The organism is Myroides odoratimimus (assembly GCF_004337635.1).
Taxonomy (GTDB): domain Bacteria; phylum Bacteroidota; class Bacteroidia; order Flavobacteriales; family Flavobacteriaceae; genus Flavobacterium; species Flavobacterium odoratimimum.
Map to the genome: position 1 here is coordinate 530,172 of NZ_CP037427.1, position 57,671 is coordinate 587,842.

Here is a 57,671-nt window from a genome sequence, read left to right on the forward strand (position 1 = left end):
TGTGTCGAAGTTGTTCGTAATTTGCAAATATACAAAAAGAATACAGGTTTATTCGTTTCTATGCAAAGGATTTAACCTAAATAACCAAAAAATAAACCTCAATAATTTACTTTTTGGCCATTTGTTTTTAAAAACAAAAAACGTAGCGCTATTACACGCTACGTCTAAAACAAACTAATTCAATCTAACTCTAAAACCAAAGTTTATAGTTCTATCGTTGAGATTATTTTCACTACTTAAAACGTAATTTCAATTTTAATGAGCCAATTCACAACTCATAACCTACCAAATATAAGTTAATTTTTTTAACTAAAAAATATTTATTTAATATTTTATTACCATACTGAAATCAAAAATAACCAATCAATACCCCATAAAACTACAACCATCATCAAACAAACAACATATTAACTAAAAATTAATCACAAAAACCTCCTTTATTAACTATACAAATAACACTTCTTTAAAAAACTTTTCACACTATTTCTTACGAGAATATAATTCTATTCTTATCAAACTCTCATTATCTCTTCTACGATAGCTTGTCATACTTAGATATAGCGGATAAAACTCTTACTTCCACATAAAAAATATCTCAATCCATCATTAATACATTCATACCCTTTGAACTATTCCTCTATTCTCCATTCATATATACCTTGATCAGTAAGTGATATCAATCTGCTCGGGTAGTGATAGGCTATTTTTGGTACTTTCAAGCCGACCAAATGCCTATCACTAGCCGACCACATGCCGACCACCTCTCCCAAAAAGGTAAAAAAGACACATCTTCCCCTATAATCTTTACACCTATATTATATATCACCTCCATCCAATAACATACTCTAGATAACCAGACTAAGCTCTTCAAAATCATTTTTAAATAGAATAAGCACTTTCCAAAATCAATGTTCATTACATCTTACCCTTAAATATAAAACCAAACTAGGCATGAGGTGAATTTTAGACTTACTCTTTTATATTTTTAAATTATCTTTGCTCAATAACAATACAACTACACAATGAATTACTTTTCTACTGATTTCCGTTTGGGAATATTAGGAGGAGGTCAATTAGGTAAAATGCTCCTATATGACACTCGTAAATTTGACATCGCTACCAATGTACTAGACCCTAGTAAAGATGCCCCTTCTCAGTATGGAGCACATCAGTTCTTCCAAGGGGATTTAATGGATTTTGAAACTGTTTATCGCTTTGGTAAAACAGTAGATGTCTTAACGATCGAAATAGAAAATGTCAACTTAGACGCACTAGATAAGTTAGAAGAAGAAGGGCTTAAAGTATTCCCTTCTCCTAAGACACTTCGATTAATCCAAAATAAAGGAAATCAAAAAGATTTCTATACTACTCATAATATCCCAACTGCTCCTTATAAGAGATTCTCTGATATAGAAGCTCTAAAAACAGCAGCTACAGCTAATGAAGTAACGATGCCATTCGTATGGAAGTCAGCTCAGTTTGGGTATGATGGTAATGGAGTAAAAGTAGTTCGCACGATTACTGACTTAGATGCACTACCTAATGTAGAGTGTATCGCTGAAGTGATGGTTCCTTTTAAAAATGAATTAGCTGTTATCGTAGCTCGTTCTGCTTCTGGAGAAATCAAAACATACCCTGTAGTAGAAATGGAGTTCCACCCAGAGGCTAACCAAGTAGAATATGTGATTTGTCCTGCGCGTATCGATAGCGCTGTAGCAGATAAGGCAAGAGCTATCGCTCTTCAAGTTTCTGAAAAATTTAATCATGTAGGTTTATTGGCTGTGGAGATGTTCCAAACGCAAGATGACGATGTACTAGTGAATGAAGTGGCTCCTCGTCCTCATAACTCTGGACACTACTCTATAGAGGCAAGCTATACTTCTCAGTTCGAACAACACATCCGTGCTATTCTAGATTTGCCTTTAGGGAATACAGATAGCAAAGTGGCTGGTATCATGGTAAACTTAGTAGGTGCTGAAGGCTATACGGGTCAAGTGTACTATGAAGGAATGGAAGATATCTTAGCGATAGAAGGTGTGACTCCTCATATCTATGGTAAACGCGAGACTCGTCCTTTTAGAAAAATGGGACATGTAACAATCGTGAATAGCGATATGGTTAAAGCTAGAGAAATAGCTCAGCAAGTAAAAGAAACTATTAAAGTAATCAGCAAATAAATCTTATGAAAATAGCAGTAGTAATGGGCAGCACATCTGATATGCCTGTAATGCAAGATGCAATCAATATTATTAAAGAATTTGGTGTAGAGGTAGAAGTGGATATCGTATCTGCTCACAGAACACCTGAGAAACTAGTAGACTTCTCTTCTAATGCTCATAAGCGTGGTATCAATGTGATCATCGCAGGAGCAGGAGGAGCAGCACACTTACCTGGTATGGTAGCTTCTATGTCTCCACTTCCTGTGATCGGAGTACCTGTTAAATCTAGCAACTCTATCGATGGATGGGACAGTGTACTATCTATCTTACAGATGCCTGGTGGTGTACCTGTAGCTACAGTAGCCCTTAATGGTGCTAAAAATGCAGGTCTTCTAGCGATACAGATATTAGGTAGTCAAAACGAGGACCTTCGCAATAAGATGGTAGACTATAAAAATGGATTAAGAGAAGCGGTGCTTAAAGCAGCAACTGAAATAAAAGGTCTTTAGACCTTTTATTTAAATTAAAAATTAAGAATCATCACCCTACGGGTGAGGGATGACTCAGCAACTTAAATATAACCGAAATATAGAGTAAGTATATTGCTTCATATTTCGGTTATTATTACTTTAAAACCTATAACTACCTTGTTACTTTATGAAGCAAGAAAATATAATACAGACTAAAACTTATGATTTTGCTATAAGAACCATCCGCCTATATAAACATCTATCTGCGACTAAAAAAGCATATGTACTAAGCAAACAACTTCTTCGTTCTGGTACTTCTATAGGTGCTAATGTTGAAGAAGCCCTTGGTGCACAGACAGAAAAAGACTTCTACGCTAAATTATCTATTGCTTATAAAGAAGCTCGTGAAACTCATTACTGGATTAGATTATTAGCAGACACAGACTTTTTGACTATTCGTGAGAAAAACAGCTTACTTCAGGATTTAGATGAGATTCTAAAAATCATTGGTAGTATCAGAATTACTATACAAAATAAAGAAAGAGTTACACAGAATAAATAGGTATTTAAGCACTTTCTTAATTCTTAATTCTTAATTTGAAATTCGTAATTAAAGAAACAGGCTGTGTTGGCATGCTGTTAATATATCTCTGACGATTCTACTTATAGGAGAGCTATTATTCACTCCGTACATCCCAAGATAAGGTAAATGCTGTATCACCTCATCTCTCCCTTGATACACCACTTCTTTACACAGTTTATCTATAGTATTACACTCTTCTTCTGTCAGTTCAATACCTTCTTGTACTTTCTGCCATGTAGTAGATGCTAAATCATAAAAAGCTTCTCTACGCGTGTGATATGCTGTCTGTAGCTTCACTAACAATTCTGTTTGGAACTGTTCATAAACACCTCCTTTGAGTTTATTAAAATATACCTCTACTTCTTGTAGAAAGTGGTATTGCATTCCCAACTGATTCACAGCTAATGTAAACTTCGCAAACGGATAAAAAGGAAACTTATAAAGTGGGGTGTCGATAGTACATGCCTCACTCGTGATACTAAAGCTACGTGATTTAGGTACGCATAATCCTTCTGCCACGATAGAATGACTCCCTGTAGCTCTTAGTCCTAAGGTATCCCAACTGTTCTTAGTGGTTACTTCAGAAGGCAAAAAGAAAAATGACTTATACACAGGTCTTCCTTCTGCATCATACTGCAATTCCCCATTGACTTCAAGATGACAATTCGCTGTAAAAACTGTACAATGCTGTAGTCCTGTAACGATATCCCAAGTCCCATTGATAAGGTAATATTCTCCTTCTTCTCTTGCTACTCCACTTACCTTACCACTACCTCCAAAACACACCTTAGCGTCTTGAAAGACTTTATTACTTTCATTAGGATCTAAAAAGCCTACAAACATATTAGCTCCTGCACATAGCGTCACTGTCCATCCTAAACTCCCATCTATAGTAGCTAATTGCTCTTCTACCCTTAGTGCATCTATAAAGTCTAGTTCTAATCCATTATATTGTTTAGGCACAAATAGGTTGAATAAATTGTTTCTATACAGCACTTCTAGTTGTTCTGTTGTTAGATGACCTAATTGTTCTGCTGTAGTTATATTGTCTTTAAGTATTTGCACATCGGCATCACTTAGATACTGTCTCATAATATGTTGTTTTGTCAACAACAAAGCTACCGCATTAAAACACTTTAAACAAAAAAGACCTCATCAGTAATACTGATGAGATCTCTTCAAATTGCTCTATTTTTCTCTATTCTAAATTTTCTGGTAATAATAAACTAAACTGACTCGCTGTGAGAATATCTCCTATGATACGGTTCATCTCTGTAGTATAATTCATCGCTCCCATACCTAAATAAGGCACGACTTTCAGAACAGCATTACGTCCTTTATAGACTAGACCTTTGCACATCTTCTCAATATCAGCAGTAGTCTGCTCTGTTAACTTCCCATTTAATGCTATCTCATCACTAGAGGACTGAGCTAATCGATAGAAGGCTGCTCTTCTCTCAAGGAATTTCTCTTCATATTGATAGAACAATTCATCTTTAAACTCAAAATATTTATTATACAACTCTCCTGTAAAGTACTTTCTTAGTTCATCCATAAAATGCTCTTGCATGCCCAAATGATTTGCAGTCAAGGTTAACAATGCAAACGACATAAAGGGATAGTGATAGATCTGTTCGTTGATAACAGGATGATTACTATCTATCTCAAAAGCACGATTACTACTTACCCTAAAGTCTTTGATATTGACGCTGTGGCTCGCAGTAGCTTTTAACCCGACAGACTGCCAATCTTCAATAACATTAATCTCCTTAGGAAAGAAGAAAAACGTTTTAAAATAAGGCGAACCATCTTCCTTATAAAGCAATTCTCCTTTTTCTTCAATATGACAGTTCAAGGTCAATACAGTACAATGTGGTAATCCGACGATATAATCCCAAGTACCATTCACTATATACCCATCTCTGGATACCTTAGCGATACCATCTATCTGTCCACTTCCTCCAAAACATACTTTAGGGTCTTGGAAAATCATTTTGGCAAGAAAGCTTTCTAAATATCCTACGAACATATTAGCACCAGCACACATGGTCACTGTCCACCCTAGACTACCATCTATTCTAGCCAACTGTTCTTCCACCTGTAAAGCTTCAATCAAACTAACTCCTAGGCCTCCTAAATATTCAGGCACAAACATATTAAACAACTTATTATCATAGATAACTTGTAGTTGCTTATCCGTTAATGTACCTAATCTAATAGCTTCATTTACTTCACTTCTCAGAATGTCTACATCCTTTGATGATATTTCCATCATAACATATTGATTAATTATCTATTATAACAAACATATTAATTTAAAAATTGATTAATATGTGATTATTCACACCTAGTGCAAAAAACATTCCAATATTATTAACTAACCATTATTTAAAAAAAACTTACTTTTATAGTATAAAAATAAATTAGAAAATATGTCGGCATTGAACAATCCATTTAACACCGTTCATGGTACAGCACCATTTACTCAAATTAAAACGGAAGACTATATACCTGCTTTCAAAAAAGCAATACAAGATACAAAAGCAGAGATAGACACTATTACGGCTAACGTTGCAACACCTACCTTTGAGAATACACTAGAGGCATTAGCCTACTCAGGGATGGAATTAGATGTATTGTCTAATATCTTCTTTAACCTGAACTCTGCAGAGACCAACGATGAGATGCAGAAAATAGCACAAGAGGTAGCTCCTATGTTATCTGCATTAGGCAATGATATCTCTTTAAACGAAGAGTTATTTAAACGTGTAAAAGCAGTTTATGAGCAAAAGGAGACACTGAACCTTACTATAGAACAAGAAACCTTATTGACAAAGAATTATAAAAGCTTTGTCCGCAATGGTGCATTGTTATCAGAAGATAAAAAAGAAAGATTAAGAGCAATAGATGCAGAACTGTCTACTACAGCCCTAAAGTTTGGAGAAAACGTATTAGCAGAAACACATAAATACCAACTGCACATCACTGAGGAGAAAGACTTAGCTGGTCTTCCTGAAGGCGCTATAGAAGAGGCAAGAGCTTTAGCAGAACAAGAAGGTAAAGAGGGATGGATATTCACATTAGACTATCCTAGTTATATCCCTTTTATGACCTATGCTGATAATCGTGAGTTGCGTAAAGAGATGGCTATCGCTTCAGGTAAAAAAGCCTTTCAAGATAATGAGCACAACAATGAAGCTAATGTCTTAAAGATCGTAAACCTACGTCATGAGAGAGCTAATCTATTGGGATATGCTACACATGCTCACTTCGTATTAGAAGAGCGTATGGCACAAAGCCCAGATAAAGTTAGTGCTTTCTTAGAGGAGCTATTAGCAAAGGCTAAGCCTGCTGCAGATAAAGAGTTTGCCGAATTAACTGCTTTTGCTCAAAAAACAGACAAAGTAGATGTGTTAGAGAAATGGGATGGTTCATACTACTCTGAGAAGTTAAAACAAGAGCGCTTTAGCTTAGATGATGAATTACTTAAACCATACTTCCAGTTAGAGAATGTATTAGACGGTGCTTACCAAGTAGCAAATAAGCTATACGGATTAGTTTTTACAGAAGTACAGACTATAGAGAAGTATCATGCAGATGTACGTACATTTGAGGTAACGAACGAACAAGGGGACTTCATAGCGGTATTCTATACTGACTTCTTCCCACGTAAAGGAAAGAGAAATGGTGCATGGATGACTTCATTCAAAAACCAATATATCAAAGATGGTATCAATGAAAGACCACATATCTCTATCGTATGTAACTTCACTAAGCCAACGGCGACTAAGCCATCGTTACTTACCTTTAACGAAGTGACTACTCTATTCCACGAGTTTGGGCATGCACTACACGGCATGTTAGCAAATACCACTTACCCATCTCTATCAGGAACTAATGTATATTGGGACTTCGTAGAGTTGCCTAGCCAAGTGATGGAGAACTGGTGTTATGAGAAAGAAGCTTTAGAGCTATTCGCTAAACACTATCAGACAGGAGAGACTATCCCTATGGAATTAGTAGAAAAAATCAAAGAGAGTGCGAGCTTCTTAGAGGGGATAGCTACTGTACGTCAGTTGAGCTTCGGTTTATTAGATATGGGATGGCATGGTCAAGACCCTACTACTATCACGAGTCTAAAAGACTTCGAAACAAAACAATTTGCCTCTACTCAACAATATCCTGATGTAAAAGAAAATGCAATGAGTACTTCATTCTCTCATATCTTCCAAGGTGGTTACTCATCTGGATACTACAGTTATAAATGGGCAGAGGTATTGGATGCTGATGCATTTGCTTACTTTAAAGCTAATGGTATCTTCAATAAAGAAGTAGCTACTAAGTTTAAAGATTATGTGTTGTCTCAGGGAGGTACTGATCACCCAATGACATTATACAAAAAATTCAGAGGTCAAGAACCTACTCCGGATGCTTTATTAAAAAGAGCGGGATTGTTATAGGTTAACGATGGACGGTTTACAGTTAATAGCTGTAGACCGTTTAGCTGTTAGCTACATTATATTATCTATGAACAAAATTCCTTTCACTAATAACAAGACAAAGAATATCACACTTAAAAAAGGAGACTACCTCTTTCAAGCAGGTGATGTAAATACATTATTATATTATGTTGTTAGTGGATGTATACAACTCTATATCTTAGATCAAAGTGAGGAACGTATCATTCGCTTCGGATATAAAGGAAGTACAATCTGTGCTTTAGACAGTTTAATTACTCAACAGCCTACTATCTATTACTTACAAGCCATCAGACAAACAGAAGTCATTATACTATCTTCTGAAGAAACGACTAGATTACTAAACGATATGGAAGGAATAAAGAAACTTATTATTCAGTTTCAAGAAAGAGAAATAGACTTACTAACAGATTCTCCTATTCTTCGATATCAAAGAGTCTTAAAACGATCTCCCCTACTATTTCAAGAAGTTCCACAAAAGTATATTGCTCGTTACTTACGAATGACAGCTGAAACTCTATCTCGACTTAAAAATCTTGATTTGAATCAAGATTTAGATTAATCCTTTACTAGACTTTTGTAGTATAAAATTATTAATGATGACTAACCAACAAGTATTAGATAGATTATGCTTGCTTACAGATAAGCATTTAGAGCAGTTGCAATACATAAAGAGACTTAGTACAGAACAGCTTAACTATAAACCAACAGTAGAATCATGGAATATATTACAGTGTATTGCACATCTTAACTATTACTTTGATTTTTACTTACCTCAATTTAAAAGTGCAATGAATGGTAAAAAGAGAGAACAGCTACTATTTAAATCAGGAGTGATAGGTAAGTACTTTGCCAATATATTATTATACAAAGAGAATCAAAAGCCTATTAAAAGCCCTAAACAGACTAATCCAATAGATAAGATCATCTCTAAAGATGTAATTATCACCTTTGAAGCCAACTTGATTGCTCTGAAAGATATTATAAAAAAAATGCCACAAGAAGTAGTAAACAATAGAGCGATTGTAACGATGTTTTCTAATTGGTACAAACTCAATGTAGGAGATAGCTTGCGCATTGTAGTGTATCACAACGATAGACACTTTCATCAAATACAGAAGTTACTGCCATAAAAACAAAAACTCCCATTGTATTGTTACAATAGGAGTTTTCTTTTAAAGTACATTATTCATTATAAAAAACACTCTTCACTATAAGTATAAGCATCTAGTGTAACAGGTATTTTATTAGCCTCTTTAAGATCATGTTGTACCTCATTGTAACGCTCGATATCAGCATCCGCTTTAGGATCCTTTATACTCTCTAATATTGCATTGATACGGTCAAACTCGCGTTGTTGATCAGCTTTAAGATATCCTTCTGCTACTTTACATACTTCTTTAAAAGTTTTACCTTCTACTTCTTTTAAGAAAGCTGCATCTGTCTTATCATGATCTATTCCCTCATCTTCTGTATAGATGACATTCATATTTCCGATGATTTGTATTGCCTTTTGAAGACGCAATTGATCTGCATCTCCTAAAGTTACCATCATCTTATCTTCAGAATCCATATAGGCATCCATATTGTCTGCGGCTAACTTTAAGTCAGCTGTCTCTGGCTGTATTTGAGGAGTCACGATTTGAGTCTCTTCTACTACTTCTGTTTGCACCTCTTTATCCTTGCAACTAACCGTCAAAAGTGCTAGTGCAAATAATGTAATCCCTACTTTTTTCATACCTATCGATTAATATGACAAATGTAAAAACATACCTAGTCAATATGCAATAGCCATAAACAGCTATTTTACATCCACAAAAAAAGGGAGAGGCAATCACTACCTCTCCCTTCACCAAAACAAAACCACTATAAAAATATAGTCTCCTTACTTATTATGAAATTTATTATTATGCTAGATCTCCAAACTTCCCAGAGTTAAAGTCATCTACTGCTTGTACTAACTCATCTGTTGTATTCATTACGAATGGTCCATAATGTGCTATTGGTTCATTTAAAGGTTCTCCTGAGATTACTAAGACTACAGCATCTTTAGTAACTTCTACTGTAAACTCTTCTCCTTCTCTCTCCATGTGAGCCACATGATCTGTAGCTACTACTGTTCCATTTACTTTTACTTCACCTTCTAATACTAACAATAAGGTAGTATACCCTGAAGGAAAGCTAAAGTTAGTACTTGTACCTACTTTTGCTTTTAAATTGTACATGTGAATAGGCGAGAATGTAGAAGCTGTTCCTTTAGTCCCATTATAATCTCCTGCTATCACTTCTATTATTCCCTCTCCATTAGACAATGTATATTTTGCCATTTTATCATGTTCTATTGCTTGATACTTAGCAGGTCCTTTCTTATCTTCTCTCTTTAAGTTCACCCATAACTGTACCATTTGAAACTCACCACCTGTTTTACTCCATTCCGTTTCATGAAACTCTTTGTGTAAAACTCCAGACGCTGCAGTCATCCACTGTACATCACCTTCTCCTATGATACCTCCACCTCCGCTACTATCTCCATGTTCTACACGTCCTTTATACGCTATTGTTACAGTCTCAAATCCTTTATGCGGGTGAACTCCTACACCTCTTGGGATTTCTGAAGGCCCAAATGTGTATTTAGAATTATAATCAAACATGATGAAAGGATCCATCTGTTGCATATTCATATTAGGCATACTTGGAATAAAGTTGTGCACTCTAAAACCATCTCCTACAAAGTGTGCTGGTTGTGGTTTTACTACTTGTTTAATATTTCTTGTTTTCATATCTCTTTGTTTTTTGTATTACAAATTTACAACCTCATCACCCCTTAAACACTTAACCTACAACAAGAAGTATACCTCATAAAAAAGGAGGTTTACCTCAGCAAACCTCCTTCTGTTTATTTATCTAGCTACACTAGTTCTTAATCTCTACTCTGATGCCTTCACTATGAGCACTTAGCTCTGGTGCGTACATACTCTGCATTGTTGTAATACCATTCGAGAATTGACCACTTACATTAGCTCTTAACTCATACTCGAATACATAACTTCCTTTTCTCAATCTCGATATAAAGAAATTCGTAGATGCGTCCCTCGTTTCTTCATAGTATCCGAACTCTCCTTTCCATCTATACCCTGATAGTACATTCGTAGGTTCAAAGCCACTAGCACGCATATCTTTTAAGTGAACATAGTCCATATTCCTATCTGTACTTATCTCTAAACGTACTGTCACCACATCACCTACTTTAATTGGAGACTCCTTAGTGATCTCACGTAGTACTTGACCTTGCTCTGTATTCGCTTTTATATATAGTTTTTTAGTTAACTTAATACCTGTCTCTGCAGCATTAATAGCACCTAAATCTTCGAAGTACTGCCAGTACATCGCGCCATAAGCAATACCAGGAGAGGTTTTATTTACTTCTACAACACCTTTTTTAGCTGTCAGCTCTGCTTTAGACCAACTCTGTTTAATATAACCACTACCCGCCTGAGCATTTGCTTCTGTATCTATAAGATATCCTCCTACTTTTACTTCAAGACCTTGCTCTGCATCTAACCAAGACTTACCTGTATTTAATAAGGCATATACAGCCTTTGTAGTTGCTTTAGTAGATCTCCATCCAGTAGTTTGTTTATTCTTTAGTAACCAAACTTTCATCTGTTCTATCGCATTAGCGTATCTCTCTTTATTTACCTCGTTGGTAGCTTCTAGAATTGCTACTTGGGTTTCGATAGGAGCCTGATACCATAACCATCCTGCAGTATTATTCTTCCAATACATTCCCATCTCATCAGACTCTACTGCTGTCTCCATAATCCCCTTAACAATACTCTCTGCCTTTTTATCAGAACCAAATCTCTTTGCTATCACAGCTCGTATAGCCTCTTGATAAAGATTATTAGCAGGTTTCTCGCTCTCGATACTTTGACGAATAGCTGTTATCATAGGAGAGTATTTCTCATTGATACCAAAGTCCCCTATAAAATAACTACGTGCATATAGATAGTGTGTACCTAAGCTAGGAACTTTACCTTTTACACCAAACTTCACTTGCTCTTCATAATCTTTATACTGTGCCTGATCCATATACTCTATTGCTCTCTTTAGCATCGAAATATAATTCACATCACTTGCCCAAGGCGCATCCATTGCACCTATGCGTTTCAGATTACCAAAACCTTCTACAATAGTTTGTGTAATATAGTTATCTGATTTACCTCCTTTAAACCAAGAGAATCCTCCATCTTCGTTTTGTTGATCGATTAACTTATCAATATCCGACTGAAGATCATATTGCATTTTATTCAAATCAAACAAGACTGCCATACGCTTCATTTGCTCAGCCTCACTTGTTGCTTCTCTAACCCATGGCGACTCAGCTAACAGCACACTCTTCAACTCTTGATTCTGTTCTAGTTTAGAAGACATTTCTCCTTTTACACTCCATTGATCGAAGACAGTCTTAATCTTAGGATTGTCATTTAATATCTTCGTTGCAACAGCATTAGCAAACACTTTACTAAACACTTGCTCTGAGCTATCATAAGGATATTCTTGTAAGTATGGTAAAGCAAACACAGCATTCCAAATCGGATTAGTCGTTAACTCTAATGTCAGTTTATGATTCTGCAGTGTATTGCTTCTATTCGCTTCATACTCTTTAAACTTGAATATCTTATTCTGTCCTTCTTTGATGTAGATAGGCATCGTCTCTGTTACTAGCATTCTATTAGTCAATACCGGTAGTACAGACTCTTCTCCATCACTATAATTATCTGACACAGCTACTATTCTACACGATACTACATCTACGCTATTCGGAACTTCTATATCCCAATTTACAGCACTTGACTCTTCCTTATTGACAGAGAACTCTCCTGTTTTCTCTACCAACAACTCATTCGTGTAAGCATTAAACAGTTGAAGAGTAGCTTTTCCTTTTCTATTAGTATCAGATAGATTAACTACTTTAGTAGATAACGTTAACTTATCTCCTTGTCGTAAGAAACGAGGTAAGTTAGGCACTACCATTAACTCTTTTTGAGTTACTACTTCTTTTTCTGCATAGTCACTACGCAAATCCTTAGTATGAGCAAAAGCCATAAACTTCCATTTAGTCAAAGCTTCAGGCATTGTGAACTCAAACTTCACATCACCATTCTCATCTGTCTTTAGTGTAGGGTAAAAGAATGCTGTCTCTTGTAAGTTTTTACGAATAGTCGGCGCAGGGGCATCAGCTTTTTCTACACTGTTACCACCACTACTTACGTCCTTAGACTCAATCATAGGAGCACTTTCTTTAAACTCCTCTTGAGATGAAAGTTTAAGAGCAACAATATTTTCAGCCATTGCATCTCCACTCGTAGCACTCACCTTACTCATCCCTCTCACTCGCATTGTTCCAGAACCAATTCTAACTTTAGGTTGGAAGTTTAAGCCGTAAGTATTAAATACGATTGGTCTATCTATTATAAACTTAGTATAATCAACTGTCTCACTTGCTAATGAATTAAAGTAACTTATTCCCTTGATATTACTAAAATCATACATACTAAATGAAGGTCTGTTGTAATAATGTACAGGAACCTTAAGAGTAGTATTTAGACTATGTGATACGAACTGATCTAAAGAAGCATCATACATAGTAGCCAATATTTCAGATACCACTTGCTCCTTCTCCTTCCCTTTTACTCTTAAAGACCACTTTTCTTTAGCTCCTGGTTCTACCTTATCTCTAAAAGACTCAATAACTAAAGACAGTTTACTCTCTTCTCCTTTTAGAGCAACACTAGCCGCATCTTGTGCTACTATATTGTGCTTTAATGCTAAGGCATAAACATCTACTACCTTATAATCCTGTTTAATAGGAATATCTATTGACGAACCTCTCTTATTGATCTTCATCACTTTTTGATAAACCTGTTTACCGTTTGCTTTTACTTCTACGAATGCATACGTATTATTCTCAGCACTGCGTATCTCTACACTAGCCTTATCTCCTACTTTATATACTTTGTCCTCTGCTTTTAATTCTACTAAGACCTTTGATGGCTCTTTTGACTCCTCATTTCTTAATGTAAAACGTTTCTCTATCTCATTCTTCTCACCGTTCTCGTATACATATCCCTTAACGATATACGCACCCGAAGACAATTGTTTAGCTCCCTTAAATACCACCTCTTTTGTATCTGCTGTATTAAATGATGTACTAAACACAGAATTACCTATTCCCCATTGCGCAGTATCTTTCTCATCTCCGTAATCTAAATGAGGGAATAGAGAGACAAACTCATTGTAATCATACAACTTATAATCTCCTTTATCTAAACCAAAATTATCAGAGATACGCTCAGGATTAGGAGCTAAAAGAGGAAATATACTTAACTCCCCTTGAGAAGCATAGTCTATCCCATTTAAGTTCTTCGTACTAATCGTAAACTTACTCAAATCCTTTACTGTAGAAATAAAAGGAAGATTAACAGCTAACTCTATATTCTTCTCTCCTACTACAACATCTATACTACTGCTATGTGTTTCTCCATTCTGGTCTATTACATCTGCATAGACAAAATAAGTAAAGGTACGAGGCAGCTTACTTTCTTTTTCTTCTTTAGGCAACGCCTTAAAGCTGATAGTAAACTTTCCTTTCTCATCCGTTATTGTCTCTCCCTGAATCATTGTCTCAGGATTCAGATATCTACTTGGGTAGTAAGGTCCACATATCCAATAAGGCCATATCTCTTGTCGTTCTACTCTATAGACTACTTTTGCCTTATCTATATTAGCCCCTAAGAAAGCCTTTGCATTTCCTTCTACTATTACCTCCTCATTTAACTTATAGATTTCTTTAGGTTTTTCGAACTCTACTTCAAATTTCGGACGCTTATACTCTTCTACTGATAGATGACTCCATCCTACAGTCTCCTCTCCTAATATGACTTCAACACTATAATTACCTAATCTACCTACAGATGGTAATACAAACTGTCCACTCACAGAACCAAACTCATTGGTCATCAGTTTTTTTGTAGTCAATTCCTTTCCATTAGGATCATATAGCTTTATAGATACTTGTGCCTTAGCTACGACTTGCTCACTTAGCTTACTCTTTTTAGAAACTATAGATTTAAAATATAAGACTTGTCCAGGTCTATAGATACCTCTATCTGTTAGTACAGTCGCTTTATACTGTACATTATCTTCTTTTTCTTCTTGCTGATAACGATTGTATACATAAGAAGAATAATATACCTCTTCCCCTTTTATATTAGCATAGAGATATCGATCAGATTTAGCAAAATCAAGATTAGCCTCTCCATTCGAATCTGTCGTTATCACCGTTTCCCAATAATTACTATTAGTTCGCTTCTCATCTTCATTAGCGATGTGAATACTAATATTGCTTAATGGCTTACCTGTTCTTCTATTATAAGCACGTAATTTCCCTTCGTTTATTTCTATAATATTAGGTGTCACATTGACTAGGCTCACTTGTACATCCGACTCCCCTTCTTTAATCTGATCAAAAGGCACATTAGAAAATGCTATAAAGTATCTACCTGCCTCTAACGGATGTAATGCTACCACAGTCTTGTGCATTTCATAATCAGTGAAGGTACTCAACTGCAATGCATAAGTATCTATAGAAGTATATTCCTTATCTAATCTGTTATATGCCTCTATCCCCTTATGAAAGGGTACATTGTTACTTCTCTTAGCCTGGTTGTTCTTATACACGCGCACATATACCTTATCCCCATTCTGATGTCCTATGCTCACAGGTATAGCCTGCTTATCTAGCACATACTTATTGATATTATAAGTGTATTGTTTGCGTTCTGTATACTTCTTCAGTGCACTTAAGTTCTCGGCCGTCTTGGTATTAGGAAATAACTTTAAAGCCTTATCTATTAGAGCTACTAGTTCTACTCCATTTAGATAATTAGCATACCCCTCATACACAAGAGGCTCATTAGGATACGCTGCTAATAGGTTTTCAAACTTCTCTTTGCGATGCTCAATAGATTCTATAGTAGCCGCTAGATACATCTCTATATACACATAGAGTGTAGCATCATTCTTAGCTTTTATATCTTTTAGGATAACCGCTTTTAACTCTTGCTTTTTTTGTTCTAACGCTCTGCGTTCTTCATCTGACAAATCAAATGAATTATACTGTAGATTATCTAAATAATTTAGACGCAATGCATCATAAACTGTAAGTTTAGCTCTACTAGCACCTAACTTAGAAGCATTAGAGCTAAACATATCTCCCCAGTTATCGATAGACTCCCCTTGCTCTTTAGCAGCTAGAGAAAGACCACTTTGATAATACTTTTCTATTTCTTTTTTAAACTCATCAGCTGTCCAATAGGCTATACCAGAAGCAGTACTTTGTTCTAATGTTGTTCTATTCCTAAGTTTATATCTATTAGCAGAGTAATACAGCTTAAATATCTCAGCTATATAGGTATCTATAATAGCCTTTGTAGCACCTTTAGCATTTCTTCTTTCTTCAGCGAATTGTTTAATAATGATATTGATATCATACTTATCATCTTCACTTACTAAGATGTTTACTCTTGCCTCATAGAACATCGCTTTTATCATACTAGGATAGTCATTATGCCTTTTAGACAACTTCTTTACTTCTTGTATATTGGGCAACATGCTCTTTACCTCAGCATTCTCTTCTTGTTTCTGAATAATGTTCCACAACTCCTGTATTCTCCCATTCGAACTTTGTCCAAAGCCGATTATCGGAGCAAGAATCATAAGATACAAACCTAACTTCTTCATAGTTTTATAATTGAATCCTTAAAGATAGAGTTTTTATAAATTACTTCTAAAAACTTGTACAGTAAATGATGTAAAATAGTCATTATCCTTTCATTAAATAACACCTAGAGTTCACCTTTTCATAAACGTTTATGTAACTTATACTTCACAAATGCATAATGCGAATAACTTGTATAATACAGCTTAATCGAAGTTACTTTGTAACATACAAAAACATCATTATGAAAAGAATTATTCTAAGCCTTATCTTATGTGTATCACTAGTATCATGTTCTAGTGATGACAATAAAGCAGCACAACCAGAAAGCAAAAAGTATCAAACAGAAAATGTCGTTTTACTAGTTATCGACGGACCTAGAATGACAGAGACTTGGCAAGAGACTACACAAGCACATATCCCTAACCGCATCGCTCTATTAAAAGAAGGAGTTTTTATCAGCAATTTTAGAAACAATGGACTAACCAATACAAATGCAGGACACACTGCCCTTATCACAGGTGTATATGACAGCATTAAGAATAACGGTAAAGAACTTCCTACTAATCCTTCTGTATTACAACAGTGGTTAAAACAAACGAAGAAAGATAATAGCAAAGCTTGGGTGGTAGTATCTAAAGATAAATTAGAAGTACTAAATAACACTAAAAACCCTGATTGGAATAATAAGTATATGCCTAAAGCGGATGCAGGAGTAGCTGGTAATGGGACAGGGTATAGAGCAGATAAAGTAACTATCGAAAACTTTAAAAAAGTAATCACAACTGACAAACCTAATGTAGTTGTTATTAACTTAAAAGATGTAGATAGCTATGGACATGCTAACAAATGGAATGAATACATCCAAGCTATCAAAACAACTGATCAAAGCATTAAAGATATTTGGGACTTCTTACAATCTCAACCAGATTATAAAGACAAAACAACCCTAATGGTATCAAATGACCATGGACGTCACTTAGATGGAGTCAAAGATTCTTTTGTCAACCATGGAGATAATTGTCTAGGATGCCGTCATATCGAATTCTTCGCTATGGGGCCAGACTTCAAACAAAATACAACAATAAGCACCGGTAGTTATGAACAAATAGATGTAGCGAATACAATGGCTGAACTACTAGGAATAAAATTAGACTACAGTAAAGGTAAAGTGATAAAAGACATATTTAAATAAAACATGTGACTTAACACATAAAGAGGGGTATCTTCATGAAGACACCCCTCTTTTACATTTGTAATAAGTAATAATCTATAATTTTTAAAATGCAGGATTCACATTGCCTTTAGCAGTTCTAGTATATGCTTTATGTGATTTCACATAATTAACCTCTACTTTCCCTTTTACTAATACAGAAGTTTTTACAGTACCATTAGGAGATATAGTAAAATAATCCGATTGATACTTTTCATCTTTTATAGTTGTCACTTCTACTCGTCCATCTAATGGAATATTTGCACTAGACTTAACATTATAATTAAAGCTAGTATATTCTACTGAAGACCTGACAACTACATTCGTATTTACAAGTTCTACTATTACATCTCTTTCGTTGCTTTTCATACCATCATCACTTGATGAACAACTAAATAAAAACACAGACATTGCCAATGTTAAAAACAAACCTATACTTCTCATAACCATAATTTTTATTGCAAAGTAAAAGCATATTATATAAAAAAATAAATATACTAAGCTATTTTTAACATAATTAACCCAAAAAGTATCACATCAGTATAGGGTATGGAGACAATCTATCCTGCCTTTGGAAATTTATACATCGGTGGGGTTAAGAAATCTCTTGTAGGCATCCCGCGATTTGGAAATGCATCAAAGTTGATTGGGGTAGCATACACTTTATAGCCCTTTACATAATCTCTTTCAACTACTACTCCTTCTTTCTTCACTAGAACTTCTCTGTGTTCTCCCATATTAAGAGAAAATCTATCCGACTTTATCTTCTCATTATTTATAGTAACTACTTCTACATACCCTTGCATAGGTGTACGCACTGTAGACCTAATAGTAAAGTAAAAGTTAGTGTACTGCTTGGCTTTCCTAGTTTCTACAGATGTACCCTTGTATTGAATACTGACATCTTTATTGTTTACTTCTAAATCTTCTTTTGAACATCCAGTAACAAAAACCATGACTAACATCATGATAACCAAACTTATATTTTTCATGTTATTATTATTTTAGGGCGTCAAAGTAAAATAAAAACAACAAAAGTTTATATCAAAAAAATATTATTTAACGTAAATACAAAACAGAAAACAATAAAATTAAGATTAAAAAATATAGTTTATTAAAATAATCATTAAAAAGCAAATACCAACACTAGAAACTAAACATAAAAACTAGTTTACACTACTATAAAACTCACTACCATTCTTCAAATGTATAACTATGACTGAAGCTCAAATCAAAGTTCTTATATTGCTCCTTGATTAATTCTATACACTCTTCTCTAGTCCCTTCCTTCTGATAAGATCCCTGTTTACTCACTATCGGAATATCTATAATCCATATATCATCTCGTAACCAACCGAACTGTAAAGTATCGTCCTCTCCCTTAAATATTCCAATAAAAGTACCTTCTTCTGTCGACAACTTTTTAAAACACGTGATTACCTCTAGCTCTGTAGCACCTTAGACTCTTCTCCTTCTTGACCTTGATCAGTAAGAGCGTCATAGTAAAACAACTTGATCATATCTATCTCTTTATATCTCCAAAATTAAACAACTCTATGCAACTTTTAACAACAAAAAAAGAGCATTACCTCAGCAATGCTCTTTATTTATATCATCTAGTTACTTGTGCGTTTAGGTCCTTTTGACTCTGGCCACTCTTGACGTTCTCCTTTACTGTCTAATGGAAGAACAATCTTTTCTCTAGATACCAACTCTTTCTCCTCACTTGCTTTATAAGCCATGATAGCGATCAGAATAGCGTTGTTCTGTACATCGTCATAAACGATCTTGTCAGCTGTATCTCTGTTTGTATGCCAAGTATAATTACCATATCCCCAGCTCAATGAACTCATCATAAACCCAGGTATATCTTTACTTACAAATGATACATGATCTGAACCACCTCCTGAAGGCGATCCAGGAAAGTGAGTCTTAATCTCTTTCTTATATTTCTCAGGCACTGCGTATAACCAGTCTGTAATATATTGATAAGAGTTTAAGAACCCTTGTCCAGAGATATTAGCCACACGTCCTGTACCGTTATCTTGGTTGAATACTACTTGTATCTTATTGTGTAGTTCTGGGTGATCTGCTACGAAAGCACGAGACCCATTTAATCCTTGCTCTTCACTTCCCCAGTTACCGATTAGGATAGTACGTTTAGGATTAGGCAATACCGCTTTTAAGATACGAGCAGCCTCCATCATCGTGATGATACCTGTACCGTTATCCGTAGCACCTGTACCACCATCCCAGCTATCTAAGTGTGCAGATAAGATTACATACTCATCTCCTTTCTCTCCACCTTTAAGCTCAGCTATTGTATTATATGTCTTCGTAGTACCAAGGTCTTTTGACTGTGCATTCACATGGATATGAGGTTTCTTACCATTCTCTGCTAATCGATATAGCATACCATAATCTTCTAATGCGATATCTATAGTAGGTACTTTTTTAGTCTCTGCCCCAAAGATTCTATTAGACCCCATGATACCTGTCCAGTATGACATTAGCACACCAGCAGCTCCTGCATCTTCTAATACTTTAGGCAATTCCTTAGCTGTATATCCTGTATTTGTGATACGAGTAGCCCACGCTTTCTCAGCTGCAGCTTTCTCTTCTTTCATTTTAGTATAAGACTCTTCAGTAGCAAAAGTTTGCCATTGGTAGTCTGGTCTTCCTGTAGGTTGGTGCATAGAGATCATGACATACTTCCCTTTTACAGAAGGTAACCATGCATTAAAGTCAGCCTGAGAAGCCACATCAGCTAATATCACTACTTCTCCGTCTACTCCTCCTTTTTTAGAAGCAGGACTCCATGCCAGTTGCATTCCCTCTAATGACTTAGTACGAGGTGAAGTCATCGTGATCTGTGTAGTACCACGCTCCCATGCCTTCCATGTTCCATACTCTTCATTACGCGCCTCGAAGCCCATAGAAGTGTACTGATCCTTCACCCAATTATGTGCTTGCATCATCTGTGGTGTCCCTACTAAGCGAGGTCCGATGACATCCATTAGTTCAAATGCATACTTCTTTAACTGAGAATTAGTAGTTCCTTCTTTTACGATAGCCTCTACTATAGGATCTTGTTTTTGTGCTAATACTAGCGCACTAGACAGTAAGGTCACCCCTAGTACACTATGTGCAATCGTCTTACTGATTACGTTTGTGATTTTCATATTGGTCAGTGTTTAGTTTAAGATGGGCAAATTACACATTTTAACCATACTTCCAAGACTAATAATCGCCTATTTCACCATAAACACTAGATTATACAATAAAATTCACAATAATTAGTTTCTATAAATACTCATCACATAATTTTAATCACTTTTCTTTACATAATTAGAGCTACACTAATCATAATATTCATACGTAATCTCCTTCTCACTTACTAGCACATCCCGTTCTACATATACTTCCTGCTTCGTAATATTCCCATAACTATCGTATCCCTTATTCATTACAGTATATTTAGCATCCGTAGAGGTTAATACGTCTTTCTGTATATACCCATTCTGATATCCACTATTATCATACATAAACTTCGACAATGAGTTTATCTGTACACTCTCTCCATCCTTTGCTATCATCTGCATAGAGCTTACCTTTCCTTCTTTATCTACTGCCCCTTTTATAGTATTACTCATAGAAGGAGTATTACTATAAGATGTAACTACGGTATAGACTGCAGGAGAAGACCACTTCTGTATCGCTTCACTTATCACAGCTCCTTCATAGTCATATCCTTTTAATATGCGCTGTTGTCCATTATATGGTTCATATTTAAGGATACCATTACTACTAAATTCTAACAACTCAGTATCTAACTCATTGTCTAGAGACTCCATCGATATCTTATATCCGTTCTCATCATACAGACTTATTCTCTGTGACACAACATTAGAATCAGACAGACGTATGACCTCTGTTACAGTCTTTACCCTTCCTCTAATTCCCTCTAACTTGGCATCACTATATGGTGTAGTACTCCCCTCTGACTTACACCCTACTAGCATCACTGCTAGCACCAACATTAACTGCTTCATCATTTCTTTTTCCTTTCGCTATTTTTTATTAATCGTAATATTCATACGTATAGACCTTATAATTATTTAACTCCCCAGATCGGTCAATACTCTCTAACTTTAAGATATTCCCTTTGTCATCATAACCTGTTTCTACTAAATAAAATTCTTTTTTTTCTGAATTGGCAATATCATTAAAAACATAACTAATAGGCTCATTCTTATCACCATAGCTATACACTACATTATAGTTACTATGAGGACTAAACTCACCTTCCTTATGACTCTTATATTTTAAAGATTCTACTTTGCCTTCCTTATTAAGTTTAACTATTAGTGTTCCATAGATAGGGGTGTATCCAAGATAAGTTCGTTCATGTATATACCTATCTTCTGCCTCCCATGTTATACTACCTTTAAAGATGTACTTACGATCTTTATTAAGCTTATTAACTTCTCTTTTATTTCCTATATATTCCTTATATACTATTATATTCTCTTGAGTTGATATAGAATTAACTTTATTATCATTAGAAGTAAAAGTACGATTCACACTCTCTAAACAATACCCTTCCTTACTATAAGTAATTACTGTTACCTCTACCTCATCAGAGCCTGGTTTGTACCTCGAAATAGTACGAGATTTAACTTGTCCATTTAGATTCTCTAATCGCCAATCCGTAGGTGGGGTAACGTCCACCCCCTTATCACACGCCTGTAAAGACAATATTATCAAAATCAATAGCACACATCTTTTCATATCGAATTTTATGTTAAAGATACGCTATTCCTTCATTATCTTATTCTAAAATTATTACGAAAAACGTTATCATCTTAATTTTTCTCTACCAAATCTCTTATCAAAATAAGCAGTCCTAACCTAGGTAAAACAAGAGATTAACAATAATATACCTCCTACTTCTATACCCCATCTTGAAAATGTACCTTTGCGCAGATTTTTAATTAAAAGATTTTTAAAACAATGAAAAACCTTAAAGGAATTCTATTCGCATTGATTTCTTCGGGTACATTTGGTTTGGTGCCTTTGTTCTCCTTACCATTGATACTGCCGAACTTGCGACCAGAAGGAGTGGCTGCTATAGGCATACCGACCATTCTATTTTATCGATTCTTATTTTCATCTGTGACTATGGGCGCAGTATGTTTGTACAAAAAAACAAGCTTAAAAATTTCTATTAAAGATCTAGCAGTCGTCTTTTTCTTGGCGTTATTGTATGCCGCAACAGCCAAATTCTTAGTCGATGCGTATGAGTATATAGATAGTGGTCTAGCCACTACTGTACACTTCTTATACCCTATATTCGTCAGTATCGTCATGATTATGTTCTATAAAGAGAAGAAGTCTATCGCACTCTTAGTAGCGTCTATTCTATCACTAGTGGGAGTGGGTATGATGTGTATACACGGTGAGGCTTCACCTTCACTGATCACAGGATTAGTACTCTCTGCTCTGACGATATTCACCTATGGACTGTATATCGTAGGCTTAAATAAATCTAGAATATCAGAGATGAACTTTGATTCATTGACCTTCTATGTATTATTAATGGGGTGTTTAATCTTCTTATTCTACTGTCTTTTCACCACAGGAATACAGACTGTAACTCTTACGAGTGACTGGATTAATCTTATTCTATTAGGAGTATTCGCTACCTTCATTTCTGACCTATGTCTAGTACTAGCAGTGAAGCATGCAGGTAGTACTGTCACCTCTATCTTAGGGTCTATGGAGCCAGTAGTAGCAGTACTAGTAGGTACCTTATTCTTTGCAGAGCACTTCGATTGGATGTCTGCTATAGGTCTAGTATTCGTATTGGGTGCTGTAACCTTAGTCATTATCGCTAATCAGAAGAAATAGTAATTGGTTTACAGTTATCGGTTTACGGTTAACAGTCTTGCCCTATAGGCATAATGTATTGATATAATAAGACTAAACGATTTCACACCTTCACAAAAAAAAGATTTCACAAAAAAGCCTGCTAGGTTGTCTAGCAGGCTTTTCTATTCTTGTCTATTAAGCTTCTCTTTCTAATACATCATCAAGACTCTCTTTGCGTACATCTACTAGCTTCATCTGCGGATAGACGAACAGTTGCTGTTTTGCATAAATATCTTTAATGATGGCTAGACATTGTGCTTTATCAGCATACATCTGCGGATTGACTAATGTAGGAGGATTTAACACCTCTACTAAGATACGGTCTTCATCACAGTGAAACTGCATCGTGTGTGCACCTACTGTAATACCGACGAAGTTATCCACTAAATCTATCGTCTCTGAGAATATCTCGATACATTCTTCTAGTGTTAGTTCTAGATTCTCTTCAGATAAATTCTCATAATAATCTGTATAAAATACTGTAATCATACTGCGCTTTAATTGTTATAACACCTTCTAGACAACGCTATCTCAGTGGAAGTACAAAGGTATCGTTTTTTTCATTTTTTGCCTTATCCTCCTGAATCTTCTCTGTAATTAAAACTCAAATCTTCAAAATAACTCATCACCGTGTAAAGAGCCAATACATGAAGAATACGTGGAGTATAAAAGGATATTCCTTCGACAAACAATCTCTTAGCTCCACCATTCTCAGTGTATTGTCCCACTATTGTCGAACAATCTGCGATAAAACCCCATGAATACTGGCTTTAAGCTAGATATAGAACAATAGCCAAATCATACTTAAAACAAATAAATAGCTAAATATCAATCTCTTAACAAAAAAAACACTAATCAAAAAATATATACAGCTTTTTTCTATTAACTACCTAAAAACGTCAAAAAAAGGGATGTGCTTAAAAAAAACAGTTCAAAACTGCTAAAAAGAGAGAAAAAACAGCTCTTAAATAGATAAAAACAAAAAAAGTACAGCTATTTATTTACCTGATACTTTCTTCTTAAGGGAGTTATGCGCGCTCCACACATACTGTTGTAAGAGATAAAAGAGGATACCTCCTATGATATAACAGCCTATATCATATAGATCTGCTGTATAACGAGAAGTGTGCTGAGGAAGGTAATATTCAAAGTAAAAAGCATAATATAAAACTACACTAGCGATCATCAGAGGAGATAACTGATAGGTGCTCCCTTTCCACAGGCGTAGAATGACTAATATCACTGCCATCGTAAGCGGAATAGATAGGATATCGTTGACATAATTATTAATAAAGGATGGTAACGCTACCTCCAGACGCTGTGCTGTATAGATAGCTCCCCCCACTACTAGCATAGTGATAAAAGTCCAATGCTTCAATACACTCATGCTACTATCATCCCGATTAGCCAAGCTATAAACATAGTCACTGCCATCACAGTAAACCAAACGCCATAGACTAGCTTAAAAAATAAACGTACTAGCAGCCACGGATGCTTCGTCATACGGAGTAAAAACTTCTCTATAGCAGAAGGCTCTTCGGCTAATGCCTTAGCGATGCGTTCGCGTTCTAGGTGCTTGCGTTCTTCTTCACGTTGCTGTACCATATTCAATGCATGTCCACATGATATACAGTTATCTGTATCTACATTAAATGTTCCGCATTTAGAACAGCGAATATGTACTTGTCCTTTAGTCATAAATCAAAATAATCTTCTGTCTTCAAAACTACTATTTTATAGTACAATAAAAAAAGCCTTTACTCCAATAAGGAAATAAAGGCTTCTTCCGTTAATAAAAATATAGTTATTACTTTTGATCTACGTTATGTTGTCCATGAGCACCTCTTCTGTGTTCCATCACTTCTAGATTCTCATCTACGAAGTATGCACTACCGAATCCGTTCACATAAGAACCTTTAACTGGCTTAAAGTTAAACATGATGAAGTCTTCCAAGTTATCTAATACTTCTACTACCTTACCATGTCTTTCTCTTAAGTCAGCGATTGCTTTCTCGTATAATGGATTTTCTTTCTCGATTAACTCTGCTTGAGTATCTAAGGTTAAACGGTGTCTAGCATATAATTGTTTAGATACGCTCTCATCTTCTACAAACATGAATGATACTTGCTTGCGGTCACGTAAGTTCTTTGTATGTTTTGCCATAAAAGAAACTAATATCTGAAACTCATTTCCTACTCTAGAATAAGGAGCTGTACTTACTAATGGTGTTCCGTCCTCGCTGATAGTAGCCATCATTACTGACTTACACTCATTGATTAATTCTTCGATTTTAGGAGCTTTAGGCTTTACTTTATGCTGATCGAAATTTGGGTTTATTGTATCTGTACTCATCTCTTATAAATTTTAATGAAGCGAAGATAATAAATTATTTAAACTAAATAAGAATAAGAAAGTAGCTTTAACAACATTATACCATAAAGACACAAATAAATACACCAACTATCCGTACTAGGTTTAAATAAATCCCATAGAAGCGTGTGTATAAAAATAATTGTATTTTTATCGCCTAGTCAAGACAACAATGAAAAGAACACTTTTAATAGCACCACTATTATTACTATTAATGAATTGCGGTAGTTTTAATTCTACTACAAAACGAAAAGGGAAAACATTTAAAACAACAGTATTAGACCATGCTGTAGAAAAAAGTTACTTACTAATCACAGAAACTTATGCAGATGGAAAATCAAATACCTTAAATAAAGATAAAGAGAATACAGAGACAGAAGTACGCAACTTCTTATTTACCTATGATGAATATGGTCAACTAGTCAATACGTATTCTAGTAATATCATCAATGGAAAAACAACTAATCCCTCTAACTTAGGAGTAGTACTAAATGATAAAAAACAATTGACGACCATATCACTAGATGAAGATACTGATAAGTTAAAAACTGTTTATAAAGACAATATCCTTCATCAAATCACACATTATGAACCAGAGTTTAAAGAGCTAGTCGTTAATACATTTACGTATGATAAGCATCAGTTGCCTGTACATGCTCGATTAGGTAATGAAAGCAAACCTAATGAAGTCATCAATCTTGACTTCACGTATGACCTTAATCAAAATGTGCGTACCTATAAGAATCCTCTAGAAGTATTCTCTTTTAGGTATGATGATAAGCGATATATGCTAGAAGGGCAACCATATTACTATAATCCATTCTACTATATGTCTATAGACTGGCTGACCTTTACTACATATGCTCCTAAAAACAACATTGTGGAGTTCGAAGATGATGAACACATCACTACGATAAATTATACGTATAATACAGAGAACCTACCGATCACAGCTAGAGTTAGAAAGACTTCTAAAATAAATGCACTAGATAGTAGAGTGACATGTGAATATGAGTTTTATTATAAAGAATTAGAGGTAACCCGTCTAAAAAACAAGAAAAGAAAATAGACTAATAGCTTATTAATACTAGCTATCTAACCATATTATAACGCGATAAAACTAGCTATACTAAAATTAGAATTAGAAAATTGATGTAGTTATATGTTAAAACATTAACTTTATCTAAAAGTATAGATAGATATACTCAACCAAAAAGAGTGGCCTCTACTAGTCCAAAACGATTAGTACTATAAAGAGGTTTATACGATAGTGCTTGGCTTTTTGATTTTGGGTTCTTCTAGAAGAGTATACTTAAACCCTATATCTCAGTAATTAATAACCCTGAAAAGAAATGAGAAGAAATCTACTATTAATGTCATTATTATTCCTTCTTGGAAGTATGAATAGTTACTCTACAGAAAAGGTAAGTCCAAACGCACAAATAAAGAAGCTGACTGTAGTGAGCCAAGTTGTTGAGAAGAACTATGTCCCAGTAGATAGCTCAACCCTTATCGATAATGTGAATGTAGTAGATGGAATTACTTCTAGTACAGAGGTATCTATCACTAAATATGACTTTAATTATAATGATTTAGGTCAACTGACTTCCGTAGAATCTTACTTAGTAGAGAATGGAGCACCTACTAGTTCCTTCAATGCTACAATGGAGTTAGATGAGAATAATCTACTACGCAAGGTCACCTATGGAGAGAATAAAATGAGCTTAGACCTAGTATATGACAACAAGATACTGCAGTACACAGAGTTTAAGGATTTATACTATGACGAGTCTAGAGTAAGTAAGATAGTCTATAATAGGCTAGACTTGCCTGGTTCTATAGAGATATCTTCTAAGCCACAGTATTCTGATCCTGAAGTAACCGACTTTATCTATGATCCTAATAACAATCTAAAGTTAATCAACCTAGATAGCTATAAGACAATCTATACTTATGACCAAAAAAACTACCCATTTGCTTATTTGCCTTATGCTTATAATGTGTCAAACTCCCTCAGTGCTAATGAACTGATGTATACTAATTATAACCAACAAAACAATGTCGTTAAAATAGAGAATAGCGATCTTCTAACTACGATAGAATACACTTATAATGCTCAGGATCTACCACTGACTGCTAAGGTAAAAACAGTAGTCAAGTCTATGCCTAACGAGCAACCGAGTATTTATGAATATGAATTCACTTATAGAGTAATAGAACTGATGTTCTAACAAAGAAGGTTAGCCATTGGCTAACCTTTTTTGTTATTATAAATCTAACTGATAGATATAATCATCCATTACATATCCACCACCGATATCAAAAGTCTTAGACTCTATACACTTCATATTATTGCGGATATAGAAGTCTATAGCACGTTGGTTATTTTTATTCACAGTAAGATATACAGCAGTAGCTCCCTCTCGCTTAGCGTAGTCTACTACGTGCTCAAACATAAAATGCCCTAAGCCCTTTACTTGTTTATACACATTGGTATACAACTTAGAAAGAAACACACGATTATCCTCCATAAGCTTATAGTTCGTATAGCCTAATAACTCATCCCCTTGCATTAACAGTTCCCATTGGTACCCTTCTTTTAGTTCACCTAATATACGCTCGTCACTATACATCATCGGTAGCATATAATCTATCTGTTCTTGCCCGATAATATGAAGGTAAGTATCCTCCCAAATCTTCTCTGCTAAAGGAAGAATTAGGTGTATATTATGTTTATCTACAGGTATAAAAGTGGTTGTTTCTGCTAAGTTATTCATTGTTATAATTTTTTATAAGGCAACAAAAATATGATAAAACTATAAATACAACTATAAAAAAACGAGAGTAGTTATACTACTCTCGTTCTCACTCTTTATATCCTGATTAGATATTATCCTTTATAGTTAGTCAAGAAGTCAACTAAAGTACGTACTCCACTTCCTGTACCACCATTACCTTTGTAATCTCTTGGTGCATCCATCCATGCTGGACCAGCGATATCGATATGTACATAAGGTGCTTTAGCGAAGTGCTCTAAGAACTTACCTGCTGTGATAGTACCTGCAAAACGCCCTCCGATATTCTTCATATCGGCAATATTAGATTTTAGCAAGTCTTTATAGTCATCCCAGAAAGGTAACTTAGCTAAACGCTCGTGTACGTTGTATCCTGAAGCGATAATAGCATCGATAGTCTGCTCATCATTCCCCATAATACAAGATGCCATATCTCCAGCTACTACTAAAGCTGCACCTGTAAGCGTAGCCGCATCAATAATAACCTCTGGGTCATACTGAGTAGCATAAGCAATAGCATCTGCTAAGATCATACGTCCTTCTGCATCTGTGTTTAGCACCTCGATAGTCGTACCATCATACATAGTGATTACATCACCAGGAGCATAAGCATTTCCTCCAGGACGGTTATCTGTAGCAGGAACTAATCCGATAACGTGAACATTCACTTCATTTAAAGCTGCTGCATAGATAGTACCTGCCATACATGCTGCACCTCCCATATCACTCTTCATAGAGTCCATAGAACCTGCAGTTGGTTTTAAGCTTAAACCTCCTGTATCATACACTACTCCTTTACCTACTAATACGATAGGCTTTTTATTGATTGGATTAGCTGGTTTGTACTCCATTATAGTAAAAGTAGGTTGATCGATAGATCCTTTATTAACAGCTAATAAACCACCCATCTTCAAGTCTTCAATCTCTTTGCGACCTAATACTTTCACTGAGAAGTTAGCCTCTTTACCTAAAGCTTCTATTTCAGTTGCTAGTTGAGTAGCATTTAAGAAGTTTACAGGTTCGTTTACCATTGTACGAGCCCAATACACTGCTTTTACAGTGTTGTTTAAATCACTGATTTGTTTAGCTGTGAAATCTCCTTTTACCTCAACACCTACTAAAGCGTACTTCATTTCTTCTGCTTCTTTGAAGTACTTTAAGAATTGGTAGTTTGACAACATAAATCCTTCTACTAAAGCTAATGTAGAAGCACCATTACCAACGATAGTTAGGTTGTCAGCTTTTTTATCTAATTGTTTGCGAACGCTATTACCTGCCAAACGCATTTTCTCTAAGTTCTCATTCTCTTTTACGAAAAAGAAATACTGACTTCCTACTTTAGCAAAGTCCTCTTCTTTTTTTCCTTCTTCAAATGCTTTTACGAAATCATTTAAGAATGCAGGAACCTCAATAATTCCTTTGTTCTCACTACTTAAAACGAAAACAACGTTCCCGTTTTCTTTCATGTTATTTACTAGTTGTATCATCTTTGTCTTTTTATATTACTGCAAATATAACATTTTTAGACACAACTAAAAAAGAGCTTTTCTTAAAACTCTGCTATAACCTCCAAGTATCCAAAAAAGATATTTTTGACGTTTTGAGACAAGTATTTATCGAATAACAACAAATATTATTTGTTTTATAAAAAATAAAATATACTTTTGAATCACTATTAACCAACTAAATTACTAACGATGATAAAATTACTAATCCATTGGGCTATGCTTTTAGTAGCATTATGTGAACGATTAATAAATGTATTATTCTAAACCTAGATTATGAAACTGAAATTACTTGCAATTATATTTATTGTATTATATATAGCCAATCTTTGTGTACACTTTAGAGATTTTCAACAAGGGTATAATGAAGCTCCAGAGTGTCATGATGATAAAACGTATACTACTTTAGTCGTTAAACAGACTCCTAGTGAAACCTCTGACCTTCATTTATCTCTAACAGATAAAAAAACTACTGATATACAAATACGTGAAATAAAAGAGACTATTGAAGTAGAAGTTCCTAAACAATATTCAAACGGGGTTAGTAATTTCTTCATAGGTTTATTAGGTATACTTAGTATATTCCTGTATCCTGTTATTTTTATTGTATTTATAAAATTCTTTAAAAACTTATATAGTGGTAATATAGTATCTAATAATCAGATAAGACGACTACAACTCCTAGCTTATTTTCACCTGATTCTACCTGTATTAGGGAATATTTATATTTTTTATTCAAACAAAGAACAACAAGAAGTAGCTAATATTTATAATCTAGACTTAGTTAAGTATGACTATGATTTTTCATTATTTATTATTCCTTTAATTCTGTTATTAATTGTTGAAGTATTAAAGCAACATTTAACTTTAAAAGAAAGTGCTGAACTAACCATATAACTTGATTTTATGAAACTAAAATTTCTAACCATATTATTAATCATTGCTTATTTATTTTCCTTTAACAACCATTTTAAGGATATGAAAAGAGGTTTTAATGAAGGATATGACAGCGGGAGCACTACTTTGACAAATCCCTACTATATAACAATAAAAAACAGTACAGAATACAATGCAAAACTAACTACTAATCATAACTCATCTAAAATAATAGTAACTGATTCAACAAGTAGAATTCGTGTAGATGACGTTCCTTTTAGTTATTCATTTCTTAGAACTGTTATGATAATGAGTTCATTTATTTTTGTAGGCTTTATAATCTATGGCTTATACAATAGCTTTATTATTCTAAAGTTTTTGTACAAAGGAGAGACTGCTACTCGTTTTCAAATTAAACGTATAAAAATACTAGCTTCTATACTTTTAGGTCTTGCTATTTATGAGAACCTACTTGAATATCTATCTACCTACGAAGCATCGAGAATAGCCTCTCTATATAACCTAGAAGCTGTAAAAGGTAATTTTAATTTCACAATGTTCTTTATTCCCTTAATTTTGCTGATGATTGTAGAAGTATTGAAACAACATTTGCGTCTAAAAGAAGATGCAGAACTAACCATATAACCCCACGATATGCCAATAATAGTAAACCTTGATGTCATGATGGCTAAGCGAAAGATATCGCTTAATGAGTTGGCTGAGCGTGTAGGTATCACTGTGAGTAATCTATCCATACTCAAGACCAATAAGGCGAAAGCCATACGCTTTAGTACATTGGAGGCAATCTGTAAAGAGTTAGATTGTCAACCAGCTGATATACTAGAATATGTAAATGAAGACTGAGCACTGCTTGGTCTTTTTTATTCTTATAAACTAGCATTTCCCTGAACCACAACAATTAACCACCAAACAATAGGTACACTCTCTACCCAAAATAGCGTAAAGAATTTGGTGCGTTTAGGAGATGCATAATAAATAAAGAACAGCGTAAGAAGAACAATCAATAAGTTATTCCACGCTTGTATAGGCTGATAGCCTACCTTAAAAAATTCGATAACATAAAAAGGAATTAGTAACAATCCCAACAACCACTTGGTATTAGCTATTCCAAGCATTTGAGGTAAGGTCTTTAAATACTTGTCGTCGTATTGTAAATCAACAACTTCGAATATCCCGATTAGAATAAACACTAAAATAAAACGCTGTATAAACTTAACTACAATATCCCAACTGACTGGTATATCCGCATTCATCACCGGTACTATAAGCGTTACAGTAGCCCAACACAGACAGACAATATACACTTTAAGCCCTGCCAGGTTGCGCAGATTACTTCTATTGCTACTAATAGGGATAGCGTATAAAACTGACAACACCAATAAGCTCAAAGTGACCAACTGTGCCTTCCAATTCAACATAAAGAAAGCCATAGTACCTATAAGCAACGCGATAATACTTATCCCTATAATGACCTTTAACCGAAGCGTAAATGGAGTTTTATGTCTATAGACTACCTCTGCATACTTAATGAAATTATAAGAAAAAAGTGTTCCTGTAAAAGCCAAAACAGACACAGCTGCATCAAATGGAAGGTGACAGAAATAAAATGTCATTTGTACCAAAGCAAATACTGCTAAGGAAACGTGAACACTTCCGTTTAAATAAAGAGCAACTATTCTGTTTTTTAACAAATCCATATTAATTATCAATCTAACAAGCGCAATGCGTAATCACTTTTCAAAATTAATCGATATAAAGATACAATTGTCAGATTAATGGTTATTTTTGTGTGATTAAACACAACTTTTATTTATTGTCCAAATGAAAACAAACGCATTTGCATTAAGACACATTGGTCCTCGTCCTGAGGATATGGCAGAGATGCTTAAAACAGTGAAAGCTGATAGCATTGAACAATTAATCAACGAAACTTTTCCAGACGCAATCCGTCTTAAAGAAGACTTAAACCTTGCTCCTGCAATGACTGAGTATGAGTACTTATCTCACATTCAAGCATTAGGAAACAAAAATAAAATATTCCGTTCTTTCATTGGTTTAGGATATAATGAGGCAGTAGTTCCTGCTGCTATTATCCGTAACGTATTTGAAAACCCAGGATGGTATACAGCTTATACTCCTTACCAAGCTGAAGTAGCTCAAGGTCGTTTAGAAGCTTTATTAAACTTCCAAACTACTGTTATCGAGCTTTCTGGTATGGAGATTGCAAATGCTTCTCTATTAGATGAATCAACTGCAGCTGCTGAAGCTATGATCTTATTATTCGACGTAAGAACAAGAGATCAAAAGAAAAATAACGTAGTGAAATTCTTCGTTTCTGAAGAAATCTTACCACAGACTTTATCAGTATTACAGACTCGTGCTACTCCATTTGGTGTAGAGTTAGTAGTAGGTAACCACGAAGATTTTGACTTCTCAGAAGAATTCTTCGGTGCTATCTTACAATACCCTGGTAAACACGGTATCGTAGCTGACTATGCTGACTTTATAAACCAAGCAAAAGCAAAAGACATTAAAGTAGCTGTAGCTGCTGATATCATGTCTTTAGTATTATTAACGCCTCCAGGAGAAATGGGTGCTGACGTAGTAGTAGGTACTACTCAACGTTTTGGTATTCCATTAGGATTCGGAGGTCCTCACGCTGCCTTCTTCGCTACTAAAGAAGAATATAAACGTAGTATGCCAGGTCGTATCATCGGAGTATCTAAAGATGCTGATGGTAACTTCGCTCTGCGTATGGCTCTACAAACTCGTGAGCAACACATCAAACGTGAGAAGGCTACTTCTAATATCTGTACTGCTCAAGTATTATTAGCTGTTATGGCAAGTTTCTACGCTGTTTACCACGGACCTAAAGGATTGACTAACATCGCTTCTTTAATCCATGCAAAAGCAGTAACTGTAGCTACTGAATTAGGTAAATTAGGTATTGAACAACTTAACGCTAACTTCTTTGACACTATCTTAGTGAAAGCTGACGCTGCTAAAGTGAAACCTATCGCTGAAGCAAACTCTATTAACTTCAACTATATCGATGCAAACACTATCTCTATCTCATTAAACGAGACTGTAGAATTAGCTGACATCAATGCTATTGTTAATGTATTCGCTCAAGCTACTGGTAAGACAGCTACAGAAGTAACTGCATTAAGCACTGAAATTAAATACCAAGATAAACTAAAACGTACTTCTAAGTTCTTAGAGCACGCTGCATTTAACAGCTACCACTCTGAGACTGAGTTAATGCGTTATATCAAAAAATTAGAGCGTAAAGACTTAGCTCTTAACCACTCTATGATCTCTTTGGGGTCTTGTACAATGAAATTGAATGCTGCTGCTGAGATGTTACCATTGAGTAATGCACAGTGGAACAACGTTCACCCATTCGTACCTGCTGATCAAGCACAAGGATACTTAGAGATGCTACACGGATTAGAAGAGAAGTTAAATGTGATTACTGGTTTTGCTGGTACTACATTACAACCAAACTCTGGAGCTCAAGGAGAGTACGCTGGTCTTATGGCTATCCGTGCATACCACCACTCTAGAGGTGACTTCCAACGCGATATCGCACTTATTCCTGCTTCTGCACACGGTACTAACCCTGCTTCTGCTGCTATGGCTGGTATGAAAGTAGTCGTAACTAAAACTACTCCTGAAGGGAATATCGACGTGGCTGACTTAAAAGCTAAAGCTGAACAATATAAAGATAACTTATCTTGTCTTATGGTGACTTACCCATCTACACATGGTGTATATGAGTCTGCTATCATGGAGATTACTCAAATCATCCACGATAACGGAGGACAAGTATATATGGATGGTGCTAATATGAATGCACAGGTAGCTATCACTAACCCTGCTAATATCGGGGCTGATGTATGTCACTTAAACTTACACAAGACTTTCGCTATTCCTCACGGAGGTGGTGGGCCTGGTGTAGGACCTATCTGTGTGGCTGAGCACTTAGTACCATTCTTACCTACTAACCCTATCGTTAAGGTAGGTGGAGAGAAAGGAATTACTGCTATCTCTGCTGCTCCTTACGGATCTGCATTAGTGTGTTTAATCTCTTACGGTTACATCGCTATGTTAGGAACTGAGGGTCTTAAGAAAGTAACACAACAAGCGATCTTAAATGCTAACTACATGAAATCTCGTTTAGAGGAGCACTACGCTATCCTTTATACAGGTGAGAAAGGACGTGCTGCACACGAGATGATCGTAGACGTACGTGAGTTTAAAGAAAAAGGTATCGAGGTAACAGATATCGCTAAACGTCTTATCGACTACGGTTTCCACGCTCCTACAGTTTCTTTCCCAGTAGCTGGTACATTAATGATCGAACCAACAGAAAGTGAGAGCAAAGAAGAACTTGACAGATTCTGTGATGCTATGGCTTCTATCCGTCAAGAAATTGAGAATGCAACTATCGAAAACCCTGTGAACGAGCTTAAGAATGCTCCTCACACATTAGCCTTATTAACTGCTGATAACTGGGATCTTCCATACTCAAGACAGAAAGCGGCTTACCCACTTCCTTATGTAGCTGAAAACAAATTATGGCCTACTGTACGTCGTATTGACGATGCTTACGGTGACAGAAACTTAATTTGTTCTTGTGCTCCTATCGAAGTTTATATGGAGAACTTATCTTAACAGATTTATCTATACAGAAAACGCCATCATTACGATGGCGTTTTTTTATGCTCTACTATGTTCTTTTTGACCCAAGTTACTATGTCGTACTTCTATAGTTATCAACAATATTGTTAATAACTATAATTCATCTTATCCACATTATATACAGTCATAACCTCAACTTAAAAAAACAAACAAACCACACTAATACAATAAGTTATAAACCAAATAGCAATTATAAGGAATAATCATCTTCTATAGTTATCAACATTTTCAATAATTAAACAACTCTTATTAACAGGGTTATCAACATAGTTACTAACAATGTTGTTAACTATAAACTATCGTATTCGAAGTAACCGCCTTGTTCTTTAATATGAGTGATCAGCTCTTTATATATACTATTATGACTAAGCACCTCAGCATTGCCTAAAATAATCATTTGCTCTTTTGCACGAGTCAGAGCCACATTTAACTTACGGTCTACTGACTGATCATCATTAAGACTCACTACCCCATCTAACTGAAGTACTTCATTAATCGTAAACGAATAAATAATAATATCTCTCTGCCCTCCCTGAAAACGTTCTACTGTATCTACTACTATATCCTCTGCATTTAGTATATCACTTCCTTCTAGCTTATTTTTAATCAGTGCTATCTGATTCTTAAACGGAGCTATAATTCCCACGCGTTTTGTCAAGTCTGTACTATCACCGTTTAGTAGATTAAGTTGCTCAATCTTCTGTAATAGACAGACAACAAAATCAGCTTCTTTCTCACTCGTTTTCTTCTGTTGTCCTGCATGGTGTTCTTCCACATTGACAAAGATCACTCTCCTCTGTGCCAATATTGCACTTAGTGGATCACTAGCTACAGGCTTTAAGTCTAACGGAGCTACTTGTCTCTCTAGATTACTTTTAGCTACTGTAGTTAAGTTCTCTAACGTATAAGCTTCTTTTAATTTGCCTTCATAGAACGCTACATTAGGAAACGCAGCGATGTCTCTATGCATACGCCCTTGATAAGTAAGAGTGTCATGTGCATAATCTAATTTATTCAGCTCACAGAAGTTATATAATCGTTCGAATAATGAATTGCGCCTATCTGCTAACCCGATCTGTTCTAGCAGAGGATTATTAGTCTTAGACAATGTATCACTCTGTACCACTATCGCCGGAAGCTGTTTGTGATCACCGATCATAATAAACCTTTTACACTTAGGCAATAACCCTATAATCTGAGGTTCTAATATCTGAGAAGCCTCATCTATGATAACTGTATCGAATTTCTTTAACTTGAACACATCATTCTTACTAGACATAGTAGCTACTGTAGATAGAAACACTCTATTATTACGTATAATATTAGACAAAACATTTCTAGTGAATCGCCTACCCGATTTCTCTAACGCCTCGCTCTCTCGCTTAATAATCGTGCTGACTAGATGATCAGCATATTTCTGACTACTAGATAACGGGCTAGCTATACGCACAAACTTATCTATGGTAGATACATGCTCCAGCGCATCTGTCACCGCACCACATAGCTCATCCACAGCCTTATTAGTATAGGCTAGAAGTAGTATATTTTGATTGGTATTGGTATATAATTCTTCTACGAGCTCCTTAATAATGTGAGAAGTCTTACCGGTACCAGGAGGTCCATTTAGTACAAAGTAATCTTCTGCTGACAACGCATTGTTTAATATCCTATTCTGTTCTACAGAAAGAGTAGGCTTATAGTATCCGTAATTTATCCCTTGTCTAGGAGGTAGCACATTGAGGATTACTTCTCTCTTATTCTTAGGTGCGTTCATAAACGCAAATAGACTCTTATACATACTTGTAAAAGAAGAATCCATAGAGTCGCGTTCTAGCGCCCATAAGCGATATTGACTAAAATAGTTAATCCCTCTCTGCTTATGTCGAAACACTACTGTCACCGCTTCTTTGGTAATGCTCTGTATCGTACATTTAAATATCTGATGCTTCACAGCTGTATCAGTATCATGATCTCGAGGATATAACACACAGACATCTCCCTTTCTAAAGTTGACAAAGTCATCTACTAATGTACGCCTAAAGGTAATCTGCTTCTCTTCTTCGAAGATTTTATTCTCTATAATCTCTAGATCATATAAGATACTATACTTATCTTTTTTGACCTCAGCACTGTCTATCCATAAGCTTGCCAACCCATGACTCCCTTCATAGTCACTGGCTCCTAACTTACTAATGTATTGTTCTCTTGCGATAAAGCTGACAAAAGAATAGAAATAAGTACGCTCTAACTCTGAACACTTCTCTAGCACAGACGTAAACACATCTATCTGCTTATGGAGCATGTCCTTAAACTTGGTATTCAGATTAGGGTTACGCACTATATTCTCCCCTTTTACATAGTGGAGTAAGAGCGCCACTTTATCTAAATCATCTAACTTTAAGATATGTTCATTCAGTACTATTCTATTTCTCAATTCACATATCGCCTGCACTCGACGAAGGTTGATCTGATCTTTACGAAGATTATTAGTTCTTGGTTTGCTATAAAAAATAAAGCCACTCAGATACTTCTCGTTTCCTATCTCTCGATAGGGTATATCATATACCACAGATAGCATGAGGTGATATAAATATAGCTGTACAGTGTGATTAGGTTTCACCCCTACCCCATCATCAGGATAGACCGTCCCACCAGACTTCAGCTCTACGATAGTTGTCTTTAGATTATCTTTCTTTATACTGTGAAGAAGGTCTAAACGCCCTTGTACACCATAAATATTACATAGAAAACTTGGCTCTAAATTAATGTCTCCCTCATTCGTAATACCATAGTGTACGAACTCTTCTAGATATACTCTCTTGATCGTATTAAAATGAGTTTCACAGTCATATCGATATTGCTTAAACTGTTCTATATCTAAGATATCTGAACAAGCCGTATGCTCAAAAGGATAATTCTCAAAGTGATGAACAAAGACTGTATCAAAGTCTACTGTGTGTGCATCCTCTGCTCCTACTAATTCATCCATGACAGCATTAGCAAAGTTACCGATGAGTAGATACTTATTATTAGGTATCTCATCGAACTTCGATTTTATAAAGCTCAATGAAGAAGTCCCATAGTCTTGAAAACACTCTGCTATAGCAGACACATCTATTAGATAATCTGGCTCTAGAATAAATATCTTCGGATGATATATCTGCTGATCATCTACCCCTACATTAATCAAATGTAGAGTAGCTCCCTTCCATATTTTCTCTATTGAGCTAAACGTAGCATTCACTCCTTCTTCATTAATCTGTACTCGTATAGGCAGTCCATCTTCAGCACTCTCTACATCACATAAGAGTAAATTATCCTTTATACTCAAGACATTAACCCTCAACTTATCAATGATCTGCTCAAACTCATTATGCTTCAAGGCTAATCTCTGAATAGGAAATGGGTAGTATGACCTGTTCACATCAGGTACAGGCACCTGAAATACATAGGAGATAAAATCATTTACATCCATCCAGTATGTCGCTAGATATAGCTCTAACTCTGCCGAATCATACTTAGTCAAGTCATTACTAATCATCCTAAAACTGTGAATGACACGGCTCGCATTATACTTATTACATATAAAGGATAAACGAGAGAATAGATTAGATAGACTGATCACCTCATCCTTCACTACATTCTTACATATTTTCTCCAGTAGATTTCTAAGCAAGCGATACTTAGCACGAGTAGTCAAGTCAGTATTATTGATAATATCTACTAATGAGGTAAAGTATAAGGAAGTATATTTATTATCAAGCATGTGCAGTATCTATTTTAGATCTCAAAGATAATCTAGATTTTACAGTTAGTAAAATATCCCACCTCTACATAAAAAAAGAATTGTCCTATTAACTAAGACAATTCTTCTTTAAAAACTTTAAATAACTTGTGAACTATAATTGTAACCTCTCAAGCAAATTTAAATTACAATATCCAATAAAACCATTCACTATTCAAAGCAAAAACAACTAATACATCAATAAATCAAATATTTAGCTGCATCACCTCTTATTACAACATAAGATACTGTATCTTTATCCTATAAATAGATTTCTTTACTGAAATCCTTTATTACTAAGTAAAACATCTGTCTATATAGTCAAAAAGTACAATCTTCTGTACCCCTCTATTTTCTACTAAGTCCACTTCAGTATCCTATCACATTTCATTCAGTCTTCCTTGATCTGAGTCCGTAGTGAGTCCGTTATGAGTCTGTAGTGAATCCGTTATTTAAAACAAAACAACGGACTGAAGATGGAAATATCTCTCTTCTTATATAGAATCAATAGCAACATAACTGCTATAAGACTAAAAGCTATCTGGATGCACAGAGGAATCTCTGCCTCCTCATACACTTTAGCTAAGAATAACACATCTCATCTATAAACAATCTCCTTACCTAGGCTACTCCCTAATAATCACTGTGTGTATGAAGTAAAAGTAAACTTCTCTACAATAATATAGTTTTTAGACAAACTGATAACTATCATATAATATCCATTTAGATATAAGTACTTTTACCAATGCCAATAATTCGTATAAAGTTTTTATACAGCTGTTTTTTAGACGAAAAGAGAAGTATATGGGATATACTTCTCTTTTTATTATTTCGCGATAGGAACCTTGTTAGACTCTAGTGGAGCCTTATAAATTTTATATCCTAATTTCTTCACCTCTTCTAGTAGCTTAGGGCTTAGTACTTGTTCCATTGCCTTAGTATTATATACATAAGATACATAATACTTATATCCGCCATCACTTACATTATCCTTACATGCATACCATGTCGGAGCTACAGTCAGTTCTGACTTAAAAGGCAACCTTAGCTGTACGAAGCTTTTCGGCTTTATGATCACATAGTCTGTTACCTTCTTATTTTTCAGCTTTTCTTGCCACTTGGCTAATAGACTATCCGAATCATAATCCCCACTCATCAGCATAGGCTCATCGATATGACTTGCCTTATTATACACTCTTTGTTTTAATACATATACTTGATTCTCGTATGTACTACCTACACTAGCTCCATAAGCTAACTCTGAAGTATCCCAAGGGAACCAATACGTATCATTAGAGTTATTCATTACTACAATAGTAGCTAGGCTATTATCCTTCACAGTGGAGTCTAATACCTTTACCTCTATTGGTTTTTTTGCGCTTTGGCCAAAAGCGCAAAATGCACTAATAAGTGCAACAAAAACAATAATTAATCTATTCATTTTCAACCGTCTCTTTAATCCACACAAGATAATAACTACAGATTATTTGTTCTCTAAAAGGAATTATAATTTCACAAATTAGAACAATTATAAATAAGAACTTATATTTGTATCCAAACACAAAACAATCATTACTCATATCATGAAGAAATTATTCTACACATTATTACTATCTCTATCACTATTATTTACGCATACCATCACTGCTCAAGAAGCGATAGAAATAGGAAAAACATATACAATCCAATCTAAAGTGCTTAACGAAGATAGAAAGATACAGGTCTACCTTCCTCCTGCTTATAACGATACACAATATCCCGATCAGAAGTATCCTGTCATATACTTACTAGATGGTGAAAGCAACTTTAATTATCTAACAGCCTATCTAGATAAGCTAAGTAGATATCCATACCCTTCTATCCCAGAGATGATCATAGTAGGAGTGGTCAATACCAATAGAACAAGAGACCTGACTCCTACTAAAGTAACTAGTGAGAGCATGTCTACTGAACAATCTAAAAAAATAAAAGGAGAAAACGGGGGCAACGATACCTTCTTCCGTTTCTTAAAAGAAGAAGTATTTAGTTATATAGACACGAACTATAGAACCCTTGATTATAAAATACTAATCGGTCACTCGTTTGGAGGGATTACAGCTTTAAATAATCTACTAAACTATACTGATATGTTTAACGCTTATATCGTACACGATCCTAGTATATGGTGGGACAATAAGGTTATACTAAGAGAATATACTGATGGGATAAACCAAGACTTTAAACACAGACGACTATTCTTAACGCAAGTAGGTGAAAGCGAAAACAAAGGGCATCTAACTGATCACTATAGCGCAATTAAAGAATTTGATACATTATTAAGTAAAAACACTCCTGCTACACTGAGCTATAAATATGTAGCCTATGAAGGAGAAGACCACGGTAGTATACCACTAAAAGGAAACCTAGATGGTCTGAGATACATATTTAACGGATATCGAATCAACTTTAAAGAACTAAAAAACAACCCTACTCTACTACAGGAAACTTTCAAAGCTCTGAATAAGCAGATGCATTATGATTTTAAACCGACTGAGAAATTCTTAGACACAGTCATTAAATACTTCTCCTCTACTGATGATACTAAAACAGTAGATCAGCTCACTAAGTACAAGAATACACTTTATAAAAAATAATACGGTAAGATCACATACCGCTTCTCTTAATGCCAATATGTAATATCACACAATAAATATTACATATTGGCATTATTATTATATACCTACTCAAGAAATAATACGAAATCAAAATACTACATTAGAATACTTCAAAAAAATCAAGAAAAACTTATCATTAATAAATATAAAGTTCTAAGTTTACCTTACAATTAACCCAAAAACGATATGATGAATATTAAAATAATAAGTTCAGGATGCTACATCCCTACTAAAGTAATAGATAATACCACCTTTGATCAATTTGACTTCAGAGACGAACACGGTCAACCATTAAAGGATACTAACCAACGTACAGCTTATAAACTACAACAGATAACAGGTATCGAAGAAAGGAGATATGTAGAAAATCGATTAACTACTAGTGACATCGGTACTATCGCTTCTGAGCATGCTATCAAAAATGCAGGTATAGATCCTGAGACATTAGACTACATTATTTTTGCGCATAACTTCGGAGATGTAAAACACGGTACTTTACAGTCTGATATTGTACCTAGCTTAGCCTCAAGAGTAAAACACAATCTGAAAATCGCTAATCCATCATGTGTAGCATTTGATGTTCTTTTTGGGTGTCCAGGTTGGTTACAAGGCGTGATACAAGCTTATGCATTTATGAAAGTAGGTATGGCTAAGAGATGTCTAGTCATCGGAGCAGAGACACTATCACGTGTAATAGACTTACACGATAGAGACTCTATGATCTATGCTGATGGTGCAGGAGCTACTATATTAGAACTAACTAATGAAGAAGGAGGAATACTATCTGTAGAGTCTGCTAGTTATACACTAGACGAGGCTTTCTTCATTCACTATGGCAAATCATACAATCCTGACTTAGATGAGAACACTAAATACATCAAGATGTTTGGGCGAAAGATTTATGAATTTGCACTAACTAATGTCCCATTAGCAATGAAGAGCTGTGTAGATAAAAGTGGAATAGATATCAGCAAAATCAAAAAGGTGATGATACATCAGGCCAATGAAAAAATGGATGAAGCCATCGTAAAACGTTTCTTCGAATTATACGAGATGGAAATGCCAGAGCATATCATGCCTATGAATATCCAAAAACTAGGGAATAGTAGCGTAGCGACATTACCAACCTTATATGATATGATTATCAACAAACAACTAGATCCACACCAGTTAGAAAAAGGAGATATAATCCTCTTTGCTTCCGTAGGGGCTGGTATGAACATAAATGCCTTTACTTATCAAGTATAAGACATGAAATATAAAGAGAGCACTAAGCTCTCTTTTTTTATAAAAAGGCTATAGTGATATCTCTATTATTTATTCTCTTTCTTCTCTTTTTCACAAGTCTTACTTATGTAAATGAGAATAGCAGTACACACACCTAATGCACTGTAACATAGATAACTGACTACATTATTACTAAAAAAATCAAACAAATCAACAATTAATAACAAAGTAGCTACTGCTATTATAAACTTTAAAATCCGGTCTAAACTATTCACGTGACTATACTTTCTATTATATAACTTCCTCTATTGTGTCTAGCTATATCCCTAAAACACACTAAAAATTCTATAAAATAATTATCAATAGTAATGCCAATTTCTCAAAAATTATTGGTCATAAACACAACTTCACATATAGTCATTTTAATTAAATAGACCTTTTACTAAAAATATTTAAACTAAAATCAATAATAAAAGAGGCTAACTTCTATTTTTATTCATTCTTCTTATACTTTATTAGAATAAAAATAATTCTTATTTTCTTATAACAATACTCTAACTCAACCAATACCTCTTAAAACAAAAGAGAATTACACAGTCATTTTTATCCTCTTATAAACAATTAAACAGCCAAGCTATATTTATTTGATTTTAGTAACTTTGACTTAATTTTCTTATTCTCTTAATACTATGAGTCAAAATCTAGAAACAATCAGTGATCACTATAGAGAGAACACCATTAGCCATTATGCCTTCGATGCATCTGACTACCAATGTGGTAAATCACATTTCAATATTAATATTCGTAAATACTGTAATTTCAATACGCCATATAACAGACGAGATTATTACAAAGTATGCTTAATTATAGGAGAAGGTGTATTTAAATATGGTGAGCATACATTGATAATAGACAGACCAGCTTTATTTCTTCCATGCCCTACGATACCATATGAATGGGAATGTCTAAGCAATCAACAAGAAGGGTATTTCTGCCTTTTCAACCAAGAGTTTTTAGTAGAACATAGTACAATAGAGTTCTTTAAAAAGACTTCTCTTTTTAAGGAATGGAGTAAGCCCTTTATATTTTTAGATGAAGATCAATTAGAGCTGGCTTCTACCTACTTTAAACAGATGTATGCCATGGCTCAGAGTGATTACCCTTTAAAGTTTGAGATTATCCGTAACTTACTTGCTTTATTACTACATCAAGCGTTACAGTTAAAAGTAGAAGACCTAAAGCTAGAAGAAACACCTAGTAGCACTAGATTATACAGACTATTTGATGAACTGCTAAACAAACAGTTCCCACTAGACTCGCCTGCTTACCCTCTAAACCTAAAGACAGCATCTGACTACGCTACTGCCCTAAACGTACATGTCAACCATCTAAATGCTTCTATTAAGTCTGCAACGAATAAGACAACCACTCAGTTGATAAAAGAAAGGTTATTCGAGGAGGCTAAAAACCTATTGAAGAATACGAGTTGGGATATAGCAGAAGTTGGATATACACTAGGCTTCGATCAACCATCTCATTTTAATAATTTCTTTAAAAAGAATGCTGGAGTAACACCATTAAAATATAAAAAACCTATATAATCAATCTTTGATTTTTGCAATTATACCTTTGAGATATTTAATTCAAGATAATGATTGGCTACTTAATTTTGCTTCTCAAACAACAATTATAATCTATGCTAAGAGAAGCAAGTGAACAAAGAAAAAGACTAGCTACAATACTAGCCTTTTGTTCTATACCCCTTTCTGGTTTTGTGACCGATATATATTTACCGTCATTCCCTTCTATGGCTAAAGGATTAGCTGTATCAGAACAAGACATACAGCTTACCCTTACCTGCTATCTGTTAAGCTATGGTATATCACAAATATTCGTAGGTAGCCTTTTAGATAATATAGGAAGGTACAAACCGCGCTTAGTCGCTTTACTGATATTAATTATTACCAATCTCAGTATCACACAGATGGATAGTGTCTTCTACATCTGCATTATGAGAATTATACAAGGAATGGCTATCTCTACGTTAGTAGTTGCTACACGTGCTATCTTCATAGACATTTATGATGAGACGAAAAGACAGTATTACTTAAGCTACTTTACGATCGTATGGTCATGTGGTCCAATATTAGCACCATTCTTAGGAGGATATTTAGAAAAGCTATTTAACTGGCATGCTAACTTCTATTTCTTAGCTATCTATGCAGGAGTATTGTTAATCTTAGACCTGTGTATCAGTGGAGAGAGTATACCTGAGAAGAAGAGGTTTAACTTATCAGATACATTAAGTTTATATAAAATGATGCTTAGTGAAAAAAGATTTATGATCGGTACTCTAATATTAGGGCTTAGCTACTCTATCGTAATGATCTTTAATATAGCAGGACCTTTTCTAATCGAAAACACATTTGGCTATGGGTCTGTAGTTATTGGTTACTGTACATTAGTACTTGGATTCTCATGGATGCTCGGTGGTATAATAGGCAAGAAGAGAATGCACTTAGACTTAAAACCTAAAGCTCTTAAACCTTCATTAGTTCAACTATCGCTAATAGCAGTTCTATTAATTACTACAATATGGATAGAGAGTCTACCATTATTAATAGGTTTTCTATTTCTTATACATATCTGTTCTGGAACGCTATTTAATAATTTCTTTACCACAACCATGTTACAGTTCCCTAATAATGCAGGTACAGCAGGCGGTCTAATGGGCGGATTGGTGTATGTACTTACCTCTTTTGTCACGTTAATAATCTCGTCTACAGGAGCTATTACCACTCCCACTGCATTAGGAGTAAGATACCTCATTACAGCTGTAGCATTATTACTAGCTATACTTTATATAATCAAGCTATACAATAGAGAAAAACAATAAACTAGAAGAAAAATAACTAACCTATACATATTTCTATATAATACACGATAGAACAGAACATCGCTGTAATTATAAAACTAAAAATAACTTATCAAATATGCATTATTTAATGATTAATACTTATTAAACTTCTCTTAAAGCTAGCTATTTTATACAGAGTAAACAATTCGTATACTGTAGTAATTTTTACTATTTTACAGTCATATTTATCAGTAATTTTGCGTTAGTCTTTAGGTAAAAAGATTCCTTTTTATCACACTATATTCAACTAATAATGTACTTAGATGTACGTTTTTAAAAATGCAATTAAACAATAAGTTTTTAGGCTTTACATCCGCAATCTTTGCAGCGATGTTATGGGGAGTATCTGGAGCTTTTGCTCAGTTCCTTTTTAGAGAAAAAGAATTTAACGCTGAATGGTTAGTTACCGTTCGTCTTCTTATCTCAGGAGTATTAATGTTATTATTTGGTATTGTCAGAAAGAATCCTGATGTCGTAAATATCTGGAAGGACAAGAAGGATGCAGTCCAATTGATTCTTTTCAGTATACTTGGAATGCTGACAGTACAGTACACTTACTTTGTGACTATACTGCACTCTAATGCGGCAACAGCAACAGTAATACAGTACACCGGCCCTGTGTTCATCGCTATCTATCTAGCATTAAGACTACGCAAATGGCCTAAGCCTATTGAGTTCTTAGCTATAGGAATGGCGATGTTAGGTACATTCTTATTGGTAACACATGGAGATATTAACACACTGAATATCACCCCTACAGCATTAGTATGGGGTATAGCGTCAGCTATAGCATTAGCCGTATATACACTGATGCCTGTGCATTTATTGAATAGATATAGTCCTATCGCTATTATAGGTTGGAGCATGCTTATCGCAGGTATAGCGATGAGTATTATACATCCTCCACATAAGCTAGAAGGCATATGGGATACAGATACCTATTTGGCAGTATTATTCATTATCTTCTTAGGTACATTGATACCGTTCTATATCTTCTTAATGGCGATAAAGAATATTGGACCACAAAGAGCTAGTTTATTAGCTTGTGCAGAACCTCTGTCTGCTACTTTAATAGCTGTGGTATATTTTGGGGTAAACTTTGAATTGATGGATTATATAGGAAGTCTTTGTATTATAACAACTATATTCCTATTGACTAAAATCAAGAAGAAAGTTATTCCTGAAAATTAAACAACGAGAATATCCATTTTTTTATAAGCAACGCGGTATATCCCTGTAAGGTATATCGCGTTGTTGTTTTTATAAGGTTATAAACCTAGTTTGCGAAATAGCTTATCTAACATTGACTTTACTCCTATAACCCAATTCGTCTTTAATAGAACAATGAAGTTTAAGATAATCACTAATCCTACTTTTAAAACTAAGACTAATAGAGGATGAGAGTTATTAGGGATGAGAAATATTATAACAACAAAAGCTAGCATAAATAACATTAGCTTAAAGAAGTTTATATCAAATGGCCATAACTTCATCTTTTGATAAATATAGTAGGTCTTAACTATATTAAACAATGTTAGAGATAATAGTGATGCTAGCCCCACACCGAATATTCCTAAGTCTGTATAGGCTAATAATACATAGTTCAAAACAACATTAAGAACCATCAAACTTAAGATAGAAACTAGATTAAAACGGTAATACTTAGAATAAGAAATAATCTCTGTATTAAATCCTGTAGACATATTAATCACTACATTAATACCTAGTAAATAGATAATAGGTAATGAAGGAGCTAACTTGTCATAAGTAGGTAACAATTGAAATAGAGGTTCTATACCAACTACAACACAGCTAAAAAGAAGCATACCAATAAAGAAAAGATTACGTGCTACTTCTTTATATTTCATATTCAATGTACGGAGTTCTGCTCTCTTGATTAGATCTGATATAATAGGCGCATATAGTGCAAAAACTCCCGTAGCAGGTATGGCAAGTGTAGAGGCTAATGTCACCCCTATATTATATGTACCATTCGCTTCATAAGAAATAAAATAAGGAATCATCAGAGAGTCTACTCTAAACGCAAAGAAAGAACCAAAACTTCCTGCAAAGGCGAATAAACTATATGCGTAATACTCTTTCTTTCCTACATGAGTAAATAAGTCGTCGTATTTCCAATGCCAATTAAACTTAAAATGTCTATATATATAAGTACCTATTACTATGGCAATAACGTAATAAGACACTATATAATACCACACTGCGTTATCTATTGAAAAGCTGCCATACACTACTATTAAGAACACTGTTGGCAAAGCTATTTTAGGGATTATCTTTTCAAAAAAGGTAGGAAAAGAAAGGCGTTGTAGATTAGTTGCTTGTCGCCTAAATAGCTCTATATAAGCCATCGAAATAGCTAGTACAAACCCCATAACCACATATCTCATCTCTGCTCCATCATAGACATAGGATCCTAGTAACAATACTATTCCTACTCCTATAGTGAGTTTAATCATAGAGAGCATACTATAACTAAAGAGTTTACCTTGCAAACGTTCACTTAGTTTGGGGTAAAAGTTAATCAATGCATGTGTACTTCCTAAAACAATAATCGGAAATATAATCTGTGCACAGGCATCTACAAAACGAATAATACCTAACAGTTCTTTATCTTGAGGATAGATTAACACAGTAGACACTACTCCTATCAATACACCTATATAATTGATAAGAGTAAAAAGAAATGCCTGTTTCGTAGATATTTTATCTTGCATGAGGATACCTAAATCTGTTAATCACTTACAAATATACTTGCTAATAAGTCCTTAACTACTATTTTTTTTAAATTTGTAATTCTTATGTGAATAAACCAACTTATAAAAGAAAGCTTATTTGCACAAATACTATTACATGAAATACCTTGTTATCATGCCTGCTTATAATGAGTCGGCTTTTATCGGTCATACTCTAGACAGTATAATTTCTCAAACGTTGTTACCAACTGATGTAATAGTTGTAAACGATAATTCCACAGATGACACAGCTGATATCATTATGAACAACTATGCTCATCTTCCTTATATCACACTAATTAACAAAGCATCTGAAGCTATACATCTACCTGGTAGTAAAGTTGTAAAAGCTTTTAATTATGGTTTAGAACAAGTAGATAATCTAGATCAATACGATTTTATCGTTAAGCTAGATGCAGATCTTATTCTACCTAATAATTACTTCGCTACTATCGCAAGTACTTTTGCACAAGACCAAGCTATAGGTATGGTAGGAGGCTTTGCCTATATAGAGAAAAACAAGGAATGGGTAATCGAAAGCCTAACAGACAAAGATCATATTAGAGGGGCATTTAAAGCTTATAAACTAGACTGTTTTAAACAGATTGGAGGCCTTAAGCCTTCGATGGGATGGGACACAGTAGATGAACTCTTATGTAAGTTCTACAATTGGAAGATCGTTACGATAGATACTCTAAAAGTGAAGCATCTCAAGCCTACTGGTGCAATGTATAATAAAGCGGCTAGGTATAAACAAGGAGAAGCCTTCTATAGACTTCACTACGGAATAATAATTACATCTATCGCTTCTTTAAAACTAGCATTGAAAAAGAAAAAACCTTTCTTATTCATAGATTACATCAGTGGCTATTATAAAGCAAAAAGGGAAAAACAACCGTATCTAGTCACTGAAGAGCAAGGTTTTTTTATACGTAAGTACCGTTGGAGTAAGATAAAATCAAAATTACTCTAATCACTTTTTTGCTTTAATAAACTTAAAACTCATTTGTAATTGGTAATTTAGCCGATATTTTAATTTTTATGATAAAATCTGGATTAACACATATAGGACAGTACTTTATAATGCTAAAAGAAATGTTTAGCAAAATGACTAAATGGAAAGTGATGAAGGTACTAATATTCAAAGAAATAGATGATCTAATCATTGGTTCTTTAGGTATTGTAAGTTTCCTATCTTTCTTCGTTGGAGGAGTAGTTGCTATCCAAACTGCCTTAAACTTAACAAACCCACTTATACCTAAATACCTTATTGGATTTGCTACTAGACAATCTGTAATACTAGAGTTTGCACCAACATTTATCTCTATCATTATGGCTGGAAAAATGGGTTCTTTTATTACATCTAGTATCGGTACAATGCGTGTTACAGAACAAATTGACGCTTTAGAGGTTATGGGGGTTAGTTCATTAAACTACCTTGTTTTCCCTAAGCTAATTGCCGTATTATTATATCCATTTGTCATAGGTATTAGTATGTTCTTAGGAATTGTCGGAGGATGGTTTGGAGGTGTTATGGGGAACTTTGTTTCATCAGAACAATTCATAATTGGATTACAAGATTCGTTTACTCCATTCCATGTTACTTATGCGTTTATTAAAACTTTCCTCTTTGGATTCTTACTAGCTACTATACCTTCTTACTTTGGTTATTATATGAAAGGTGGAGCCCTAGAAGTAGGTAAGGCTAGTACTACTTCATTCGTATGGACAAGTGTAGCCATTATCTTGACAAATTATATATTAACCTCTCTACTTTTAAGCAACTAAGAAATGATCGAAGTAAAAAATATACAAAAATCGTTCAATGGTACTCAAGTACTGAAAGGAATTACTACTACTTTCGAAACAGGTAAAACTAATCTTATTATTGGACAAAGTGGATCTGGTAAGACAGTAATGCTTAAAACTCTTCTAGGTATTCACACTCCAGATGAAGGAACTATTAGTTTTGATGGTAGAATATACACAGACCTTACAAATACTGAAAAAAGAGAGCTAAGAACAGAAATAGGAATGGTATTCCAAGGAAGTGCCTTATTTGACTCTATGACTGTAGAGGAAAACATTGCTTTCCCGCTTCGAATGTTTACTAATAAATCTGATGCAGAAATAGCACATCGTGTGAATGAAGTTATAGATCGTGTAAATCTAATCAATGCTAACACAAAAAAGCCTTCTGAGATATCAGGAGGTATGCAAAAGAGGGTAGCTATTGCCAGAGCAATAGTTAATAACCCAAAATACTTATTCTGTGATGAGCCTAACTCAGGGCTTGATCCTAAGACAGCTATAGTTATTGATAATCTTATCCAAGAGATTACACATGAGTACGGTATCACTACAGTAATCAATACACACGATATGAACTCTGTATTAGAAATAGGTGAGCACATCGTATTCTTAAAGAATGGGGTACTAGCTTGGTCTGGTAATCATAAAGAGATCATTCAGACAGACAATGAAGATGTAGTTGACTTTGTGTACTCATCAGAATTATTCAGAATGGTACGTCAGGCTATGAGACAAATAGGAAATGAAAAGAAATAATATAAAAAAGGAGTAATGCTGATAACATTACTCCTTTTTCTTTTCTTGTATTCTTACTTAAGTTTATCCGTCACTTGCTGACTCACAACCTTAATTTCTTGTTCTTTTTTCTTAGGATATAATAATAAAATATCATCCTTGTCCACGATGATATAGTCATTCAAACCATCTACTACTACCACTTTCCCTTTAGCTGTTCTTATAATATTATTTGTAGCATTATTAAAAAAAGCAGTTGCATTTACTACCGCATTGTCATTATCATCTTTAGGAAGCTTATCGTATAAAGACCCCCATGTACCTAAATCATTCCAATCAAATGTAGCTGGTAATACATATACATTATTAGCCTTCTCCATTACAGCATAGTCTATAGAGATATTTTCAGCTTTAGAATAGTTCTCATCTATAAAAGACTTCTCATCTTCTGTATTTAGATAATCATACCCTTGATCAAACAATTCTGTCATAGCTGGTTGAAACTCTGAGAAAGCATCCAAAATAGAGCTTATACTCCATATAAAGATTCCTGAATTCCATAAAAAATGTCGGCTCTGTACAAACTTACGTGCTGTAACATAATCAGGCTTCTCTCTAAATTGTACTACTTTCTTAATAGGACGAGAATCTAGTTTATTAAACTCAATATATCCATACCCTGTATTAGGGAAAGTAGGCAAAATTCCTAAAGTCATTAATACCTTATCACGCTCACATACATCAAAGGTGCGTTGTAAGTTAGATACGAACTGTAACTCATCTTCTATCCAGTGATCGCTAGGCGCCACCACCATTACTGCCTCTGGATTCATCTTCTTAATCTTCATCGCCGCATATAGTATACATGGTGCTGTATTACGCATATCTGGCTCTAATATGATATTATTTAACTCTACAGATGGCAATTGTTCCTTTACTATCTCGCGATAGTTTTCATGCGTTAAAATCAGAATATTCTCTTTAGGCACTACCTGAGACAGACGTTTAAAAGTCTTTTGTATCAAGGTATCTCCTGATCCTAACATATCGTGAAACTGTTTTGGAAACTCAGGTGTACTCACAGGCCAAAAACGTGACCCTACTCCACCTGCCATAATCACAGCGTAATAATTTGAACTCATATATCTTTATCTATTTACAACATAATGGGTCAACAACTCTACTTCAGCATTTGCTTTAAAAGTGTATATTCTTCCCGTTGAAACTTCTAAACACTCGAAACGCTTTACCCTAATAGGTCCACGCTTAAATATCTTTCCGTTATAAGTTTTAAAATGACTCCCTAAAGGGATTTCATATATAAAACAATTGTTATTATTTATATCCTGGACATCATACCTTCTCATCGCTATAGATAACTTCTCATCAGTATCGCTACTAGCAGAAGGGTTTCTAAAGTGATTTGCTAACAAAGGTAATAATGCACTAGGAAATATTTCTTCTCTTAAAAAGGGCAACATTAATAATTGAAAAGTACTTTTCCACTCTACTCCATGTGGCTTTATTCCCCCTTTGTACTTTTGATAAGCCACTAAGTGAGCTATCTCATGAATCAAGGTCATCAAAAAACGGTAAGGATTCAGATTAGAATTTATCGTTATAATATGCTTCCCATCGTGATTACGAGTATAATCTCCATGACGTGTAACTCTCTCGTGTACAATCTTTAGATGCACATGATAGTGTTTTATCAATTCAAATACAGGTTCAACTGCTTGTTCTGGTAAATATGGCTTAAGCTTCTCTATCAATTACATTTTAATTTAAGGGGTAGTAGTAGACACTTGCAATACCTTCCCATTAAAAAATCTATTCCCATGTATCGCAAAGTTCACGATATACTCAGCCATTTCATCTGGCATAAGTGGAGCTTGATATCCTGGGAATGCCTCTTCTAACATCTCTGTCTGTACTGCTCCTAAAGCTACTACATTAAAGAATATTCCCTTATCCTTATATTCTTCAGCTAACAACTCACTTAAGATAGTGATAGCTCCTTTACTAGAACTATATGCAGCTAATCCTCCGAACTTTAACACTCCTTGTACTCCTCCCATACTACTTACAGATACCACATGACTATTCACTTTCATAAATGGTATAGTAACTTGCATTAGGCGAGCTGCACCGAATACATTTACATTATATACATACTGAAAATCTTCTTGTGTAATCTCCTCAAAAGGTTTGTTCACAATAGCTCCAGCGTTATTAATCAGGATATCTACATGCTCCCAATTGTCCTGTACATAATCAACTACCTTCTGAAGGTCTTCTTCTTTAGTTATATCAACAGCTAAACAAGTGACATTATCTAAATCAATAAGTTTATCTGATATTTTTCTAGACACTGCCAATACATTATGACCTAATTTTGACAACCATTGCACACACTCTAGTCCAATACCTCTACTTGTCCCTGTAACAATTACATTTTTCATCTTAATACATTCTTATTTCTCCCGGAGCTAAATTAACAAGTTTGTTCACAACCGGTATTATATCTTGTGTAAAAGAAGTCATAAAATTTAAATCCATTAAATGAGCTTCATCCTTTACATGGTGGTAATATTCATAATTTTCAAAGTCAAAAGAACTAAACGTTTGACATGGTACTTTAAACATTTGGTAAAAAGGATAATTATCAGAACGCTTAAACAAATTAAACTCTTCAGCCTTTTCTAATTTACCTACAATAGGCTTCCCTGCTAATTCATTTAACTTACTTGCCATAGTAGACAGATCGTATCCCGTTAGATAAGTCATATAATCTCTCTTCATAGGTAGTCCTAGCATTTCGAAATTAAGCATATACACTACATTCACATTCTCTTCTTTAAGACGCTCTGCTAAATGTTTAGATCCCCATAATCCCTTTTCTTCTCCTGTGAAGAACGCCACAAGTACTGTACGCTTATTATTCTGTAACTTTAAGTTACGTGCTAATTCTAACAGGATAGCTGTACCAGCTGCATTGTCATTCGCTCCATTAGCAATAGAATCTCCATCTACAGGCTTTTCTATTCCGATATGGTCATAATGAGCACCTAATACCACTACCTCGTTTTTTAAAGTCTCATCACTACCTGGTATAACTCCTACGATATTCCAAGCATCTGCTACATTCTGTAACGTATCGTTATAAGAACTATAATAAGGCTTAATCATATACTCCGCTAATCGTTTAGCTAAGTACTCACCAGCCATCTTACCTCCTTCTGTACCAGTATCTCTACCTAGTAACTCATCAGAAGCTAAATAATATAATGTTTCTTTAATATTCTTTTGTTCAGCATTAGCTTTAACAACAGATGGTGTCTTAGTAGTAGCACATCCAACTAATAAGACTGCTGCCAATAGGCTTAAAATTCTCATTTATAAATATTTTTATCAAAAATACAAAAAGGTAATTAACTATAGAAAATAATTTCTACTGTATATGTAGCATATACAATAAATTATTATCAATAAAAAAGCCCTTATTCAAAAGAATAAGGGCTTAAGTATATTATTATTTAGATTACGCCAACATAGTCACTGGGTTCTCTACATAATCTTTAAATGTTTGTAAGAACTGAGCACCTGTAGCACCGTCCACAGTTCTGTGGTCACATGCTAGAGTTACTGTCATTGTATTACCTACTACGATCTGACCATTCTTCACTACTGGTTTTTCTATAATAGCACCTACTGATAGAATTGCAGAGTTTGGTTGGTTGATAATAGAAGTAAATGACTGAATACCAAACATACCTAAGTTAGACACAGTGAATGTACTTCCTTCCATCTCAGCAGGAGTAAGTTTTTTAGTTTTAGCTTTACCAGCTAATTCTTTTACTTTACCACCGATATGAGTTAAAGACATTTGATCTGTGAATGGCAATACTGGTACTACTAATCCATCCTCTACAGCTACAGCTACACCGATATTGATGTGGTTGTTATAGATAGTTGCATTATCAGTCCATTGTGTATTCACCTGAGGATGTTTGCGAAGTGCCATAGCACATGCTTTCACTACCATATCGTTAAATGATACTTTCGTATCGGGTAAGTTATTGATAATCTTACGAGACTCGATAGCATTATCCATATCTAACTCGATAGTTAAATAGTAATGAGGAGCAGTAAACTTAGACTCAGCTAAACGACGAGCAATCGTCTTACGCATTTGTGAGTTTTTCACTTCCTCTACACTTACTTCTCCAGCTGGTACGAATGCCTTAACAGCAGGTACAGCAGCAGTAGCTGCAGCTACAGGAGCAGCAGTTTTAGCAGCAGGTGTATAGTTTTCAATATCGCGTTTGATGATACGTCCATTCTCACCAGAACCTTTCACCTCAGTAATATTTATTCCTTTATCTTCAGCAATTTTCTTAGCCAATGGAGAAATGAATACTCTCCCATTAGTAGAAGTAGTAGCCTCCACGCTTACAGTTTTTGGTTCTTCAGCTTTAGGAGCCTCCGTAGCAGGAGCCTCAGCAGCGAAAGCACCACCGTTTTGAGCAGATGCAACTACAGCTGATACGTCAGTTCCTTCTGGTCCTAAGATCGCTAATACGCTATCAACAGGAGCAGACTCACCTTCGTTAATACCTACATATAATAAAGTTCCAGCCTCAAAAGCTTCGAACTCCATAGTAGCTTTATCAGTTTCGATTTCTGCAAGGATATCACCTTCCTGAACCTTATCACCTACTTTTTTAATCCAAGTAGCTACTGTACCATCAGTCATAGTATCACTAAGACGAGGCATAGTAATGATTTTAACTCCAGCAGGCATAGCAGCCGCAGCAGGAGCTGGTGTTTCAACTTTAGCTTCTGCTACAGGAGCAGCAGCCTCAGCAGCTGGAGCAGCATTACCTGCACCACTGATTAAAGCAGAAATATCTTCACCTTCATTTCCTATAATAGCAAGTAACGAATCTACAGGAGCAGATTCACCTTCTTGTAATCCAATATATAACAATGTCCCTGAATTAAATGATTCAAACTCCATTGTTGCTTTGTCTGTTTCAATTTCTGCAAGGATATCTCCTTCAGAAATCTTATCTCCAACTTTTTTTAACCATGCTGCAACAACACCTTCTGTCATCGTGTCGCTTAAGCGTGGCATTGTAATTACTTCTGCCATGTTCTTTTTATTATAATCTGTGAGGTATAAAAGGGTAATTCTCTTGTTCGTATACTACGTCATACATTACGTTTTTCTCTGGGAACGGAGATTCTTCAGCGAATTTCTCACACTCAGTCACGTAATCTTTTACTCTTTGATCCATTGCCTCGATCTCAGCTTCAGTAGCATATCCTTTTTCTCTAATTACATCTAATACTTGTGTAATTGGATCTATTTTTTTGTACTCTTCTACTTCCTCTTTAGTACGGTAGTGTTGAGCATCTGACATAGAGTGACCTCTATATCTATACGTTTTCATTTCTAATAAAGTAGGTCCATCTCCACGACGTGCTCTTTCGATAGCCTCGTACATAGCTTCAGCTACTTTTACAGGGTTCATACCGTCTACTGGTCCACTAGGCATTTCGTATCCTAAACCTAATTTCCAAATATCACTATGGTTAGCTGTACGCTCTACTGAAGTACCCATAGCATATCCATTGTTCTCAATGATGAATACTACTGGCAATTTCCAGTTCATAGCCATATTAAATGTCTCGTGTAAAGACCCTTGACGTGCTGCACCATCACCGAAGTAACACATTGTAACAGCTTGTCTATCGAAATATTTATCAGCGAATGCTAATCCTGCTCCTAGAGGAATTTGTCCCCCTACGATACCATGACCACCATAGAAACGGTGTTCTTTAGAAAAGATGTGCATAGATCCACCTAATCCTTGTGATGTACCAGTACCTTTTCCT

The 57,671-nt window shown here is 34.9% G+C and carries 50 protein-coding genes (1 of these 50 only partly in view); 22 read left to right on the forward strand and 28 right to left on the reverse strand.

The window, feature by feature from the left end:
• Positions 1-1,022 precede the first annotated feature (1,022 nt).
• The 3 genes from E0Z07_RS02600 to E0Z07_RS02610 all read left to right on the forward strand — a co-directional run bounded on the left by E0Z07_RS02600 (position 1,023) and on the right by E0Z07_RS02610 (position 3,191).
• Positions 1,023-2,177, forward strand: a complete 1,155-nt coding sequence (locus E0Z07_RS02600; protein WP_006262083.1) for a 5-(carboxyamino)imidazole ribonucleotide synthase — start codon at positions 1,023-1,025, stop codon at positions 2,175-2,177.
• 5 nt (positions 2,178-2,182) lie between these two features.
• On the forward strand, positions 2,183-2,668 hold the full coding sequence (gene purE, locus E0Z07_RS02605; protein ID WP_006264727.1) for a 5-(carboxyamino)imidazole ribonucleotide mutase: 486 nt from the start codon (positions 2,183-2,185) through the stop codon (positions 2,666-2,668).
• Positions 2,669-2,816: 148 nt separating this feature from the next.
• Entirely contained in the window at positions 2,817-3,191 is a 375-nt protein-coding gene (locus E0Z07_RS02610) for a four helix bundle protein (RefSeq protein WP_006264726.1), read from the forward strand.
• 48 nt (positions 3,192-3,239) lie between these two features.
• Here E0Z07_RS02610 and E0Z07_RS02615 read toward each other — a convergent pair whose 3' ends face one another.
• Positions 3,240-4,304, reverse strand: a complete 1,065-nt coding sequence (locus tag E0Z07_RS02615) for an acyl-CoA dehydrogenase family protein (protein ID WP_006264725.1) — start codon at positions 4,302-4,304, stop codon at positions 3,240-3,242.
• A 106-nt stretch (positions 4,305-4,410) separates the two neighbouring features.
• Positions 4,411-5,487: an acyl-CoA dehydrogenase family protein gene (locus tag E0Z07_RS02620; RefSeq protein ID WP_006259527.1), complete on the reverse strand. Its 1,077-nt coding sequence runs from the start codon at positions 5,485-5,487 to the stop codon at positions 4,411-4,413.
• Positions 5,488-5,644: 157 nt separating this feature from the next.
• Here E0Z07_RS02620 and E0Z07_RS02625 point away from each other — a divergent pair, with 157 nt between their 5' ends.
• From E0Z07_RS02625 to E0Z07_RS02635, 3 genes are read left to right on the forward strand one after another with little or no spacing between them, the layout of a single operon-like run.
• On the forward strand, positions 5,645-7,672 hold the full coding sequence (locus E0Z07_RS02625; protein ID WP_131540192.1) for a M3 family metallopeptidase: 2,028 nt from the start codon (positions 5,645-5,647) through the stop codon (positions 7,670-7,672).
• A gap of 7 nt (positions 7,673-7,679) precedes the next feature.
• Positions 7,680-8,252, forward strand: coding sequence for a Crp/Fnr family transcriptional regulator (locus E0Z07_RS02630; RefSeq protein ID WP_225581499.1), 573 nt, complete (start codon positions 7,680-7,682; stop codon positions 8,250-8,252).
• Positions 8,253-8,286: 34 nt separating this feature from the next.
• Positions 8,287-8,823, forward strand: coding sequence for a DinB family protein (locus E0Z07_RS02635; protein ID WP_006259530.1), 537 nt, complete (start codon positions 8,287-8,289; stop codon positions 8,821-8,823).
• A gap of 59 nt (positions 8,824-8,882) precedes the next feature.
• Here the strand turns inward: E0Z07_RS02635 and E0Z07_RS02640 are convergent, their stop codons facing one another.
• The 3 genes from E0Z07_RS02640 to E0Z07_RS02650 form a co-directional block, all read right to left on the reverse strand.
• Positions 8,883-9,428, reverse strand: a complete 546-nt coding sequence (locus tag E0Z07_RS02640) for a hypothetical protein (RefSeq protein WP_006259531.1) — start codon at positions 9,426-9,428, stop codon at positions 8,883-8,885.
• Positions 9,429-9,597: 169 nt separating this feature from the next.
• Entirely contained in the window at positions 9,598-10,470 is an 873-nt protein-coding gene (locus E0Z07_RS02645) for a pirin family protein (RefSeq protein WP_006264720.1), read from the reverse strand.
• A 133-nt stretch (positions 10,471-10,603) separates the two neighbouring features.
• Positions 10,604-16,495, reverse strand: coding sequence for an alpha-2-macroglobulin family protein (locus E0Z07_RS02650; protein WP_131540193.1), 5,892 nt, complete (start codon positions 16,493-16,495; stop codon positions 10,604-10,606).
• Positions 16,496-16,716: 221 nt separating this feature from the next.
• Between E0Z07_RS02650 and E0Z07_RS02655 the strand changes: the two genes are divergently transcribed.
• Positions 16,717-17,667: an alkaline phosphatase family protein gene (locus tag E0Z07_RS02655; protein WP_131540194.1), complete on the forward strand. Its 951-nt coding sequence runs from the start codon at positions 16,717-16,719 to the stop codon at positions 17,665-17,667.
• Positions 17,668-17,751: 84 nt separating this feature from the next.
• Here the strand turns inward: E0Z07_RS02655 and E0Z07_RS02660 are convergent, their stop codons facing one another.
• The 6 genes from E0Z07_RS02660 to E0Z07_RS02685 form a co-directional block, all read right to left on the reverse strand.
• Positions 17,752-18,129 (reverse strand): hypothetical protein, encoded by a 378-nt coding sequence (locus E0Z07_RS02660; protein ID WP_131540195.1) that lies wholly within the window; start codon positions 18,127-18,129, stop codon positions 17,752-17,754.
• A 116-nt stretch (positions 18,130-18,245) separates the two neighbouring features.
• Entirely contained in the window at positions 18,246-18,677 is a 432-nt protein-coding gene (locus E0Z07_RS02665) for a hypothetical protein (RefSeq protein WP_131540196.1), read from the reverse strand.
• Positions 18,678-18,876: 199 nt separating this feature from the next.
• Positions 18,877-19,104 (reverse strand): hypothetical protein, encoded by a 228-nt coding sequence (locus E0Z07_RS02670; protein WP_225581498.1) that lies wholly within the window; start codon positions 19,102-19,104, stop codon positions 18,877-18,879.
• Positions 19,105-19,301: 197 nt separating this feature from the next.
• Entirely contained in the window at positions 19,302-20,867 is a 1,566-nt protein-coding gene (locus E0Z07_RS02675; protein WP_131540197.1) for a M20/M25/M40 family metallo-hydrolase, read from the reverse strand.
• A gap of 177 nt (positions 20,868-21,044) precedes the next feature.
• Positions 21,045-21,740, reverse strand: coding sequence for a hypothetical protein (locus E0Z07_RS02680; protein WP_131540198.1), 696 nt, complete (start codon positions 21,738-21,740; stop codon positions 21,045-21,047).
• Positions 21,741-21,765: 25 nt separating this feature from the next.
• Positions 21,766-22,476, reverse strand: coding sequence for a hypothetical protein (locus E0Z07_RS02685; protein WP_131540199.1), 711 nt, complete (start codon positions 22,474-22,476; stop codon positions 21,766-21,768).
• A gap of 222 nt (positions 22,477-22,698) precedes the next feature.
• Here E0Z07_RS02685 and E0Z07_RS02690 point away from each other — a divergent pair, with 222 nt between their 5' ends.
• A complete protein-coding gene (locus tag E0Z07_RS02690) occupies positions 22,699-23,595 on the forward strand; it encodes a DMT family transporter (protein WP_131540200.1) in 897 nt (298 codons plus the stop codon).
• A 156-nt stretch (positions 23,596-23,751) separates the two neighbouring features.
• Here the strand turns inward: E0Z07_RS02690 and E0Z07_RS02695 are convergent, their stop codons facing one another.
• The 5 genes from E0Z07_RS02695 to E0Z07_RS02710 all read right to left on the reverse strand — a co-directional run bounded on the left by E0Z07_RS02695 (position 23,752) and on the right by E0Z07_RS02710 (position 25,969).
• Complete coding sequence (locus tag E0Z07_RS02695) at positions 23,752-24,105, reverse strand: hypothetical protein (RefSeq protein ID WP_041894120.1); 354 nt, start codon at positions 24,103-24,105, stop codon at positions 23,752-23,754.
• Positions 24,106-24,188: 83 nt separating this feature from the next.
• A complete protein-coding gene (locus E0Z07_RS17980) occupies positions 24,189-24,344 on the reverse strand; it encodes a hypothetical protein (RefSeq protein ID WP_165868438.1) in 156 nt (51 codons plus the stop codon).
• Between the two features lie 269 nt (positions 24,345-24,613).
• Positions 24,614-25,003 (reverse strand): hypothetical protein, encoded by a 390-nt coding sequence (locus E0Z07_RS02700; RefSeq protein ID WP_131540201.1) that lies wholly within the window; start codon positions 25,001-25,003, stop codon positions 24,614-24,616.
• Positions 25,000-25,314: a hypothetical protein gene (locus E0Z07_RS02705; RefSeq protein WP_006259545.1), complete on the reverse strand. Its 315-nt coding sequence runs from the start codon at positions 25,312-25,314 to the stop codon at positions 25,000-25,002. Before E0Z07_RS02705 ends, E0Z07_RS02700 begins: the two co-directional genes overlap by 4 nt.
• A 109-nt stretch (positions 25,315-25,423) precedes the next feature.
• Positions 25,424-25,969, reverse strand: a complete 546-nt coding sequence (locus tag E0Z07_RS02710; protein WP_006259546.1) for a HugZ family pyridoxamine 5'-phosphate oxidase — start codon at positions 25,967-25,969, stop codon at positions 25,424-25,426.
• A gap of 190 nt (positions 25,970-26,159) precedes the next feature.
• On the opposite strand from E0Z07_RS02710, the gene E0Z07_RS02715 reads away from it, so the two are divergent.
• Positions 26,160-27,056: a hypothetical protein gene (locus E0Z07_RS02715; protein ID WP_131540202.1), complete on the forward strand. Its 897-nt coding sequence runs from the start codon at positions 26,160-26,162 to the stop codon at positions 27,054-27,056.
• A 283-nt stretch (positions 27,057-27,339) separates the two neighbouring features.
• Positions 27,340-28,218, forward strand: coding sequence for a hypothetical protein (locus E0Z07_RS02720; RefSeq protein ID WP_131540203.1), 879 nt, complete (start codon positions 27,340-27,342; stop codon positions 28,216-28,218).
• Between the two features lie 36 nt (positions 28,219-28,254).
• Here the strand turns inward: E0Z07_RS02720 and E0Z07_RS02725 are convergent, their stop codons facing one another.
• Both E0Z07_RS02725 and E0Z07_RS02730 read right to left on the reverse strand, forming a co-directional pair.
• The gene (locus E0Z07_RS02725) at positions 28,255-28,764 is read right to left on the reverse strand and encodes a GNAT family N-acetyltransferase (protein WP_131540204.1); all 510 of its coding nucleotides are present in this window, start codon (positions 28,762-28,764) and stop codon (positions 28,255-28,257) included.
• A gap of 113 nt (positions 28,765-28,877) precedes the next feature.
• Positions 28,878-30,269, reverse strand: coding sequence for a leucyl aminopeptidase family protein (locus tag E0Z07_RS02730; RefSeq protein ID WP_131540205.1), 1,392 nt, complete (start codon positions 30,267-30,269; stop codon positions 28,878-28,880).
• 294 nt (positions 30,270-30,563) lie between these two features.
• On the opposite strand from E0Z07_RS02730, the gene E0Z07_RS02735 reads away from it, so the two are divergent.
• The 3 genes from E0Z07_RS02735 to E0Z07_RS02745 are packed head-to-tail and all read left to right on the forward strand — an operon-like array spanning position 30,564 to position 32,027.
• Positions 30,564-31,184 carry a DUF2975 domain-containing protein gene (locus E0Z07_RS02735; protein ID WP_131540206.1) on the forward strand — a complete coding sequence of 207 codons (621 nt, stop codon included), beginning with the start codon at positions 30,564-30,566 and terminating at the stop codon, positions 31,182-31,184.
• Positions 31,185-31,193: 9 nt separating this feature from the next.
• Positions 31,194-31,808, forward strand: coding sequence for a DUF2975 domain-containing protein (locus E0Z07_RS02740; protein ID WP_131540207.1), 615 nt, complete (start codon positions 31,194-31,196; stop codon positions 31,806-31,808).
• Between the two features lie 9 nt (positions 31,809-31,817).
• Positions 31,818-32,027, forward strand: coding sequence for a helix-turn-helix domain-containing protein (locus tag E0Z07_RS02745; protein WP_006259555.1), 210 nt, complete (start codon positions 31,818-31,820; stop codon positions 32,025-32,027).
• A gap of 23 nt (positions 32,028-32,050) precedes the next feature.
• Here E0Z07_RS02745 and E0Z07_RS02750 read toward each other — a convergent pair whose 3' ends face one another.
• Complete coding sequence (locus E0Z07_RS02750; protein WP_131540208.1) at positions 32,051-32,881, reverse strand: UbiA prenyltransferase family protein; 831 nt, start codon at positions 32,879-32,881, stop codon at positions 32,051-32,053.
• A 124-nt stretch (positions 32,882-33,005) separates the two neighbouring features.
• Between E0Z07_RS02750 and gcvP the strand changes: the two genes are divergently transcribed.
• Positions 33,006-35,861 carry an aminomethyl-transferring glycine dehydrogenase gene (gcvP, locus tag E0Z07_RS02755; protein ID WP_131540209.1) on the forward strand — a complete coding sequence of 952 codons (2,856 nt, stop codon included), beginning with the start codon at positions 33,006-33,008 and terminating at the stop codon, positions 35,859-35,861.
• Between the two features lie 316 nt (positions 35,862-36,177).
• Here the strand turns inward: gcvP and E0Z07_RS02760 are convergent, their stop codons facing one another.
• Positions 36,178-39,654 carry an AAA domain-containing protein gene (locus E0Z07_RS02760; RefSeq protein WP_131540210.1) on the reverse strand — a complete coding sequence of 1,159 codons (3,477 nt, stop codon included), beginning with the start codon at positions 39,652-39,654 and terminating at the stop codon, positions 36,178-36,180.
• Positions 39,655-40,498: 844 nt separating this feature from the next.
• Positions 40,499-41,113, reverse strand: coding sequence for a hypothetical protein (locus tag E0Z07_RS02765; RefSeq protein ID WP_131540211.1), 615 nt, complete (start codon positions 41,111-41,113; stop codon positions 40,499-40,501).
• Between the two features lie 142 nt (positions 41,114-41,255).
• On the opposite strand from E0Z07_RS02765, the gene E0Z07_RS02770 reads away from it, so the two are divergent.
• The 5 genes from E0Z07_RS02770 (at position 41,256) to E0Z07_RS02790 (ending at position 47,661) form a co-directional block, all read left to right on the forward strand.
• Positions 41,256-42,305: an alpha/beta hydrolase gene (locus E0Z07_RS02770; protein ID WP_131540212.1), complete on the forward strand. Its 1,050-nt coding sequence runs from the start codon at positions 41,256-41,258 to the stop codon at positions 42,303-42,305.
• 210 nt (positions 42,306-42,515) lie between these two features.
• The gene (locus E0Z07_RS02775) at positions 42,516-43,574 is read left to right on the forward strand and encodes a 3-oxoacyl-ACP synthase III family protein (RefSeq protein WP_131541071.1); all 1,059 of its coding nucleotides are present in this window, start codon (positions 42,516-42,518) and stop codon (positions 43,572-43,574) included.
• Positions 43,575-44,242: 668 nt separating this feature from the next.
• The gene (locus E0Z07_RS02780; RefSeq protein WP_131540213.1) at positions 44,243-45,154 is read left to right on the forward strand and encodes a helix-turn-helix domain-containing protein; all 912 of its coding nucleotides are present in this window, start codon (positions 44,243-44,245) and stop codon (positions 45,152-45,154) included.
• Between the two features lie 95 nt (positions 45,155-45,249).
• The gene (locus E0Z07_RS02785; RefSeq protein ID WP_131540214.1) at positions 45,250-46,449 is read left to right on the forward strand and encodes an MFS transporter; all 1,200 of its coding nucleotides are present in this window, start codon (positions 45,250-45,252) and stop codon (positions 46,447-46,449) included.
• 300 nt (positions 46,450-46,749) lie between these two features.
• Positions 46,750-47,661 carry a DMT family transporter gene (locus tag E0Z07_RS02790; RefSeq protein ID WP_131540215.1) on the forward strand — a complete coding sequence of 304 codons (912 nt, stop codon included), beginning with the start codon at positions 46,750-46,752 and terminating at the stop codon, positions 47,659-47,661.
• 77 nt (positions 47,662-47,738) lie between these two features.
• Here E0Z07_RS02790 and E0Z07_RS02795 read toward each other — a convergent pair whose 3' ends face one another.
• Positions 47,739-49,205: a lipopolysaccharide biosynthesis protein gene (locus tag E0Z07_RS02795; protein WP_131540216.1), complete on the reverse strand. Its 1,467-nt coding sequence runs from the start codon at positions 49,203-49,205 to the stop codon at positions 47,739-47,741.
• A gap of 136 nt (positions 49,206-49,341) precedes the next feature.
• On the opposite strand from E0Z07_RS02795, the gene E0Z07_RS02800 reads away from it, so the two are divergent.
• The 3 genes from E0Z07_RS02800 (at position 49,342) to E0Z07_RS02810 (ending at position 51,791) form a co-directional block, all read left to right on the forward strand.
• Positions 49,342-50,196 carry a glycosyltransferase family 2 protein gene (locus E0Z07_RS02800; protein WP_165868439.1) on the forward strand — a complete coding sequence of 285 codons (855 nt, stop codon included), beginning with the start codon at positions 49,342-49,344 and terminating at the stop codon, positions 50,194-50,196.
• A 68-nt stretch (positions 50,197-50,264) separates the two neighbouring features.
• The gene (locus tag E0Z07_RS02805) at positions 50,265-51,011 is read left to right on the forward strand and encodes an MlaE family ABC transporter permease (protein ID WP_006264692.1); all 747 of its coding nucleotides are present in this window, start codon (positions 50,265-50,267) and stop codon (positions 51,009-51,011) included.
• A 3-nt stretch (positions 51,012-51,014) separates the two neighbouring features.
• Positions 51,015-51,791, forward strand: coding sequence for an ABC transporter ATP-binding protein (locus E0Z07_RS02810; protein ID WP_006259574.1), 777 nt, complete (start codon positions 51,015-51,017; stop codon positions 51,789-51,791).
• 53 nt (positions 51,792-51,844) lie between these two features.
• Here E0Z07_RS02810 and E0Z07_RS02815 read toward each other — a convergent pair whose 3' ends face one another.
• The 6 genes from E0Z07_RS02815 to pdhA all read right to left on the reverse strand — a co-directional run.
• Positions 51,845-52,912 carry a mannose-1-phosphate guanylyltransferase gene (locus E0Z07_RS02815; protein WP_131540217.1) on the reverse strand — a complete coding sequence of 356 codons (1,068 nt, stop codon included), beginning with the start codon at positions 52,910-52,912 and terminating at the stop codon, positions 51,845-51,847.
• A gap of 6 nt (positions 52,913-52,918) precedes the next feature.
• Complete coding sequence (locus E0Z07_RS02820; RefSeq protein WP_131540218.1) at positions 52,919-53,542, reverse strand: SprT-like domain-containing protein; 624 nt, start codon at positions 53,540-53,542, stop codon at positions 52,919-52,921.
• Positions 53,543-53,554: 12 nt separating this feature from the next.
• Positions 53,555-54,232, reverse strand: a complete 678-nt coding sequence (locus tag E0Z07_RS02825) for an SDR family NAD(P)-dependent oxidoreductase (protein WP_131540219.1) — start codon at positions 54,230-54,232, stop codon at positions 53,555-53,557.
• 1 nt (position 54,233) lies between these two features.
• Complete coding sequence (locus tag E0Z07_RS02830) at positions 54,234-55,166, reverse strand: M20/M25/M40 family metallo-hydrolase (protein WP_131540220.1); 933 nt, start codon at positions 55,164-55,166, stop codon at positions 54,234-54,236.
• Between the two features lie 145 nt (positions 55,167-55,311).
• Positions 55,312-56,925, reverse strand: a complete 1,614-nt coding sequence (locus E0Z07_RS02835) for a 2-oxo acid dehydrogenase subunit E2 (RefSeq protein ID WP_131540221.1) — start codon at positions 56,923-56,925, stop codon at positions 55,312-55,314.
• 10 nt (positions 56,926-56,935) lie between these two features.
• A protein-coding gene (gene pdhA / locus E0Z07_RS02840; protein WP_131540222.1) for a pyruvate dehydrogenase (acetyl-transferring) E1 component subunit alpha crosses the window boundary here: on the reverse strand, positions 56,936-57,671 show its 3' portion. 263 nt of this gene lie beyond the right edge of the window; the window shows 736 of its 999 coding nt (coding positions 264-999); its start codon lies off the right edge, out of view — the gene reads right to left on this strand; its stop codon occupies positions 56,936-56,938.

Bases quoted from the DNA above. Each gene is read 5' to 3' on its own strand.
- E0Z07_RS02600 (WP_006262083.1), top strand. From the start codon at position 1,023: ATGAATTACTTTTCTACTGATTTCCGTTTGGGAATATTAGGAGGAGGT.
- purE (WP_006264727.1), top strand. From the start codon at position 2,183: ATGAAAATAGCAGTAGTAATGGGCAGCACATCTGATATGCCTGTAATG.
- E0Z07_RS02610 (WP_006264726.1), top strand. From the start codon at position 2,817: ATGAAGCAAGAAAATATAATACAGACTAAAACTTATGATTTTGCTATA.
- E0Z07_RS02615 (WP_006264725.1), bottom strand. From the start codon at position 4,304: ATGAGACAGTATCTAAGTGATGCCGATGTGCAAATACTTAAAGACAAT.
- E0Z07_RS02620 (WP_006259527.1), bottom strand. From the start codon at position 5,487: ATGATGGAAATATCATCAAAGGATGTAGACATTCTGAGAAGTGAAGTA.
- E0Z07_RS02625 (WP_131540192.1), top strand. From the start codon at position 5,645: ATGTCGGCATTGAACAATCCATTTAACACCGTTCATGGTACAGCACCA.
- E0Z07_RS02630 (WP_225581499.1), top strand. From the start codon at position 7,680: ATGGACGGTTTACAGTTAATAGCTGTAGACCGTTTAGCTGTTAGCTAC.
- E0Z07_RS02635 (WP_006259530.1), top strand. From the start codon at position 8,287: ATGATGACTAACCAACAAGTATTAGATAGATTATGCTTGCTTACAGAT.
- E0Z07_RS02640 (WP_006259531.1), bottom strand. From the start codon at position 9,428: ATGAAAAAAGTAGGGATTACATTATTTGCACTAGCACTTTTGACGGTT.
- E0Z07_RS02645 (WP_006264720.1), bottom strand. From the start codon at position 10,470: ATGAAAACAAGAAATATTAAACAAGTAGTAAAACCACAACCAGCACAC.
- E0Z07_RS02650 (WP_131540193.1), bottom strand. From the start codon at position 16,495: ATGAAGAAGTTAGGTTTGTATCTTATGATTCTTGCTCCGATAATCGGC.
- E0Z07_RS02655 (WP_131540194.1), top strand. From the start codon at position 16,717: ATGAAAAGAATTATTCTAAGCCTTATCTTATGTGTATCACTAGTATCA.
- E0Z07_RS02660 (WP_131540195.1), bottom strand. From the start codon at position 18,129: ATGAGAAGTATAGGTTTGTTTTTAACATTGGCAATGTCTGTGTTTTTA.
- E0Z07_RS02665 (WP_131540196.1), bottom strand. From the start codon at position 18,677: ATGAAAAATATAAGTTTGGTTATCATGATGTTAGTCATGGTTTTTGTT.
- E0Z07_RS02675 (WP_131540197.1), bottom strand. From the start codon at position 20,867: ATGAAAATCACAAACGTAATCAGTAAGACGATTGCACATAGTGTACTA.
- E0Z07_RS02680 (WP_131540198.1), bottom strand. From the start codon at position 21,740: ATGATGAAGCAGTTAATGTTGGTGCTAGCAGTGATGCTAGTAGGGTGT.
- E0Z07_RS02685 (WP_131540199.1), bottom strand. From the start codon at position 22,476: ATGAAAAGATGTGTGCTATTGATTTTGATAATATTGTCTTTACAGGCG.
- E0Z07_RS02690 (WP_131540200.1), top strand. From the start codon at position 22,699: ATGAAAAACCTTAAAGGAATTCTATTCGCATTGATTTCTTCGGGTACA.
- E0Z07_RS02695 (WP_041894120.1), bottom strand. From the start codon at position 24,105: ATGATTACAGTATTTTATACAGATTATTATGAGAATTTATCTGAAGAG.
- E0Z07_RS02700 (WP_131540201.1), bottom strand. From the start codon at position 25,003: ATGAGTGTATTGAAGCATTGGACTTTTATCACTATGCTAGTAGTGGGG.
- E0Z07_RS02705 (WP_006259545.1), bottom strand. From the start codon at position 25,314: ATGACTAAAGGACAAGTACATATTCGCTGTTCTAAATGCGGAACATTT.
- E0Z07_RS02710 (WP_006259546.1), bottom strand. From the start codon at position 25,969: ATGAGTACAGATACAATAAACCCAAATTTCGATCAGCATAAAGTAAAG.
- E0Z07_RS02715 (WP_131540202.1), top strand. From the start codon at position 26,160: ATGAAAAGAACACTTTTAATAGCACCACTATTATTACTATTAATGAAT.
- E0Z07_RS02720 (WP_131540203.1), top strand. From the start codon at position 27,340: ATGAGAAGAAATCTACTATTAATGTCATTATTATTCCTTCTTGGAAGT.
- E0Z07_RS02725 (WP_131540204.1), bottom strand. From the start codon at position 28,764: ATGAATAACTTAGCAGAAACAACCACTTTTATACCTGTAGATAAACAT.
- E0Z07_RS02730 (WP_131540205.1), bottom strand. From the start codon at position 30,269: ATGATACAACTAGTAAATAACATGAAAGAAAACGGGAACGTTGTTTTC.
- E0Z07_RS02735 (WP_131540206.1), top strand. From the start codon at position 30,564: ATGAAACTGAAATTACTTGCAATTATATTTATTGTATTATATATAGCC.
- E0Z07_RS02740 (WP_131540207.1), top strand. From the start codon at position 31,194: ATGAAACTAAAATTTCTAACCATATTATTAATCATTGCTTATTTATTT.
- E0Z07_RS02745 (WP_006259555.1), top strand. From the start codon at position 31,818: ATGCCAATAATAGTAAACCTTGATGTCATGATGGCTAAGCGAAAGATA.
- E0Z07_RS02750 (WP_131540208.1), bottom strand. From the start codon at position 32,881: ATGGATTTGTTAAAAAACAGAATAGTTGCTCTTTATTTAAACGGAAGT.
- gcvP (WP_131540209.1), top strand. From the start codon at position 33,006: ATGAAAACAAACGCATTTGCATTAAGACACATTGGTCCTCGTCCTGAG.
- E0Z07_RS02760 (WP_131540210.1), bottom strand. From the start codon at position 39,654: ATGCTTGATAATAAATATACTTCCTTATACTTTACCTCATTAGTAGAT.
- E0Z07_RS02765 (WP_131540211.1), bottom strand. From the start codon at position 41,113: ATGAATAGATTAATTATTGTTTTTGTTGCACTTATTAGTGCATTTTGC.
- E0Z07_RS02770 (WP_131540212.1), top strand. From the start codon at position 41,256: ATGAAGAAATTATTCTACACATTATTACTATCTCTATCACTATTATTT.
- E0Z07_RS02775 (WP_131541071.1), top strand. From the start codon at position 42,516: ATGAATATTAAAATAATAAGTTCAGGATGCTACATCCCTACTAAAGTA.
- E0Z07_RS02780 (WP_131540213.1), top strand. From the start codon at position 44,243: ATGAGTCAAAATCTAGAAACAATCAGTGATCACTATAGAGAGAACACC.
- E0Z07_RS02785 (WP_131540214.1), top strand. From the start codon at position 45,250: ATGCTAAGAGAAGCAAGTGAACAAAGAAAAAGACTAGCTACAATACTA.
- E0Z07_RS02790 (WP_131540215.1), top strand. From the start codon at position 46,750: ATGCAATTAAACAATAAGTTTTTAGGCTTTACATCCGCAATCTTTGCA.
- E0Z07_RS02795 (WP_131540216.1), bottom strand. From the start codon at position 49,205: ATGCAAGATAAAATATCTACGAAACAGGCATTTCTTTTTACTCTTATC.
- E0Z07_RS02800 (WP_165868439.1), top strand. From the start codon at position 49,342: ATGAAATACCTTGTTATCATGCCTGCTTATAATGAGTCGGCTTTTATC.
- E0Z07_RS02805 (WP_006264692.1), top strand. From the start codon at position 50,265: ATGATAAAATCTGGATTAACACATATAGGACAGTACTTTATAATGCTA.
- E0Z07_RS02810 (WP_006259574.1), top strand. From the start codon at position 51,015: ATGATCGAAGTAAAAAATATACAAAAATCGTTCAATGGTACTCAAGTA.
- E0Z07_RS02815 (WP_131540217.1), bottom strand. From the start codon at position 52,912: ATGAGTTCAAATTATTACGCTGTGATTATGGCAGGTGGAGTAGGGTCA.
- E0Z07_RS02825 (WP_131540219.1), bottom strand. From the start codon at position 54,232: ATGAAAAATGTAATTGTTACAGGGACAAGTAGAGGTATTGGACTAGAG.
- E0Z07_RS02830 (WP_131540220.1), bottom strand. From the start codon at position 55,166: ATGAGAATTTTAAGCCTATTGGCAGCAGTCTTATTAGTTGGATGTGCT.
- E0Z07_RS02835 (WP_131540221.1), bottom strand. From the start codon at position 56,925: ATGGCAGAAGTAATTACAATGCCACGCTTAAGCGACACGATGACAGAA.